Annotated in this window: 53 protein-coding genes, 1 tRNA gene and 1 other annotated feature (1 of these 55 cut by a window edge); of the genes, 28 read left to right on the forward strand and 26 right to left on the reverse strand. The window is 58.2% G+C overall.

Annotated elements, in window-relative coordinates; translation table 11 throughout:
• Positions 1–210 precede the first annotated feature (210 nt).
• Positions 211–624 carry a heavy metal-responsive transcriptional regulator gene (locus AC0QKW_RS11930; protein ID WP_473151299.1) on the reverse strand — a complete coding sequence of 138 codons (414 nt, stop codon included), beginning with the start codon at positions 622–624 and terminating at the stop codon, positions 211–213.
• A 332-nt stretch (positions 625–956) separates the two neighbouring features.
• Between AC0QKW_RS11930 and AC0QKW_RS11935 the strand changes: the two genes are divergently transcribed.
• The 6 genes from AC0QKW_RS11935 to AC0QKW_RS11960 all read left to right on the forward strand — a co-directional run bounded on the left by AC0QKW_RS11935 (position 957) and on the right by AC0QKW_RS11960 (position 6,526).
• Entirely contained in the window at positions 957–1,490 is a 534-nt protein-coding gene (locus tag AC0QKW_RS11935) for an OsmC family protein (protein WP_473151300.1), read from the forward strand.
• 61 nt (positions 1,491–1,551) lie between these two features.
• Complete coding sequence (locus AC0QKW_RS11940) at positions 1,552–2,706, forward strand: acyl-CoA dehydrogenase family protein (protein ID WP_473151301.1); 1,155 nt, start codon at positions 1,552–1,554, stop codon at positions 2,704–2,706.
• Between the two features lie 19 nt (positions 2,707–2,725).
• Entirely contained in the window at positions 2,726–3,571 is an 846-nt protein-coding gene (locus AC0QKW_RS11945; RefSeq protein WP_473151302.1) for an ABC transporter ATP-binding protein, read from the forward strand.
• A 23-nt stretch (positions 3,572–3,594) separates the two neighbouring features.
• Entirely contained in the window at positions 3,595–4,878 is a 1,284-nt protein-coding gene (locus AC0QKW_RS11950) for an ABC transporter substrate-binding protein (RefSeq protein ID WP_473151303.1), read from the forward strand.
• Between the two features lie 241 nt (positions 4,879–5,119).
• Positions 5,120–5,896, forward strand: a complete 777-nt coding sequence (locus AC0QKW_RS11955; RefSeq protein WP_473151304.1) for an ABC transporter permease — start codon at positions 5,120–5,122, stop codon at positions 5,894–5,896.
• 45 nt (positions 5,897–5,941) lie between these two features.
• Positions 5,942–6,526 (forward strand): TetR/AcrR family transcriptional regulator, encoded by a 585-nt coding sequence (locus AC0QKW_RS11960; protein WP_473151305.1) that lies wholly within the window; start codon positions 5,942–5,944, stop codon positions 6,524–6,526.
• 42 nt (positions 6,527–6,568) lie between these two features.
• On the opposite strand, the gene AC0QKW_RS11965 is transcribed toward AC0QKW_RS11960, so the two are convergent.
• From AC0QKW_RS11965 to AC0QKW_RS11985, 5 genes are all read right to left on the reverse strand, one after another.
• A complete protein-coding gene (locus AC0QKW_RS11965) occupies positions 6,569–7,150 on the reverse strand; it encodes an HdeD family acid-resistance protein (protein WP_473151306.1) in 582 nt (193 codons plus the stop codon).
• A gap of 108 nt (positions 7,151–7,258) precedes the next feature.
• On the reverse strand, positions 7,259–8,539 hold the full coding sequence (locus AC0QKW_RS11970) for an outer membrane protein (protein ID WP_473151307.1): 1,281 nt from the start codon (positions 8,537–8,539) through the stop codon (positions 7,259–7,261).
• A gap of 274 nt (positions 8,540–8,813) precedes the next feature.
• A complete protein-coding gene (gene murD, locus AC0QKW_RS11975; RefSeq protein ID WP_473151308.1) occupies positions 8,814–10,160 on the reverse strand; it encodes a UDP-N-acetylmuramoyl-L-alanine--D-glutamate ligase in 1,347 nt (448 codons plus the stop codon).
• A 6-nt stretch (positions 10,161–10,166) separates the two neighbouring features.
• Positions 10,167–12,302, reverse strand: coding sequence for a glycine--tRNA ligase subunit beta (gene glyS / locus AC0QKW_RS11980; RefSeq protein ID WP_473151309.1), 2,136 nt, complete (start codon positions 12,300–12,302; stop codon positions 10,167–10,169).
• 148 nt (positions 12,303–12,450) lie between these two features.
• A complete protein-coding gene (locus tag AC0QKW_RS11985) occupies positions 12,451–13,668 on the reverse strand; it encodes an adenylate/guanylate cyclase domain-containing protein (RefSeq protein WP_473151310.1) in 1,218 nt (405 codons plus the stop codon).
• 460 nt (positions 13,669–14,128) lie between these two features.
• Here AC0QKW_RS11985 and AC0QKW_RS11990 point away from each other — a divergent pair, with 460 nt between their 5' ends.
• The 5 genes from AC0QKW_RS11990 to AC0QKW_RS12010 all read left to right on the forward strand — a co-directional run bounded on the left by AC0QKW_RS11990 (position 14,129) and on the right by AC0QKW_RS12010 (position 19,642).
• Positions 14,129–15,019, forward strand: coding sequence for a lysostaphin resistance A-like protein (locus tag AC0QKW_RS11990; RefSeq protein WP_473151311.1), 891 nt, complete (start codon positions 14,129–14,131; stop codon positions 15,017–15,019).
• Between the two features lie 426 nt (positions 15,020–15,445).
• Positions 15,446–16,888, forward strand: coding sequence for a lysophospholipid acyltransferase family protein (locus tag AC0QKW_RS11995; RefSeq protein WP_473151312.1), 1,443 nt, complete (start codon positions 15,446–15,448; stop codon positions 16,886–16,888).
• Positions 16,889–17,280: 392 nt separating this feature from the next.
• Positions 17,281–17,823, forward strand: coding sequence for a bifunctional pyr operon transcriptional regulator/uracil phosphoribosyltransferase PyrR (pyrR, locus tag AC0QKW_RS12000; protein WP_473151313.1), 543 nt, complete (start codon positions 17,281–17,283; stop codon positions 17,821–17,823).
• A gap of 103 nt (positions 17,824–17,926) precedes the next feature.
• Entirely contained in the window at positions 17,927–19,006 is a 1,080-nt protein-coding gene (gene fni, locus AC0QKW_RS12005; RefSeq protein WP_473151401.1) for a type 2 isopentenyl-diphosphate Delta-isomerase, read from the forward strand.
• A 177-nt stretch (positions 19,007–19,183) separates the two neighbouring features.
• Positions 19,184–19,642 carry a hypothetical protein gene (locus tag AC0QKW_RS12010; protein ID WP_473151314.1) on the forward strand — a complete coding sequence of 153 codons (459 nt, stop codon included), beginning with the start codon at positions 19,184–19,186 and terminating at the stop codon, positions 19,640–19,642.
• 90 nt (positions 19,643–19,732) lie between these two features.
• Here the strand turns inward: AC0QKW_RS12010 and AC0QKW_RS12015 are convergent, their stop codons facing one another.
• The 4 genes from AC0QKW_RS12015 to AC0QKW_RS12030 form a co-directional block, all read right to left on the reverse strand.
• Positions 19,733–21,280, reverse strand: coding sequence for a GTP-binding protein (locus AC0QKW_RS12015; protein WP_473151315.1), 1,548 nt, complete (start codon positions 21,278–21,280; stop codon positions 19,733–19,735).
• 103 nt (positions 21,281–21,383) lie between these two features.
• The gene (locus tag AC0QKW_RS12020) at positions 21,384–22,061 is read right to left on the reverse strand and encodes a GAP family protein (RefSeq protein WP_473151316.1); all 678 of its coding nucleotides are present in this window, start codon (positions 22,059–22,061) and stop codon (positions 21,384–21,386) included.
• Complete coding sequence (locus AC0QKW_RS12025) at positions 22,058–22,711, reverse strand: DUF2301 domain-containing membrane protein (RefSeq protein ID WP_473151317.1); 654 nt, start codon at positions 22,709–22,711, stop codon at positions 22,058–22,060. The genes AC0QKW_RS12020 and AC0QKW_RS12025 overlap by 4 nt, the downstream gene beginning before the upstream one ends.
• A gap of 53 nt (positions 22,712–22,764) precedes the next feature.
• Positions 22,765–24,480 (reverse strand): ATP-binding protein, encoded by a 1,716-nt coding sequence (locus AC0QKW_RS12030; RefSeq protein WP_473151318.1) that lies wholly within the window; start codon positions 24,478–24,480, stop codon positions 22,765–22,767.
• 274 nt (positions 24,481–24,754) lie between these two features.
• Between AC0QKW_RS12030 and rplS the strand changes: the two genes are divergently transcribed.
• From rplS to rplL, 8 genes are all read left to right on the forward strand, one after another.
• Positions 24,755–25,120 (forward strand): 50S ribosomal protein L19, encoded by a 366-nt coding sequence (rplS, locus tag AC0QKW_RS12035; protein WP_017297710.1) that lies wholly within the window; start codon positions 24,755–24,757, stop codon positions 25,118–25,120.
• Positions 25,121–25,162: 42 nt separating this feature from the next.
• Positions 25,163–25,235: transfer RNA gene (locus AC0QKW_RS12040), tRNA-Trp, on the forward strand.
• 190 nt (positions 25,236–25,425) lie between these two features.
• Positions 25,426–25,674 (forward strand): preprotein translocase subunit SecE, encoded by a 249-nt coding sequence (gene secE / locus AC0QKW_RS12045; protein WP_473151319.1) that lies wholly within the window; start codon positions 25,426–25,428, stop codon positions 25,672–25,674.
• Complete coding sequence (gene nusG, locus AC0QKW_RS12050) at positions 25,674–26,375, forward strand: transcription termination/antitermination protein NusG (RefSeq protein ID WP_473151320.1); 702 nt, start codon at positions 25,674–25,676, stop codon at positions 26,373–26,375. Before secE ends, nusG begins: the two co-directional genes overlap by 1 nt.
• Positions 26,376–26,378: 3 nt before the next feature.
• The gene (gene rplK / locus AC0QKW_RS12055; protein WP_473151321.1) at positions 26,379–26,804 is read left to right on the forward strand and encodes a 50S ribosomal protein L11; all 426 of its coding nucleotides are present in this window, start codon (positions 26,379–26,381) and stop codon (positions 26,802–26,804) included.
• Positions 26,805–26,882: 78 nt separating this feature from the next.
• On the forward strand, positions 26,883–27,596 hold the full coding sequence (gene rplA / locus AC0QKW_RS12060; protein WP_473151322.1) for a 50S ribosomal protein L1: 714 nt from the start codon (positions 26,883–26,885) through the stop codon (positions 27,594–27,596).
• Positions 27,597–27,686: 90 nt separating this feature from the next.
• Positions 27,687–27,843: a sequence feature (ribosomal protein L10 leader region), on the forward strand.
• Between the two features lie 69 nt (positions 27,844–27,912).
• Complete coding sequence (rplJ, locus tag AC0QKW_RS12065; RefSeq protein ID WP_473151323.1) at positions 27,913–28,473, forward strand: 50S ribosomal protein L10; 561 nt, start codon at positions 27,913–27,915, stop codon at positions 28,471–28,473.
• A gap of 54 nt (positions 28,474–28,527) precedes the next feature.
• Entirely contained in the window at positions 28,528–28,935 is a 408-nt protein-coding gene (gene rplL / locus AC0QKW_RS12070; protein ID WP_473151324.1) for a 50S ribosomal protein L7/L12, read from the forward strand.
• A 488-nt stretch (positions 28,936–29,423) separates the two neighbouring features.
• On the opposite strand, the gene nblS is transcribed toward rplL, so the two are convergent.
• From nblS to panB, 5 genes are all read right to left on the reverse strand, one after another.
• Positions 29,424–31,430, reverse strand: a complete 2,007-nt coding sequence (gene nblS / locus AC0QKW_RS12075; RefSeq protein ID WP_473151325.1) for a two-component system sensor histidine kinase NblS — start codon at positions 31,428–31,430, stop codon at positions 29,424–29,426.
• An 85-nt stretch (positions 31,431–31,515) separates the two neighbouring features.
• A complete protein-coding gene (locus tag AC0QKW_RS12080) occupies positions 31,516–31,860 on the reverse strand; it encodes a hypothetical protein (protein WP_473151326.1) in 345 nt (114 codons plus the stop codon).
• A gap of 466 nt (positions 31,861–32,326) precedes the next feature.
• Entirely contained in the window at positions 32,327–32,620 is a 294-nt protein-coding gene (locus AC0QKW_RS12085; RefSeq protein WP_473151327.1) for a hypothetical protein, read from the reverse strand.
• A gap of 130 nt (positions 32,621–32,750) precedes the next feature.
• A complete protein-coding gene (gene ahcY, locus AC0QKW_RS12090; RefSeq protein WP_473151328.1) occupies positions 32,751–34,025 on the reverse strand; it encodes an adenosylhomocysteinase in 1,275 nt (424 codons plus the stop codon).
• A gap of 92 nt (positions 34,026–34,117) precedes the next feature.
• Positions 34,118–34,906, reverse strand: coding sequence for a 3-methyl-2-oxobutanoate hydroxymethyltransferase (panB, locus tag AC0QKW_RS12095; RefSeq protein WP_473151329.1), 789 nt, complete (start codon positions 34,904–34,906; stop codon positions 34,118–34,120).
• A gap of 374 nt (positions 34,907–35,280) precedes the next feature.
• Between panB and AC0QKW_RS12100 the strand changes: the two genes are divergently transcribed.
• Positions 35,281–36,252 carry a glutathione S-transferase family protein gene (locus tag AC0QKW_RS12100; protein WP_473151330.1) on the forward strand — a complete coding sequence of 324 codons (972 nt, stop codon included), beginning with the start codon at positions 35,281–35,283 and terminating at the stop codon, positions 36,250–36,252.
• Between the two features lie 34 nt (positions 36,253–36,286).
• Here AC0QKW_RS12100 and AC0QKW_RS12105 read toward each other — a convergent pair whose 3' ends face one another.
• Positions 36,287–37,753, reverse strand: a complete 1,467-nt coding sequence (locus AC0QKW_RS12105; RefSeq protein ID WP_473151331.1) for a circularly permuted type 2 ATP-grasp protein — start codon at positions 37,751–37,753, stop codon at positions 36,287–36,289.
• A gap of 616 nt (positions 37,754–38,369) precedes the next feature.
• Between AC0QKW_RS12105 and AC0QKW_RS12110 the strand changes: the two genes are divergently transcribed.
• On the forward strand, positions 38,370–39,938 hold the full coding sequence (locus AC0QKW_RS12110; RefSeq protein ID WP_473151332.1) for a phytoene desaturase family protein: 1,569 nt from the start codon (positions 38,370–38,372) through the stop codon (positions 39,936–39,938).
• 43 nt (positions 39,939–39,981) lie between these two features.
• On the opposite strand, the gene AC0QKW_RS12115 is transcribed toward AC0QKW_RS12110, so the two are convergent.
• Complete coding sequence (locus AC0QKW_RS12115) at positions 39,982–41,154, reverse strand: transaldolase (protein WP_473151333.1); 1,173 nt, start codon at positions 41,152–41,154, stop codon at positions 39,982–39,984.
• A 415-nt stretch (positions 41,155–41,569) separates the two neighbouring features.
• On the opposite strand from AC0QKW_RS12115, the gene AC0QKW_RS12120 reads away from it, so the two are divergent.
• Positions 41,570–42,973, forward strand: a complete 1,404-nt coding sequence (locus AC0QKW_RS12120) for an IctB family putative bicarbonate transporter (protein ID WP_473151334.1) — start codon at positions 41,570–41,572, stop codon at positions 42,971–42,973.
• A gap of 92 nt (positions 42,974–43,065) precedes the next feature.
• Here the strand turns inward: AC0QKW_RS12120 and AC0QKW_RS12125 are convergent, their stop codons facing one another.
• Together AC0QKW_RS12125 and AC0QKW_RS12130 are read right to left on the reverse strand one after the other, a co-directional pair.
• Positions 43,066–43,377, reverse strand: a complete 312-nt coding sequence (locus AC0QKW_RS12125; protein ID WP_473151335.1) for a hypothetical protein — start codon at positions 43,375–43,377, stop codon at positions 43,066–43,068.
• Between the two features lie 452 nt (positions 43,378–43,829).
• Positions 43,830–44,411 carry an SRPBCC family protein gene (locus AC0QKW_RS12130; protein ID WP_473151336.1) on the reverse strand — a complete coding sequence of 194 codons (582 nt, stop codon included), beginning with the start codon at positions 44,409–44,411 and terminating at the stop codon, positions 43,830–43,832.
• 188 nt (positions 44,412–44,599) lie between these two features.
• On the opposite strand from AC0QKW_RS12130, the gene AC0QKW_RS12135 reads away from it, so the two are divergent.
• Positions 44,600–45,118 carry a HugZ family pyridoxamine 5'-phosphate oxidase gene (locus AC0QKW_RS12135; RefSeq protein WP_473151337.1) on the forward strand — a complete coding sequence of 173 codons (519 nt, stop codon included), beginning with the start codon at positions 44,600–44,602 and terminating at the stop codon, positions 45,116–45,118.
• Between the two features lie 17 nt (positions 45,119–45,135).
• Here the strand turns inward: AC0QKW_RS12135 and AC0QKW_RS12140 are convergent, their stop codons facing one another.
• Entirely contained in the window at positions 45,136–46,014 is an 879-nt protein-coding gene (locus tag AC0QKW_RS12140) for a DMT family transporter (RefSeq protein ID WP_473151338.1), read from the reverse strand.
• A gap of 367 nt (positions 46,015–46,381) precedes the next feature.
• Between AC0QKW_RS12140 and AC0QKW_RS12145 the strand changes: the two genes are divergently transcribed.
• Entirely contained in the window at positions 46,382–47,977 is a 1,596-nt protein-coding gene (locus AC0QKW_RS12145; protein WP_473151339.1) for a hypothetical protein, read from the forward strand.
• Between the two features lie 75 nt (positions 47,978–48,052).
• The gene (locus AC0QKW_RS12150) at positions 48,053–48,907 is read left to right on the forward strand and encodes an alpha/beta fold hydrolase (protein WP_473151340.1); all 855 of its coding nucleotides are present in this window, start codon (positions 48,053–48,055) and stop codon (positions 48,905–48,907) included.
• 33 nt (positions 48,908–48,940) lie between these two features.
• On the opposite strand, the gene AC0QKW_RS12155 is transcribed toward AC0QKW_RS12150, so the two are convergent.
• Together AC0QKW_RS12155 and rlmB are read right to left on the reverse strand one after the other, a co-directional pair.
• Positions 48,941–49,234, reverse strand: coding sequence for a DUF1816 domain-containing protein (locus AC0QKW_RS12155; protein ID WP_473151341.1), 294 nt, complete (start codon positions 49,232–49,234; stop codon positions 48,941–48,943).
• Positions 49,235–49,268: 34 nt separating this feature from the next.
• Entirely contained in the window at positions 49,269–50,684 is a 1,416-nt protein-coding gene (rlmB, locus tag AC0QKW_RS12160) for a 23S rRNA (guanosine(2251)-2'-O)-methyltransferase RlmB (protein ID WP_473151342.1), read from the reverse strand.
• A gap of 292 nt (positions 50,685–50,976) precedes the next feature.
• Here rlmB and AC0QKW_RS12165 point away from each other — a divergent pair, with 292 nt between their 5' ends.
• Positions 50,977–51,345, forward strand: a complete 369-nt coding sequence (locus AC0QKW_RS12165) for a winged helix-turn-helix transcriptional regulator (RefSeq protein WP_473151343.1) — start codon at positions 50,977–50,979, stop codon at positions 51,343–51,345.
• 15 nt (positions 51,346–51,360) lie between these two features.
• Here the strand turns inward: AC0QKW_RS12165 and AC0QKW_RS12170 are convergent, their stop codons facing one another.
• Positions 51,361–51,603 carry a DUF4327 family protein gene (locus tag AC0QKW_RS12170; RefSeq protein WP_473151344.1) on the reverse strand — a complete coding sequence of 81 codons (243 nt, stop codon included), beginning with the start codon at positions 51,601–51,603 and terminating at the stop codon, positions 51,361–51,363.
• A gap of 149 nt (positions 51,604–51,752) precedes the next feature.
• Positions 51,753–53,519, reverse strand: coding sequence for a SulP family inorganic anion transporter (locus tag AC0QKW_RS12175; RefSeq protein WP_473151345.1), 1,767 nt, complete (start codon positions 53,517–53,519; stop codon positions 51,753–51,755).
• A 205-nt stretch (positions 53,520–53,724) separates the two neighbouring features.
• Here AC0QKW_RS12175 and AC0QKW_RS12180 point away from each other — a divergent pair, with 205 nt between their 5' ends.
• Positions 53,725–54,804, forward strand: a complete 1,080-nt coding sequence (locus AC0QKW_RS12180) for an MBL fold metallo-hydrolase (RefSeq protein WP_473151346.1) — start codon at positions 53,725–53,727, stop codon at positions 54,802–54,804.
• 17 nt (positions 54,805–54,821) lie between these two features.
• Here AC0QKW_RS12180 and AC0QKW_RS12185 read toward each other — a convergent pair whose 3' ends face one another.
• On the reverse strand, positions 54,822–55,340 hold the full coding sequence (locus AC0QKW_RS12185; RefSeq protein WP_473151347.1) for a CAP domain-containing protein: 519 nt from the start codon (positions 55,338–55,340) through the stop codon (positions 54,822–54,824).
• 129 nt (positions 55,341–55,469) lie between these two features.
• Positions 55,470–56,339, reverse strand: a complete 870-nt coding sequence (gene lipA / locus AC0QKW_RS12190; RefSeq protein WP_473151348.1) for a lipoyl synthase — start codon at positions 56,337–56,339, stop codon at positions 55,470–55,472.
• 109 nt (positions 56,340–56,448) lie between these two features.
• On the opposite strand from lipA, the gene AC0QKW_RS12195 reads away from it, so the two are divergent.
• Positions 56,449–56,467, forward strand: the 5' end (the start) of a protein-coding gene (locus tag AC0QKW_RS12195) for a L,D-transpeptidase (RefSeq protein ID WP_473151349.1). Its footprint extends 557 nt past the window's final position; 19 of the gene's 576 nt are visible here — the first part of the coding sequence; it begins with the start codon at positions 56,449–56,451; its stop codon lies off the right edge, out of view.

The raw sequence follows: 56,467 nt of genomic DNA on the forward strand, positions 1-56,467 counted from the left end.
CATCCCGCTGGCGTAGACACCCTGTAGGGGCGAACCGCGGTTCGCCCTGCCGAATCGGAGGTAGGCGAGCAGAATTTAGTATCACTACTTTTAGCTGCTGAGTAAGCGAGTAATAGGGCAGGGCGCACCCTGCGGCCCGTCATGCCCAGGTCTTTACAGGCAGGGGTGCAGTCGCGCCAAATCGCTTTGCCTGCAAACCTTAAGCCTTCTCTAAACCTTCTCAAGAATGGGGCAAATGGTCTCTTGGGCGCTCTCGGGGGTACTGGGCCAACCAGAGAGTAGCCCAGTTAACTCTTGCTTCAGGAGCTGTAGCTCTTGAATGTGTCTCTCAATCTCGACAAGCTTGTCTTCTAGCTTGGCCTGAATGTGCGAGCAGGGTAAATTGCCCTGATCATGCACCTCCAGAAATTCTCTGATCTCGGTCAGGGTGAGGCCCAGACTCTGCGATCGCCGAATAAAGCCCAGCCGGGTAAACACATCTTCCGCAAAAATGCGGTAGCCGCCCTCAGTGCGTCCGGCAGTTTTAAGCAGGCCGATCTCGTCGTAGTAGCGGATGGTTTTGACGGGCAACCCACTTGCCTTCGCGACCGCGCCAATTAGCCTAGGGGGATCCTGCGTTAGCATGGCCAACCTCATCGGAGTCATAACCCTATGGTAAACCCTCCAGCCCAGCGGAGAGTCTAGATGGGTAATGGAGAAATCTGTACCCAGTGCCATTCCCTAGACCCTAACCATCCAGGCAATTCCCTGAAAACGAATCTCGATTGAAATTCAATTGACTTGCATTTCAACCTGAATCGTGGCACTCTACAGAGGCGGCAGCTCTGCCCCTCTTGGTGTCGGGGTAGTCGCTAGTTCCCCCGGTGCTGGGTGGCCAGGGCAAATCGTATCCGGCGATACAGGTTTCGGGGTATTCTGCTGATTGAATTGTGTAGAACGTTCTATTTGAAACTGCCATGACTCAACTCACCGCTGAAAGCCAAGGACTGCGCCCCGTAAGCGAAGAAGGCCTCAAAGGGCTGGCCGAAAAGGCTCGGAACAACCCCAATGCGATCGCCACCGTGCGCGCCAAAACCGTCTGCGAAGGCCAGTTTCGCAACCTCACCTATGTGCGCGACCTGCCCGCCCACGTGATTGACGAACCCCCCACCCTGCTGGGGCAAGATACCGCACCCAACCCCTCTGAAGCCGTGCTGGCGGCGTTGGGTTCCTGTCTCTCGGTAGGCATTCACGCCAACGCCATTGGGCGCGGCATTCAGCTCACCAAGCTGGAGCTAGAGCTAGAGGGCGACATCAACATCACCGGCGTTTGGGGCATTGGCGACCTGTCAGAAAAGCGCTTGGGCTTCAGCGACATTCGCGTTAAGGTCAATATCGAAGGCAACGCCAGCCGCGAAGAGCTAGATGACCTGGTGGCCCACGCCAACGATTGGTCACCCGTGGCCAATACCCTGCGGCTGCCGGTGAATATGGAGGTCACTCTGGCCTAGTTTTATGGGTGCATTGCTGTGCGCATGCACCCTACTCTCTACTCCCTACCCATCTACCCCTATGCTCCCCAACGCCCTACTCGATCGCATCTCAGCCACCTCCCTACCAGCGGCGATTCCCTTTGACCTGGGGGTGATCGACGAGGCGATCGCCCAGCGCCTCGCACCCCTGGTGCCCGCCATCGACCAGGAGGGGGTTTATCCTCGCGAGTTTATGCACCATCTGGGTGCACTGGGGGGCTTTGGGCAGAGCCTCACCCCTGCATTTGGCGGCCAGGGCCAGGGGTTTCGGGCGGCGGTGCAGGTGATTGAGGCGGTGTCGCAAACCTGTCTGTGTACGGGGTTTATGACCTGGTGCCACATTGCCTGCGTCTGGTATGCCCAAAACACCGACAATGATTTGCTAAAAAAACAGGTGCTGCCCCAGATCGCCACTGGCGAGGTGCTGGCCGGAACGGGGCTGTCAAACCCGATGAAGCACTTTGCCGAGATCGAAAAAATTGCCCTGGTGGCCGAGCGGCGCGAGGGGGGCTATGTGATCGACGGGCTGCTGCCCTGGGTGTCGAATCTGGGGCCGGGGCACTACTTTGCGGTGGTGGCCAAAATTGCCGACAGCGATGACTATCTAATGGCGATCGTCTCCGATCGCCTGCCCGGTCTCACCCTCAAATCGACGGCTCACTTCATTGCCCTGGAGGGTAGCAATACCTATAGCTGTCAGCTGCGCCAGGTGTTTGTGCCCGATGAGTGGATTTTGGCGGCCCCCTGCGCCGACTATATCGATCGCATCAAGCCGGGCTTTGTGCTGGCTCAGGTGGGCATGGGGCTGGGGCTGACCCAGGCCTGTGTTGACAGCATGAAGCGGTCAAACCAGCGCTATGGCCATGTAAATGGCTATTTAGATGACTCGGTGGAGCGCATTGAGGCAGATTTGGAGCAGCTGCGATCGCAGACCTACACCCTGGCCGACACCCTCAACGATCAGCCCCCTTACGGCGAACCTGGCTTTTTTCGTCGGGTGGTGCAGGCCCGCGCCGATGCCTCAGAGCTATCATTGCGAGCATCTCAGGCTGACATGCTCTATGCCGGAGCCAGAAGCTACTTGCAGGGGGGGGCGATCGAGCGTCGCCTGCGCGAAGCCTACTTTGTCGCCATGGTCACCCCGGCACTCAAGCATTTGAAAAAAGTCTTGCAGACTCTGCCTGCTACCCCCTAAGCCGGAGCGCGTCAGGTCCATGAACAGTCAATTGCATCCGTCTTCGTCCCCTGCGACCCATGACTTGCCGAGGGCATCGCCCGATCGCCCTGCCCTAGTGGTGGAGGATCTGGCCAAGCAGTACGCCACCACCCAGGGGCCATTCACCGTCTTTGACGGCATTCACCTAGCGGTGCAGCCCGGTGAAATCGTCTGTCTGCTGGGGGCCAGCGGCTGCGGCAAATCGTCGCTGCTCTCCACCATTGCCGGGCTACAACTGGCAGACCGGGGGCACATCTACCTCCAGGGCGATCGCATTCAGGCTCCCGACCCGCGCATTGGGCTGATCTTTCAGGAGGCGGCCCTGTTGCCCTGGCTAACGGTGCAGCACAATGTCGCCATGGGCCTACAGCTCAGCCACATGCCACGCCTGTCGCGCCCCGAGCTGCGCAGCCGCATTGACCAGGCTCTGCTCAGTGTGGGCCTAGAGAAGTTTCACCGCACCTATCCGCACCAGCTGTCGGGGGGCATGGCCCAGCGGGCTGCGATCGCCCGCACCATTGCCCGCGATCCCCAGCTTCTGCTGATGGATGAGCCCTTTAGCGCCCTCGATGCCATCACTCGGCTCGAAATGCAGCAGCTGTTGCTGGAGATTATTGCCCAGCGCCACTGCACTGCCCTGCTGGTCACCCATGACCTTGACGAGGCGCTACTGCTGGGCGATCGCATTCTGCTCATGAGCCGCAATCCGGGCCGCATTCACCGAGAGTGGGTTGTCACCACCCCCCAGCCCCGAGTGCGCCATACCGAAGACCTGATGGCCCTGCGCGCCGAAATCTTCACCACCCTATCGGAGGTGATGGACAAACCCGCCCTCACCCCCTAGCCCCATCCCTACGCCAAACCGCCATGCACTCCCTAAACTCTCTCTGCGCCTGCTGCGGCCTCAACCGCCGCGACTTTCTCAAACTGGCCTCCCTCTTTTCTGGCTCTGCTGCCCTCAGTGCGATCGCCGGCGGCTGTGGTGCCCCCTCCACCTCCGAGAACGCCACCAGCGCGCCTGGGGCGAATACCACCGCCACGGGCAGCCTCGATCAGCCCGTCAAAATTGGCTATTTGCCCATTCTCGATGCCTCGCCCCTGCTGATTGCCCACGCCAATCAGCTCTACGAAGCCGAGGGTCTCACCGCCGAGCAGCCGGTGCTGTTTCGCTCCTGGGCCGACATTGTCGAAGCCTTTTTAGCTCGCCAGGTCAACGTGGTGCACCTGCTCAGCCCAATTACCGTATGGCTGCGCTATGGGGCGCAAAAAGTACCCGGAAAAATCGTCGCCTGGAACCACGTCGACGGCTCTGCCCTCACCGTGCAGCCCGAAATCAACGAGGTCAAAGACCTCGGCGGCCAGGTGATTGCCGTGCCCTTCTGGTACTCAATTCACAACGTGGTGCTGCAACAGCTGCTGGGTCAGGCGGGCCTGACAGTGGTGACTAAACCCGGCACCCAGACCATTCAGCCCAACGAGGTAAATCTGGTGGTTATGCCGCCCCCCGAAATGGTGTCGGCCCTGGCCAACAAGAGCATTGCGGGCTACATCGTGGCCGAGCCCTTCAACGCCGCAGGCGAAGCCTCTGGCAATGGCAAGGTGCTGCGCTTTACTGGCGACGTGTGGAAGAATCACGCCTGCTGCGTTGTCTTTTTGCACGAAGACGATCTCAACCAGCGCCCCGAATGGGCTCAGGGCGTCGTGAATGCCGTGGTCAAGAGCCAGCTCTGGATTCGCGATCACCGCTCGGAGACCGCCAGCCTGCTTTCTAAAGAGGGGGGCAGCTACACCCCTCACCCCGAGGCCGTGCTGCAAAAGGTGCTCACCGGCTTTGATGCCGACACCTACGCCAAGCAGGGGGCGATCAAACACGCCGACTGGGGCTCTCAGCGGATTGACTTTCAGCCCTTCCCCTTCCCCTCTTACACCGAGGAGCTGGTGCGGCTGCTTCAACAAACCCAGGTGGAGGGCGACAACGCCTTTCTCCAGGGGCTCCAGCCCGCCGAGGTGGCCAGCGATCTGGTGGATGACTCCTTTGTGAAGCAGGCTCTACAAGCAGTGGGCGGGCCTCAGGTCTTTGGCCTGCCTGAGTCTCTATTGCGAGAAGAGAGCTTCCAGATCGCCCGCATGGGGCATTCATCGCTGGCCTAGGCGGCGATCGCTCTAATCGCCGGAGGGTAGAGCGTTGGTTGCTGGTGGGCAATGCCCACCCTAGGGATCAACATAATTTTGCATCAACGCCATAGACGTTGCCCTGGGCGCAGGGCCTGCGCCCCTACCCGCAATCTTCCCAAAATCCAAAATCGCCAATCCAAAATCAGGGCAGCCCCACCCAACCCAACCCTAGCCCCTCCCGAGAGGGGAATTTGATTCTCTATCCATCCCCCCATCTATGGCCCTCACCACCTCACCACCCCGCCGGATCTCAATCCCCATCCCCATCTCTCTTTGGGGCTTGATCGGTACGCTGCTGATCTGGTGGCTAGCGACCACGCCTCTGTGGCATAGCGGGGTGATTGGCGATTTTTCGCCGGAGCGGACTTTTGGGGCGATCGCGCAGATGGTGGTTTCGGGGTCAATTTTTCCGCACATTTGGGCCAGTCTGCGGCGGGTGTTTGTGGGGTTATTCGCCGCTACGCTGATCGGCATTCCCCTGGGGCTGTTGATTGGTCTGTCGCGGGCGATCGAGCAGGCGACGTCGGTGCTGTTTCAGTTTGTGCGCATGATTTCGCCGGTGTCGTGGATGCCGGTGGCGGTGATGGTGTTTGGCATTGGCGACTGGCCGGTGTATTTTTTGCTGACGGTGGCGGCGGTTTGGCCGCTGATGCTAAATGCGGCAGCGGGGGTGGCCTCGGTCGATCGCCGCTGGCTGCTGCTGTCGCGCAGTCTCTGCGCTACCCGCTGGGAAACTGTGACCAAAATAGTGGTACCTGCAACCATTCCCCACTTGCTGACGGGGCTGCGGTTGGCCGTGGGCATTATTTGGATTGTGCTGGTACCGGCAGAAATGTTGGGGGTGAGAGCGGGGTTGGGCTATTTCATTTTAGATACCCGCGATCGCCTCGCCTATTCAGAGCTAATGGCGGCGATTTTGATCATTGGTGCGATCGGTTACCTGCTCGATGCGACCCTGCGCTGGGCAAACCAGGCCTGGCAGCATCGAGCATAGGCGAGACATCGTTCAAGACATTGTTTGCAATTGGTAACAGGTGGGATGGTTCATCGTAAACGCACCCGTGAAGACATGCTTGATGCCATGGTGGGCAGTGTGCACCGCAAAGGGCTAAACGGCACCGGGTTAACGGAGCTATTGCAGGTAAGCGGAGCTTCGTCTGGCAGTTTTTACAACTACTTTGCCTCTAAAGATGATCTGGGCCACGCCCTGATTGATTTTGATTGGCAGCAGCTCAAAACCCATCTGATCGACCCGGCCTCGGCCCAGACCGATGACCCGATCGCCCAAATTTTTTGGATGATCGATGCTCTAGAAGCCAAACACCTGGGCACAGGAGACTGCTTTGGCTGTTTCCTCGGCAATCTGGTGGTGGATCTAGCCGAGTACAATCCCGCCTTTCGCGATCATCTCATTGGGGTGTTTCAGCAGTGGCAGCAGGCATTTGCCAGTCGGCTAGCCCAGGCTGAGTTGAAATCAGGCGTCGATCCCCAAGCCCTAGCAGATGAACTCTTAACGCTGATTCAAGGGGTGCTGCTGTTGGGGCGGCTCTACCAACAGCCTGAGCGACTGAAAGCTGGGTTTACCCAGGTGCGCCGCCACCTGCGCGAGGCATTAGTACCTTAGCTACGGCTAGGATCCTAGGCCCATGGGCAAAGCCCTATCGACCTAGATCTCTGTTTCTGACAGCGGGACATTAGATAGAGCCTTGCGGGTAGCCAAGGCCGCCGCCAGCAGGCTAATGCCAGTGAACAGCAGACTAATACCTACGTAGAGACCAATCAGCCAAAGGGCGCTAATGGGCCAGCGGTTGAGCACCATAATGCCGAGAATCAGCGTCACCACGCCGTTGAGCACCACTAGCCAAGACATGCTGCGACCCGCCTTTTGGGTGAAACCCATGACGATGGTAAACACACCTTCCACTACGAACAAAATGCCAAAGGCAAGGGTCAGCGCCAGCAGCGCCGCCCCCAGGTTAAACAAAATGTAAAGCCCCGCCACCGCATAGAAAATACCGACAATCAGGTTGAGCCAAAACCCTCGCACTGGGTGCGATCGAAAGGATTGCACAATCATCAAAATACCGCTGATGAGAGAAATCCAGCCCATCATGGCGGTAAAGAAAGCAGAGGCGATCGCAGGCGCGATGATGGCCAAGATGCCCAATACAATGAGCGCGATGCTCAGAAAAATGACCCAACTGGTGGAAGACTTAATGTCTTCATTTGATACATTGCCAATTGTCATAGCGATTACCTAAAAATTGTTGTCAGTCTAAATTTCAAACCAAAATTCAATTTGATCTAACCAGACAGCCATAATTAAACAATGCCGACAGGCAAAACGCTGCTGCGCTTAATTAAAGTAGACCGTAAAACCGAGCCACAGAGAGTGGGTCGTCAGATCTACAACGCCTTCTTCACCACCCCAATCGACGCTGGCAAACTTGTAGCTGGGCCGCACAGATACATTGGGCAAAAAGCGCCAGTCAAGCCCCGCAGACCCGCCCCACGAAAGATTGGGAGAGTTACCGAGACCAAACCCGCCCACATAGCCATTGAGCGTGAGTTTGGTGCGTGGGTCAAACAACACCTCCGCGCGGGTTTGCAAAACGGGCTCCACCCATCTGGGGTTGGCGCGGGAGGTCAACTGGGTGTTGGTTGAGACAAAGTCAAACCCGTAGGAGCTATAGCGGGCGCCGCCAAAGAGATCGACCGTCACTGCTGGAAACACCGCCGACGCCAGTACCCCCTCACGGCTGACGAGGGGAAACCGACCCGCCCGCCAGCCTAGAGAAGCCCCAACCCGCGTATAGTCAATCCCCAGTTCCAAAATGCTCTGGGTACCCGATCGCCCAAACAGCAGTCGCGAGCCCAGGTTGGCATAAAAGCCATCGACCACAAAGGCCACGTCGTTGTACCAAATTTCTAGCTCACCCCCCAGCAAAAAAACGCTGCTCAGGTCAACGCCACGAACTTGAGTCAGCTGCACAGTGCGCGTTCCAGAGGCTGGGGTGCCCCCCACGGTCGCCGCCGCCAGTGCCGCCAACTCGCTCGGGCTGAGCCCCGTCGCTGCCCGAGCGCTGGCCACATTAGGGGTAATGGTGAGCCGTTCAACATCAGTACCAGCAAGGGTGATATCGATATTTCCTAGATCTAATACCGACTCAAACACCAGCTGACCACTGACGCTAAAGGGCACCTCTAAGTAAGGCCGAAACTCAACTCGCCAAGGGCTAGGGGTGGCGACCTGGGGCTCTCGCTGGCCGATCTCTGGGGGAATAGCCGGCACGACCTGGGTGCCAGCCCCCTTTCGGGAGTTATCCACAACCTCAGAATATTCAATGGGTATAATTTCAGCCAGGTCAGCGGCGCTGGTCGTCACCGCTCCTAGCGCCTCGACCTTCGACCCAGGTGCCAGGTCAGCGGCAGAAAAGGCGTCCATGGGGGTGAGCCCAACGCTTAGAATAGCTGGGTCGAAGGAGCCAGCAGATTGAAATGCCGCCTCGCTCTCAGCTCCTCCTGCGGCCCGATCGCCTGCTCCACTGTCGGCCCAAGCCCCAGGGGCGGCCCAGACACCCCCCACTATCCCTAGAACCGTCAGCAGCAGCCTAGGAACCCATTTCACTGTTGTCATTACCCGTTTTCCTGCCGGTAGTAGGCTAGTTAGCATGGGACTAGTGGTATCGGGGGATCGCCCCCAGGCGGGCTCTCTGACCTATAAAAGACCAGCTAATTCTAGAAGCTTGAGCACAGCGGGGGCGGGGTTTGAAGCTTAACTTCAGAATTGTCACAGCAAACTCGTCCTGCTCTAAAAAATTCCATTGGTAGCCCACAGCCCAGGCTTTGCCGGAGCAGGCTCGGGATGCGAATGACCCGCTCCTCACTGCTGACTCTAGGAATGCTGCGGGTTATGCAAAGTGCTCCTGGCAAAGTCGGCTAAAGTGATCGCCCCGCTGTTCAAAGTTGGCATATTGGTCAAAACTGGCGCAGGCAGGGGAGAGCAGCACCACCGAGGCCCCCAGAGATGGGGCTACCTCAGCGCTGCGACTCACCGCTCGATCCATCGTCTCAACGATCTCGTAGGCGCTGTAGCCCGCTGTGTCTAGCCGCTGAGCAAACTGGGGGGCCGCATCGCCAATCAGCAGCACCGTGGCGGCTCGTTCTAGAATGCGCTGCACCCAGGCGGTGTCATCTCCTTCTTTGGCCTCGCCGCCCGCGATCAAGACTGCTGGGGCCGCCACCGATCGCAGCCCCACCTCGGCGGCATCGTAGTTGGTGGCCTTAGAGTCGTTGATAAAGTCGATGCCCTGCCAGGTGCAGATGTGCTCTAGCCGGTGAGGCACACCGGGAAAGCTAGAGACCCCAGCGGCGATCGCCTCGGCATCGATCTCCGCTAGACAAGCCGCTGTCACCGCCAGCAGCAGATTTTGCCGGTTGTGGTCGCCCACCATTCGCAGGGCGTCAGCCCGCACAATGGGGATGCCCTCAAATTTGACCCAGTCGGCCTCAAGGTAGGCCACCGGTCGCAGAGGTGCGATCGCGCCCTTACCGTCAGCGCTAGTCCAGTGGGCGGCAGGCAGTACCTCCGCCAAATGCTGACGCAGGTAGGGGTCGTCGCCGTTGAGCACCGCCAGTTCAGAGCGGTGCATCAGAGTAGCTTTGATCTGGGCATAGTTTTCAACGGTTTGGTGCCGCTGTAGGTGGTCGGGAGTGAGGGTCGTCCAGAGGCCAATTTTGGGGGCCAGGGTAGCGGCGGCCTCGATCTGGTAGCTGCTCAGCTCAGCGATCACCCAGTCGGGCACTGTGGGCTCTAGGGCCAGTTCGCAGGCCGCATAGCCAATGTTGCCGCAGGCCGGCGCATGAAACCCCGCCGCCTGAAAAATAGCGGCGGTGAGGGCGGTGGTGGTGGTTTTGCCGTTGGTACCGGTAATGCCTACCCAGGGGCGATCCTGCAAAAATCGCCAGGCCAGCTCCATTTCGCCAATCACCTCCAGGCCGTTGGCGCGGGCCGCCACCAGGGCCGGGCTATCCCAGGGCACACCGGGGCTGACCACCAGCAGGTGGGTGCGGCTGTCGGGCACAAAGCTGTAGTCGAGCAGCACCGCAATGCCCTCCTGGGCCAGTGCCGCTTGCTGAGAGATGAGGGATGGGTTAGAACCGCGATCGCTCAGCACCACCTCCCAGCCATTGCGCTTGAGCAGCCTTGCCGCCGCCACCCCCGACTTCCCGAGACCAATCACATGGGCATTTTTCATTGCACCCTACCCCTTCACGATCGCCCCAAAGTCGCCCAGCACCAGGGCATGGTTGCGCAGCAGGCCCAGCAGATTGAGCCGATTTTGCCGCACCGCCGGGTCGTCGGCCATTACCAACACGCTGTCGGGGCCATCAAAAAAGCCGCTAACCACCGGGGCCACCTGCTCTAGGCCCGCCACCAGCTGGTCGTAATCGCGGCTGGCCTGGGCGGCCTCGGTCTGGGGCACCAGCGCCTCCAGGGCAGCGAAAAAGGCCTGTTCAGCCTTGGCCTCTAAGGCCTCAGCGGCAATCACCCCGGCTGGGTTCAGCACCTCGGTGTCCAGAGTGCCCTGGGCCGCCAGGCGGGTGGCCCGGTTCACCGTTTCGTACACCTTATCCATGCGCCCACTGCGGCGCATCTCCTGCAAAAACAGCGCCCGATCTTTGACATCCAGCGGGTCGGCTAGCGCCCGTTCCCCCAGCACGGCATTGACCAGGTCATAGTCAACCCCCAGTTCATCCTGCAAGAGGGTCTGAATCCGCTGCAAGAAAAAATCGTGTAGTTGGGTGCCCAGAGCTTCGGGAGCGTTGACCTCTAGGGCCGCATCCTGGGCATAGTCTTGCACCACCGTATCCAGTAGCCGCCCCAGGTTGAGGGGTAGCCCCGCCGCCCAGATGATGTTGACCACCGCGTTGGCCGCCCGTCGCAGGGCAAAGGGGTCAGACGACCCCGTGGGCAGCTGGCCCGTGCTAAAAATGCCCACCAGAGTGTCGAGGCGATCGGCAATGCCCACCACCTGGCCCACCAGGGTCTGGGGCAGGCTATCGTGGGCGCCCCTGGGCAGGTAGTGCTCGGCGATCGCAGTGGCCACCGCCTCGGGCTCGCCGCTGTGAATGGCGTACTTTTGGCCCATCACCCCCTGGAGCTCAGGAAATTCACCCACCATTTGGGTGACCAGGTCGGCCTTGCACAGGTAGACGGCCCGGCGAATGTGCTGGCGCGGCTGCGCCCCCAGGTTGAGCTGGTCGCCCAAGTGGTCGGCCACCACCCCAATGCGTTTGACCTTGGCGGCCATCGACCCTAGCCGTTCTTCAAAGGTGACGGTTTCAAGTTTGGGGACGAAGGCGTCGAGGGGCTGGTTGCGATCGGCGTCAAAGAAAAATTTGCCATCTGACAGCCGAGCGCGAATGACCCGCGCGTTGCCCTCGGCGATCAGGGCGTCTTTGGCCGGGTCGCCGTTAGAAATCGTAATGAACATTGGCAGCAGGGCCAGATCCTCAGCGCTTTGCCTCAGAGGAAAGTAGCGCTGGTGGCTCTCCATCTCAATGATGGCCACCTCCGGCGGCAGGTCGAGAAACTCGCGGTCAAACTTGCCCACTACGGCGGTGGGCCATTCGACCAGATTAGTCACCTCATCCAGCAGGGCAGGGGAAATCATTGGCACGCCCCCCAGTTTTTTGGCCGTCTCTTCCACCTGGCGCTGGATCAACAGGCGACGGGCGGCGGGGTCAATCTCGACGTAGGCCTCGCGCAGGGCCTCGACGTAGTCTTGGGCGCGGCGCAGGGTCACAGGGGCGGGATGCAGCACCCGATGCCCATGGGATATGCGATCGCTCTGACAGGCCAGCGAGCCGTTCTCCAGGGTTAGCGGCAGTACCTCGCTATCCAGCAGCGCCACCAGCCAGCGAATCGGGCGTGGAAAGCGCAGGTCGCCATCGCCCCAGCGCATAAACCGTTTGCCCTCTAGGCCCAAAATCCAGGGCGGAATCAGCTCGGTCAGCAGGTCAGCGGCGGCCCGCCCGGGAATCTCCTGGTTGACGAAGACAAAAGCCCCCTTGTCGGTGTCGCGCACCTCCAGTGCCGACACCTCAACCCCGCGCGACTTGGCAAAGCCGAGGGCCGCCTGGGTGGGCTTGCCGTCTCTAAAGGCGGCCTGGGCCGGGGGGCCTTTGACCTCTTCGGTGCGATCGGGTTGGCGCAAGGGCAGCCCGTCAATCACTACCGCCAGCCGCCGGGGGGTACCGTAGACACGCACCGCCTCAGGCTCTAGGGCCAAATCCGTCAGCTCAGCGGAAATACGGGTTTGCCACTGGTGCAGGGCATCACTGACAAAACTGGCGGGCAGTTCTTCGGTGCCAACTTCCAGCAAAAATGTCGCCATAGAAAAAGGTATGAGTTAACCGTCAGTGGGGCAAAGGGGCCAGGTTCAGCGCCCTCGTCTTTGGGCAAAAGTAGGAGTTGGGATTGTCCCGCTAGAGTTATTTAGCCGGGACAATCCCAACCCCCAAATTTTTAGCTTCCCCAGTCTATCAAGGTTTTTGCCCAGGGCCGACGTATTGGTAGGTGGTGAGATAGCCATGCCCCTTCACCATCACCTGACCGACTTCCTCAAAGGCATAGCGGTGGTGCAGCCGCTGGTAGGTGGCCTTGGTGATCTGAATCTTGCCCGGCGTGCCTTGGGCTTCCATTCGGCTGGCGATGTTGACCGCGTCACCCCAGAGGTCGTAGCTAAATTTTTTGATACCAATCACCCCGGCCACCACCGGCCCGGTGTTGATGCCAATGCGCAGCTGAAACTGCTGGCCGTCGGTGCGGACAATGCGCGTGGCTTCGTCCTGCATGGCCAGAGCCATCTCCATCACGGCTTCGGCATGGTCTTCCCTGGGCAGGGGCAGGCCCCCCACCACCATGTAGGCATCACCAATGGTTTTGATCTTTTCGAGCTGGTAGCGCTCGGCCAAGCGATCAAAGGCCGAAAAAATCTGGTTGAGCCAGTTCACCAGCTCCAGCGGGCTTATCTGAGCCGCCAGGGGAGTGAAATTGACGATGTCAGCAAACAAAATGGTGACATCGTCAAAGCGCTCGGCCAGGGAGCCCTCTAGCTGCTTGAGGCGATCGACCACCGCCCGGGGCAAAATATTCAGCAACAGCTGTTCAGACTTTTGCTGCTCCAGACGCAGGGCTTGCTGGGCCTGTTCTCGCTCCTGCATCTCTTGCTGAAGCTGCTGATTTTGAGCCTGCAAAAGCTGGGCCTGGCGGCGCAAGGCCTTTTGCAGATCGCCCAGCAAATTAGTGGCGCTGCCTGCCGATACCGCCATCTGGGCCTGGCGGCGCAGCCGACGCTGCAGCCGATGGGTGGCCACCTGGGCGCGAATGCGGGCAGCAGCCTCTTCAACCCAGAGGGTTTGATCGATGTAGTCGACCACTCCAAATTCAAAGGCCCGCAGTCGTCGAGCCAGGGCTTTGTCTTGGCCCACCACCACCACGGCAATCTGGCGGGTGCGGGGACGTTTATTGAGCCGGTGACACACTCGCATGGCAGCGGTGTCAAACTGGTTGACGGCCAGCAAGATCAGGTCTGGGGAGTCTGCCTCAGCCTCAGCGATAATCTCATCTTCGCTGTTGGCGTGGCGCAACTCGTAACCTTCGCTTTTGAGGAGGCCCAGCAGCTCAGTCAGCGGGCCCAGGCTACTGTTGGCCACTGGTGCCACTAAAATGACGCCTAGGTCTGGCGAAACGTTGGTCATAGAGGCCTAAAGCAAAAGCGACCACCCCCACTACGTAGATACTGACCCGGGAGGCACAGGACAGTCGCCGTCAGAGCACCCTGAGGTAATGCTACAGCCACCATCCTTCTCTGTCTTGGGCCGCGCCTTATCCTCCTTGAGCCTTAGATCAAGGCTCAGTGCCTCAGTTATAGCTCTCTCCGGGCAATTCATGGTTGAATCGGAAGGAATCGGCTTAACCCGACGATGGTCTGCCATAGCTCAGGCCAATTCTGGCAAAAAATACTGAGGTTGCTTCCCGAGGGCGCAGGCTGCGCCCCGCTAACGAGCTGTTCTACCGTAGGGGCAAACCGTTGTTGGCCTGATGTAGGAAAGTTTTTTGAGCAATCGCCTAAGTCCAGCCTAAGTCCAATAGTGTCTCTCCCCACAGCTTCTGCCTAGGACAATCTCTTGCCAGCATACCCCGGTGTGATTTTGCCGTATGACCGCTTGTGACAATCCTTTTTTGGCCCTAAAGGCGCGCCGGGTGGTGCTGTTTTTTGTGGCCATCTCCCTCGGCTTAGGTCTGGTCTTTGGTATCTTGGGTGCCCTAGAGATGTTGCCTATGCAGGGTGATGACCCAATTCTGGCACCGATTCTCTACAGTCTGATCTTTGTTGGTCTAAGTGTGTTTATTGTGCGATCGACCCGGCGATCGCCCCTGCGGCTGACCCTGCTGCTGGGTCAATGGCCCCAGCACCTAGCCTGGGTGCAGCTACTGTGGCTGGTGGTAGGGCTATTTTTGTTTTCGCTGGGGGCGTTTCAGGTGTCCTATCTGGGACTGGCCCTGGTTGCCCCAGACTTAGTAGAGAGCACCTTACAGCAGTCGCTGATGTTATCGGCTGACCAGGCGGCTAACCCGGCCCTCTACAACCTGCTGGTGCTGTTCTCGGTGCTGGTGGTGGCCCCCGTCACCGAGGAGTTTATCTTTCGCGGCGTGCTGCTGCACCGCTGGGGGGTCAAGTGGGGCATTGGCCCGGCGATCGTGCTGACGTCGGTGCTGTTTGGGGTGCTGCACTCTAACCTGGTGGGGCTGTTTGTCTTTGGGGTGGTGATGTCGCTGCTCTACCTGAGTACGCGATCGCTGGTGGTGCCAATGGTGGCCCACGCCCTCAACAATGCGATCGCCTCAGGGGTCGATTTTCTCTCCACCCAGTCGGCCGCAAACACCCTCGACACCCTGGCCGAGTTTCAGGCTAGCTGGTGGGTGGGGCCGCTGTGTCTGCTGGTGTCAGCCCCCTGGGTGCTGCGCTACGTGGCCTACCACTGGCCCAACGACGAGACTCAGCTGCCCTACTTTGCCAACCAAGACTGCCGACTTTCGCGAAGGTAATATTGGCATGGGTAATACCACCGAACCTGGTCAGACCAGTCCACCTCAAAACTAGCCAGGTTCCGTATTTCTCGCGACGTCTCTAGCCCTCCGACCAACGACAATAAATTTAATTCTGAAGAACGCAGACAGGCATAGCGCCAGCGGCTCACTTGGGGGCATTTGAACCACAGGGCTGGTCTGTTTGAGAAGCGTCCTTACAGGTAAGTGTGTCTGACTCCAGGGGGCTTTCAGGGGTCAGGCACTTTTTATTTTTGGGGTGGTCACCCAGGTGCATACCCCCGGTTGTGTGGTTCTGTGGCCAAGCCCCCTCCCAATGGGAGGGGGCTTGGGGCTTTGGGGGCAGTAGAGCAGGGTTTGACTGTCGTCGCCCTCAGATCTGCCCTACAGTGGGCTATGAAAAACAGCCCCTGACCGGAGTCAACTTTGCCTAAGCTCAATCGCGCCCAGGCACCCCTGGGCTTTATTCCACCGCGCTACAAGCCCTGGGTGGTGCAATTGGGCTATTTTTTGCTGCCCCTCATACTGCGGCTGCGGCTGCGGCCCTGGTTGCCAGCGGGCATTTGGCCGGTGACCTGCCCCAACCCCGAAGTGCTAGCAACGTGCTTTCGCCAGTTTCAGTCGGGCCAGATTCGCCTGATGATGGCCTTTCGCCACAGCCAGGTCGATGACCCCCTGTGCCTGTCTTACCTGTTTTCGCGACTGGTGCCCCAGGCGGCTAGCCAGCGGGGGTTTAGCCTAGGGAGACCAGTCCACAGCTTCTTTATGTACGACCGGGGCATGCCGCTCTGGGCCGGGCGATGGCTGGGCTGGTTTTTTGCGGCGATCGGGGGTATTCCGGTGCATCGGGGGCGGCGGCTCGACCTCAAGGCGCTAAAGGCGGTGCGCGAGGCCATGCTCAACGCCCCTCTGCCGGTGACCATTGCCCCCGAGGGGGCCACCAATGGCCACGGCGAAACCATCAGCGATCTGGAACCCGGCACCGCTCAGCTGGCCTTTTGGGCCGTAGAAGACCTGCACAAGGCGGGGCGCTCTGAGGCGGTGGTGCTGCTGCCTGTAGGGCTGCGCTACCTATACCCAAGGCCCGACTGGGGGGCTCTCAACCGGCTGATGGCTCGGCTTGAGGCCGACTGTGGGCTGCCGGTGCAGTCTTTTAGCGATCCGGCGGCTGTGGCTGCGGCAGACTACTACCCTCGATTGTTGGCCTTGGGCCAGCACCTACTCAGCCGCATGGAGCAGTTTTATCAGCGTTTCTACCGGCTGGATGCTGGCCTGAGCCAGTCGGGCTCGGTCGAGGCTGACGGCCCGACTGACCCAGCGGCGATCGCCCAGCGGTTGGCCACCGTTCTCGACGGTGCGCTGCGGGTGGGCGAACATTTCTTTGTTTTACCCAGCACGGGCTCGCTGGTTACCCGCTGCCGCCGCTTAGAAGAAGCGGGGTGGAGCTATATCTACCGCGAAGACATCGCCGATCTGACTCAGCTTTCGCCGGTAGATCGGGGTCTAGCCAACTGGATCGCCGAGGCCGCTACCCTGCACCTACGGCACATGCGCCTGGTAGAGAGCTTTGTGGCGGTGAATGGCCACTACGTCAAAGACAGCCCCACCTTTGAGCGTTTCGCCGAAACTACCCTGATTCTCTTTGACCTGGTGGAGCGAATAAAGGGGACAAGGGTACCCAAACGTCCCCAGTTGGGTCTGCGCCAGGCCGTAATCACCCTAGGAGAGCCTATGCATATTAGCGATCGCTGGACTGACTACGCCCAATCGCGGCGATCGGCCAAGGCGGCGGTCGAAACCCTGACCGCCGATCTGCAAAAGGCTCTAGAGGCGTTAATTCCCATCCCTAGCCCAGATCAAACCCTGTGATTTTTTGGCCCCACCCCAGTACAACAGTGGAATGCCGCCTACGGAAAACACCGAATCTTGGGTTGGGCTGTGGCCCCATCGCTGCCTCATCGCCCTCTGGCCGATGGCCATCAGTAACGGGTAACGGGAATCGGCAACAGGTTTGGGGAATAGTAAGAGCAAGAGGTGTTTCTATCCTTACATTCGAGGTGAATACCATGGTCAACAACACAGCAGTCAATATTTTTTGGCAGTCTGGACTGTCGGTGGGTAGCTTTTTGCTGCTGGTGATTTTGCTGGCCTAGGGGCTCAGAGCAGCCTCTGCCCGCTATCGTTTGCGGCCCTTTGAAAACGGTTATCGAGACTCTGGGATCAGGCTATAGTGAGTCTTTATCGCTGTCAGGGGAGCTGTCATGGGTAACCGCAGCACTGTTGTCGAAATTTTGTCTGCCGAAGAGATGCGCCGCACCCTCAATCGCCTGGCCTCGGAGGTAGTAGAGCGGGGAGGCGATCTAAGTCGTCTGGTGCTGCTGGGCATTTACACCCGAGGAGTGCCGTTAGCGCACCTGCTGGCCCAGCAGATTCAGCGGCTAGAGGGGGTAGAGCTGCCGGTGGGGGCGATCGATATCACCCTCTACCGCGATGACTTAGATAAGATCAGCACCCGCACTCCGGCCCGCACCAAAATTCCCTTTGACATTGGCGATCGCACCGTCGTGTTGGTCGATGACGTAATCTTTAGCGGTCGCACCATTCGCGCCGCCCTCAACGCCGTCATTGACTATGGGCGACCCAGCGCCATTCGCCTGGCGGTGCTGATCGATCGCGGCCACCGTGAGCTGCCCGTGCACCCCGACTACGTGGGCAAAACCCTGCCTACCGCCAAAGACGAAGCTGTGAAAGTGTTTTTGCAGGATGTCGATGGGCGCGATGCCGTCGAATTGTTAAAGCAGTAGGGGCATGGGTGTTACATCTGGTGTGCGATCGCATCCAGGGCACCCCATTCTTCCCTAGGATAGGGGCGTTGATTTAGCGATAACCTCCGTGACCGCACTGCCCATTGCTCCCCATACCGAGAGACCTGAGCCTGAGCCCGCCAACGACACAACGTCCCAGGCTACCCAGTCTCGCAAGGCAGACCACCTACGCATTTGTTTAGAGCAGCCCGTACAGTGTGCCCAGGTCACCACCGGGCTAGAGCGCTACCGGTTTACCCACTGTTGCCTGCCCGAGATCAATTACCAAGACATCGATCTCAGCACCAGCTTTTTGGGCTACCGGTTGAGGGCACCGCTGCTGATTTCTTCAATGACCGGCGGCACCGATACCGCCCATTGCATCAACCGACGGCTAGCGACTGTGGCCCAGCGCTACGGGCTGGCCATGGGCGTTGGCTCCCAGCGGGTGGGCGTCGAAAACCCAGACCTGATGGAGACATTTGCCGTCAGAGCTCAGGCTCCCGATATTTTGCTGCTAGCCAACCTGGGGGCCGTGCAGTTTAACTACGGCTATGGCGTTGACCAGTGCCGCCGCGCCATCGACCAGCTAGGGGCCAATGCCCTAATTTTGCACCTCAACCCCCTGCAAGAGGCGGTACAGACCGGTGGCGACACCAACTTCACAGGCCTGCTCCAAAAAATTGAACAGGTCTGCGCCCAGTTACCAGTACCGGTGATTGTCAAAGAAGTGGGCAACGGCATCTCGGCTCCCATGGTGCGACGCCTGGTAGAAGCCGGTGTAGCGGCGATCGACGTGGCCGGGGCCGGAGGCACCTCCTGGGCCAGGGTCGAGGGCGAGCGAGCCGCCGATGCCCATCAGCGACGGCTCGGGCAAACCTTTGGCGACTGGGGCTTGCCCACGGCAGACTGCATTGTAGCGGCCCGTCAGACAGCGCCGACCTTACCATTGATTGCCTCTGGGGGGTTGCGCCACGGGCTAGATATTGCTAAAGCCCTCGCCCTAGGGGCAGATCTGGCGGGGTTGGCTATGCCATTTCTGCGGGCCGCCCATGAGTCAGAGCAATCTGTAGCGGATCTGACCGAGGTGCTCATAGCGGAGATTAAAACTGTCCTATTTTGCACAGGCCAGAGTACCGTGCTGGGGCTACGGCAAACCGGGGTAATGGCAAGGGTAAATTGACCAACCCCTACCCAGTACCCCTATCAAGGCCAGGGGGAATCTAGGGAAAAACCTGCTGCGCAATCTGGACTGAGGGTGGACAACTTTATTTCTACCGCATCGGTTTCTATCGCCCGGTCGATACAGCATCTGGTTCAAATGAGTAGCTTGATCGAGTACGCCATACTTCTAAAGACAATGCGACTCAAGCTTCTCAGCTACGCCAGCGGTCTAGGTTTGCTAGCTGGCGCTCTACTGTGGCCAACCACCAGCCCAGCCCAAGGTTTTTGCTACATGGTCGACGCCGATGGTGAGGTGACTAATCTAGACAGCCTTTGCCAAAGCGATGATGCTCCTGTTCCAAGTCAGCCCCAGGCGGATACCGCTGGTGAAGCGCAACCCAGCTCATCTTCAAGCGTCACTAGATTTACCATTACCGGGCCTGCTTCTGTCCCAGGATCTAGTCAATCAACCCCTGCGGTGGCCCCCACAGCTCCTCAGCTCAATGACGCTGACGCAGGAGCAGACCCGATCGACAGTGCTGTGAATGCAGAGAGCGAAGAGGTTGGCAATGGGGCTGAGACGCCAGATGCAAATATCGACGTGCCTGCGATCGAGGTGCGTGAGATTCCTGTCCCTGAGGTCGGAGCCCCCTAGTACCGCCGGGCAGAAATTTGTCCACTATTCCTGTTCGGCAGGATAGATTTCTGCCAGCCAATACTTGCCTCAAAAGGCTATTTTTTAGACCTAGGGCGTAATTTTTGCCTTAAGCTCAGTTTTGATTCGGCTTAAGATTGAAACGTCGTCTAACCCGTCAAGAATTTCACGAATTACGGCTCTTGGCCCGTTGGGGCCCCAGGTGGCACCGTTGGTCAGGTAGCTTTTGGTAATCTGGCCAATGCTGTAGGTGGCTAGGCCCGCCACCCCGCCTTGTACCAGAGCGACGGGTACGTAGGGAGCTAGGGTAAGCCCACCGGTAGCGATCGCTGCTCCCCCCAGCACCCCCTTCAACGAGCTCAACCCCAGGGTAATCACCAGCTCGCTGACGGTGATGCCGCCCAGACCAAAGGCAATCTGCTGGAGCAGCTTGAGGGCGGCGGGGCGGGTCATGGGCAACCCGTAAAGGCGCGACAAAGTGAGAATCAGCATGATGTCAATCACAGTGCCGCCGACTAGGTCAGCGACGATGATGGGGTTGAGGGCTACGGCCACAGCCTTGAGCATGGTGGCGTTCCAGATGGTATCGTCGGCGATGCGATCGCAAATTTGTCGCTTGCGCTCTACAATTTCAGCACTGATCCCCTCGGCATACAGCAGAGTGTTGAGCGCCACCAGGGCCTTCCCCTCCCGGTGCAAAATGTCGAGAATTTTGAGCTTGAGATCATCGACCTGGGGCTGACCACGCACGGTTTGATAAACCACCTCGCCATCGGCCTGGGGCACGGCCTGCACTACCAGAGGCGAAGCAGCCGCCATGACAATTTCATCGGGGGAGATCAGATCTTGCAAGCGGCGATCGCGCAGGGTTTCGTAGATCGTCTGGCGATCGGCCTCGGGATATTGATCGACTTTGTTAAACACCAGCAGCATGGGCTTACTGGCCTGACGCAGGGCTTGCAGCGCCTCGTACTCCACCCGAGTGATATCTCCCGCCACCACAAAGAGAATCAAATCGACCTGCGCAGCAATGCGGCGGGCTAAGGCGGCGCGGTCTTCGCCATCCACTTCATCCAGGCCGGGGGTGTCGATCAGCTCAATGCGCGACTGACCCAGACCTTTGAGTGAGACCCGCAGCAGGTCGGGGGTATCTGCCGCGAGGGCATCTCGACTGACCACCCAGGGGCTACCTTCCACCACTTGGGTAATGCCGTGGGTGGAGCCAGTGGTGAAGACCTCGTGCCCCATCAGCGCGTTTAGCAGCGACGATTTACCTCGCCCCACCAACCCAAAGGCCGCAATATGAACCACCGTATGCTCTAGCTTATCTGCCAGACCCCGAAGGTTTTGCAGCGCCTCTTCTACTCCAGCCTGCTCCCGAGCCGTTAAGTTAAGACGCTGCACCAGACCGCCCAGAGCCTCTTGGGCCCGGCGGTAGTTGAGATCGTCTTGCAAATCCTGAAAATCCAGCACTAGATCGCCCAACTCTTGCTCCACCTCTTCCCAGGTGGCCAGGTCGGCAGGAGGCAGGGCAAGAGAGGTTCCCTGTACCTCAGCAATGAGCTGGCCCAGTTCTGCCTCCACCTCGTCCCAGGTCGGGTCGGGGGTCAGGGGTAACCTATCGTTAGAATCGGTCATAGATCAGGGGATTGCCTGGTACGTGAGCCATTCTTCCAGCATAGCGAAGCGGTTTCGGCCAGCAGCGCCAAACCATGGAAAATGACCGATTTAAGTTTAGGGACTAAACCCGCAAGCCGCTCAGACCCGCCTGACAAAACAGCAGCCCAAACACCAGCGATACGCTGACGACAATGGGGCGGTTATGATTGCTCAGCCAAGCAGATGCGCCATTAAGCAAGGATTTAGAGCGCCTGGGCCACAGGATTTGCAGCACCAGAGGCAGCAACAGCAAAGACTGGGCCAACAGGATAAAAATGAGGTAGGCGATCGCCCCCTGGCGCCACCCCAGCTGAGCCGTAGCGATAGTGGCCAGACTGCTGAGGGTAAATACCCAGAGCTTGACAGCAATCAGGGGTAGAGCCAAACCAATGCCCAGAGCTTGGCTTGGAGTAGTGCTGTCGATAGCGGTTAGCCACTTGGGCGGGGGCTCGTCAGGGTCAGGATGTTTGCGCCACTTTTTGTAGGCCGTTATCAACAGCAGCAGTCCGAGTACCAACAACAGGGTAGACACCACTGGCCCCTTACCGGCTTCTCCGGCGGTGGCGGCAACCGATTCACCCAGCCATAGACCAAAGGCAGCACCCTGCACCAATCGAGTGAGGGTCATACCGCCCACATAGGCAATCCCTTTGAGCAGTCCCCGGTTAGGGCTTTGCAGCAGCAGTAGCCCAATGATGATTTGCAGCGGCACCAGAGCACTGCCAACAATGTAGGGCAGCAGGGCCACCACTATGTTCACAGCTGGCCTGCCTGCTTGAGATAGGCAAACACCGACTTGTCGCCAATGTCGGGCACAATCGGCTGGATCGCTTTACGGAGAGCAAACACCACAAACAAAAGACTCCAAGCGACGAGCAACCCCTGCTTTACGTCCAGGGGCAACCAGCTAAACAGGTGGCCCAACAGCAGTAACGGCACTAGGGGTGTCAGCAGCTTGGTCTCTAGCCGATTAAAGCAAAAGGCCTCTTTAAAGAAAATTCCAGTCAGAGCGACAAAGACAAAGCCTATACCCCACAGCACCTGGGGCTGCTCCATCACCGTTTGGGCCAGAGGGCCATCAATTCCGTGGGAGAGAGCCAGGGCCGCAATGCCGCCCCCTAGCCAAAAAGCCTGCAAGAGACGATGCAGGGGCACCATGTAGATGTGGATGGTGGCCAGGCTCAGCCCCAGCCCCAGCCAAAACAGGGTAAAGAGAACGCTAATCGCCTGCACCAGAATGGGGTTTTGGTTGAAGCCAAGGGCGATCGCAGTACCCGCCGCAAAGACCAGCGCCGCCGTCATCAGGCCAGCCCGGTAAAGCACTACCCCCCGGCGATCGGCCTGGGTAATGGTGTAGTCGCCAAATTGCCCTGTATAAATCTCTGGAGCCTCATTCACAGCGCTTACCATCGCAGTCACCCCGCTGCAGGAACCTACATCGTTCTATCCTATCGGGTAAACGTCTATCGAGTCAGGGCCATCTGGGTAGGCAAAATAATGGTAAAGCAAGTTCGATTGGCGTCGCTGGTCACCTGTAGATCGCCGCCTAGGTGCAGCACCATCTTTTTCACCAGGGCAAGGCCCAGCCCTGTGCCCCCCTGTTTCCAGGGATCCGCACTGGGCACTCGGTAAAACTTGTCAAAAATGCGGGGTATCTCTTCAGCCGGGATCGTTACCCCAGTATTTGTCAAGGCCAGGCACACCTGATCGGAGGGAGCGGCCGGGTGGGGAGAAACATTGAGCACAATATGCTCGCCGGGGGGGGTGTATTTGCAAGCATTGTTGAGCAACTCTGCGAGCACCCGCTCCAGGCTAGCCAGGTCGCTATACACCACGGGTAGCGCTGGGGCTGTCACCAGCTGAAGGGTTTGGTCGCGGCTCTTAGCCCGAGTGACAAAGCTATCGATCCACCCAGCGATCCAGCTGTCGAGCAAAATAGGCTCGGGCTGCATTGGGTGGTTGCCCACGTCGAGCCGTTGCAGATCGAGCAAATCGTTGATCAAGCTAATTTCCCGCTCGCACTCTTCCTGCAAAATGCCGTAGTAGCGGCTAATGCGCGACTGCTCGGCCCTGGGTTTATGCCGATCGGCACTGAGATCCAACTCCTGGTTGAGGGTGACTCCCAGCAGTTGGAGCGCCACCCGCATGCTGGTGACGGGAGTGCGCAGCTCGTGGGAAACCGTACTGAGAAAGTCGTCTTTGAGCATATTCAACCGCTCCAGCTCCGCCACCTGGGACTGAGCCGCCTGGTAGAGGCGGGCCTGGCGAATGGCGATCGCACACTGGTTCGCCACCTGCTGCACCAGCCGAATCTCAATGTCGTTAAAGCCGTAATCGCGATCGTTGATCAGCCACAGATCGCCCAGCACGCCGCGATCGTCCACCACCGGGCAGGCCAACATCGCCACATAGCCTCGCACCGGGTTGGGCTCCACCGAACAAAATTGAAAGTACTGCCCATCCAGCAGCTGGTGGTACACCTCAGGAAAGGCTTCCATCTGAGCCACCCGCCCCTGGTAGGAGGGGCTAGAGCTGTTGTACTCGTAGTAAATCGTTGAGGTGCCCTGCTCTAGGTCATAGAGCGAGGTATTCGACCCCTTCACCTCCAGCGCCTCGGTTAGCTCTTTCACCGCCGTCAGCATAATCTGGTTAACATCGAGGCTGTCGCGCACCCGGTCGGTAATCCGCTTGAGGGTAGCCTCAAAATCGAGGGCCGTCTGCAACTCTTCGGTGCGCTGGGCCACCTGCTGCTCTAGATCAGTGTTGAGCTGCCGTACCTGATGCAGGGGGGTGGCATCTTGTAGGGTCACCATCAACAGCAGTTCACCGCCAGAGCCAAAAAAACGGCGAGTGGTAGCCACTAGACTGCGCCGTTCTCCCATGGCATCGGTCAACTCCACCGAGTGAGGCAGATCGTCGCCAGTGGCGATTGCCTGTTCTGCAGAAGCGATCAACGCCTGGGCCACCCCTGGCGGCAACACCTCCGTCCCCGGCCGCCCCACCAGAGCGGCCAAGTCGCCACCCAGCAGCGGTGCGCAGGCCTGGTTGAGAAAGCACCAGCGATAGTCTCGATCGGCAATCCAGACGGGCGTGGCAATCGCCTCTAGGGCCAATCCAACCTCTTCGGCCAGATAGAGCGATCGGCCTTTACCGGAAGCAGGGACAGGCAAAGTAGACATAACCGTGGGGGCAACTGGGCTAGCTGTGTACGATCTCTTTAAAGTCTTCTAATTCTGGAAATCTTCTAATTCTGGTCTTCTGAATTTAGGGTATTGTCACCAAAGAGTGACAGGGCCAGCCCTTTATATCACTATGCCCAGAGCGGCGGCAGAATGCCCAGCCCCTGCCCACATAGAGAGCAACTCCAGGATAAATCCAAAAAATATAAATTTTCGCTTTAATAAAAGTCATCCATAGCCTATAATCGTAGACCGTGCACATTTGCAGGCTCTCATGAACGCAGAGGAAATCATCCGCTCCATAGAAGCGGAGCAGTTAAAGACCGATCTGCCCACCATTTACGTCGGCGACACCATCCGTGTTGGCGTACGCATTCAGGAGGGGGGCAAAGAGCGCATTCAGCCCTACGAGGGTACTGTCATTGCCATGCGCAACGGCGGCATCAATCGCTCCATCACGGTGCGCAAGATCTTCCAAGGAGTTGGAGTGGAGCGAGTCTTCTTGCTTCATGCGCCCAAGGTCGCTAGCATTACTGTGCTGCGTCGGGGCAAGGCTCGTCGAGCCAAGCTCTACTACCTGCGCGATCGCGTGGGCAAAGCCACTCGACTAAAGCAGCGTTTCGATCGCCCAATCAACTAATATTAGTTAGATAGGGCTTTGGTGTTCAGCATCTGGCGTCATGCGTCCTTAGTTCAGTTGGTAGAACGCGGGTCTCCAAAACCCGATGTCGGGGGTTCGAGTCCTCCAGGGCGCGCTGAGGAATGGTGGCAACGATACCCGTTAGCCTAGCCTAGTGCAGGCTAGCGGGTATCGTTTCTTCCCTGACCTCGACGAATAAGCCAGCGCTGAACTGCCAGATTCTTCGCTCTAGTCGGTCAGGCTGCGGTCTCTAACCGCCTTCTCCGTCACATCTGTTCGGGTACGAGCTAACAGGAGCTAAACCAGTGGTTAAAAAAGACGCCGCAATTGAGCCTAAGGGCAAAGCCACCAGCTCTTCAGCTACCGCTGAAGAGGGGTTTAGCGTAGGCACTTTTTTGCAGGGCACCAAAGAGGAGCTGAGCAAAGTGGTTTGGCCAAGTCGGCAACAGCTGATTAGCGAATCCGCTGCCGTAATCCTAATGGTTAGCCTTTCAGCAACGCTGATCTACCTGGTTGATCGGCTCTTTGGTTGGGTTTCGGGGCAGGTGTTTTAATGGCGATTGAAGAAGATTTAACTTACAACGACGCCTTTGACGATCCCCTAGATGGCAGTGTAGAGGGTACGCCTCAGGGAGGTACTGAGCCCACTGCCGCTGATGCTAGCGATGCTGAAACTGCTAAGTACTACCAGCGCAAAGCTCGGTGGTACGCTGTGCAAGTTGCGTCAGGCTGCGAAAAGCGGGTCAAGCTCAATCTTGAACAGCGAATTAGCACCTTAGATGTGCTCAACCGCATCTTTCAAGTCGAGATCCCCCAGACGCCAGCGGTCAAACTGCGCAAAGACGGCAGCCGTCAAAACATTGACGAGAAGGTTTTTCCTGGCTATGTGCTAGTGCGCATGTATATGGACGACGAGGCCTGGTCGGTGGTCAAAAACACCCCCCACGTGATCAACTTCGTTGGGGCGGAGCAGCGGCGGGCCTACGGTCGTGGCCGGGGGCATGTCAAACCCATGCCTCTGGGCATGAGTGAAGTCAAGCGCATCTTCAAGCGCACTGAAGAGCAAAAGCCCGTCGTCAAAGTTGACATGGCTCCTGGAGACAAGATAACTGTTCTCTCAGGACCTTTCAAAGACTTTGAGGGCGAGGTAGTAGAAGTTAGCCCCGAGCGCAGCAAGCTCAAGGCTCTGTTGTCCATTTTCGGGCGTGACACCCCGGTGGAGCTGGAGTTTAACCAAGTGGAAAAAGAGAGTTAATTAATGGCTAAGAAAGTTGTTGCATTGATTAAGCTGGCCATCCCGGCCGGCAAAGCAAACCCAGCTCCCCCCATTGGCCCTGCCCTGGGTCAGCATGGGGTAAATATCATGGCGTTTTGTAAAGAATACAACGCCCGCACCCAGGAAAAGGTTGGGCTGGTTGTACCGGTTGAGATATCAGTCTTTGAAGATCGCAGTTTCACCTTTATCCTCAAGACGCCGCCTGCTTCGGTACTGATTAAGAAAGCTGCGGGCATTGAAAAAGGGTCGGGCGAGCCTCGCACCAAAAAAGTAGGCTCTATCACTCGGGCTCAGCTTAAAGAGATTGCCGAGACCAAAATGCCTGACCTCAATGCCAACGATATCAATGCGGCCATGAATATCGTTGAGGGCACTGCTCGCAATATGGGCATCACCGTTGCTGATTAATCCTGATCTATAGATTCTGTTTCGACTGTTCACATTACGGGGAAGAGGCTTAGCTTCGTTCGACCCCAAGGAGATTCCATGGCTAAAATATCTAAGCGCCTGCGCGATGCCCGGGCCAAAGTAGAAGACCGGCTCTACGACCCGCTAGAGGCTCTAGAGCTGCTTAAAGAGACTGCTACAGCTAAGTTTGTTGAGTCAGCAGAGGCTCACATTCGCCTAGGCATTGACCCCAAGTACACTGACCAGCAGCTGCGTACCACGGTAATTTTGCCTAAGGGTACTGGTCAAACCATCCGTGTAGCGGTGATTGCCAAAGGCGAGAAGGTAGCTGAGGCTACCGCTGCTGGTGCTGATCTAGTAGGTTCAGAAGAGCTAATCGAAGAAATTCAAAAGGGCATGATGGACTTTGACATCCTGATTGCTACCCCTGATGTAATGCCCCAAGTGGCTAAGCTGGGTCGCCAACTAGGCCCCCGCGGCCTGATGCCTTCTCCCAAGGGCGGCACCGTTACCTTTGATCTGCCCCAGGCCATCAAAGAGTTCAAAGCAGGTAAACTTGAGTTCCGTGCCGACAAAACGGGCATTGTCCATGTTATCTTTGGCAAGGCCGACTTTAGCGTTGAAGACCTAATGATCAACCTCAAAGCGCTGCAAGAGTGCATTGATCGTAACCGACCTTCTGGAGCTAAGGGTCGCTATTGGCGAACGGTGGCGATCGCCTCTACTATGGGGCCTGCCGTACGCCTTGATGTCAACGCCCTGCGCGATTTCAAGGCAGCCGACGCAGCCTAATTGATTGCCAGATATGGTCACCCAGCGTGGCTAATTTGGTTCCAAAGCTTTACCCAGACCAGCTAGGAGACAGCCTTTGAGCTAATCCCCTCAAAACTTCATAGACTACCGCAGACAGCAGGTATTAGCTAAGGGCTACATAAACCCTGCCGAGGTTGACGTAAATAACTGAAGTGCTTCAGCTAATGCTAAGAACTTCTGTTATTGGTTTACCCCGGCATGACTGTCGGGGTTTATTTTTAGCCGAGGGCGACCATTGACCCTGGACTGGGTACAAAACGTTTCCATACCCCAACTAAAAGGAGGTGAGATCAACATGGGGAGAACCCTAGCAAATAAGAAAGGGCTAGTCACTGAGATTCAGGAACTGCTGAACGATGCCCAGATGGCCTTTGTAATCGATTACAAAGGGCTGACGGTGTCTGAGATTAGCAGCTTGCGTAATCGACTGCGTCCCAAGGGTGCAGTGTGCAAAATTGCCAAAAATACGCTGATGCGGATTGCCGTTGAGGGCAATGAAGACTGGCAACCGATAACCGAGTTTCTGAAGGATTCTTCAGCCTTTGTGCTGGTTAAAGAGGACTTTAGCGGAGCCATTAAGGAATACCAGGCTTTCCAAAAGGAAACTAAAAAAACCGTCTTACGGGGCGGCGTCATGGAAGGCCAGGCCCTTACGGAAGACCAGGTCAAGGCAATTACCGAACTGCCCACCAAGGAAGAGTTAATGGCTCGACTGGCGGGGGCAATCAAGGCGATGCCGACTCGGGTGGCAGTGGGTATCAACGCTGTGCCCACCAAACTGGCAGTGGGTGTCAAAGAGGTGCCTGCTTCTCTGGCCCGGGCTATCCAGGCTGTGTCCGAAAAAGACGCGGCTTAGATAGACGATTTTGTTTTGTTCAACTGTTTTTTTACCAGGAGTTAACCGGTAACTATGTCTGCTAAAACTGACGAAATTCTCGAACAGCTAAAGTCTCTATCTCTGCTAGAGGCTTCTGAGCTAGTCAAGCAAATTGAAGAAGCCTTTGGTGTAGACGCCTCTGCTTCTGCTGGCGGCGGCATGATGATGATGGCCCCCGGCATGATGGGTGGCGGTGCTGCCGCTGCTGCTGAGCCTGAAGAAGAGAAGACCGAATTTGACGTCATTCTCGAAGATGTGCCCGCCGACAAGAAGATCGCCATTCTCAAGGTAGTGCGCGGTCTGACCGGCCTTGGACTGAAAGAAGCCAAAGATTTGGTGGAAGCTGCTCCCAAAGCTGTCAAGGAAGCAACTACCAAGGACGACGCCGAAGATACCAAGAAGCAGCTTGAGGAAGCTGGCGCTAAGGTTACCATTAAGTAATTTAGCAACTCGCTGTTCTAGTTCTTTGATCTAGAACGCCACCTCAAGCCAACTAATCAGCCCGCCTCGTACTATTGCGAGGCGGGCTGATTTTTTAAGGCTTAGATATGTAGCACTGTCCAGCTATCTTCGGATACGGATGACTGATACCAAATCCTCCTTGGCCACCCTCGATTCAGCAGGGCAAACGGTTGCTGGCCCCTACGGTTTGGCCTTTTGGGAATCGGGGTCATGTGACCCGGATTTGGTATGATCCGTTGCCAAACCTGAGACGGCTAGCGCTCGCATCTGTCCCAAAAGTTCTCTCGAAGCGCCCCAGCGGTCGCTGCGTTTAGCATTAGACAGGAGCCTTCGCTATCGACGGTTACCAATGTCCTATAAATCAGGGGTATACAGACAGCATCTGGTAGCAGATCAACATTAACTAATGTGTAGGGCCGTCTGCACTAGGGAGGCATCAAAAATACGTCCTACGGAGGCTTTCGAAGCTATGCTAGGTCGGGATTAGGATTATCTTGGGCCGAACTGCTACTGCTGACTGCGATCGCCATATTTTTTTCTATGCCTCTGTTGCTGGCCTCGGCAGCGATTACTTCAGTGACATCGGGCTGGTAAGCCGCAACATCAAACCAAAAGGTGGTGCCAATGCCCACTTCACTAATGAGATGCACTTGGCTGCTGTGCTTTTCAATGATGTTTTTCACAATCGAGAGGCCCAGGCCGGTTCCTTCAAGAGTGTGGACTCGGTTTTCGACCCTGAAGAAGCGATCGAAAATCGCCTGCTGGTCTTCGGGGGCAATACCGATGCCCGTATCAGAGATCTCAACGCGGATATAGCCCCCCTGGTTACGGCCTTCTCCAGGGAGCAAAATCTGGTGCGCTCGCAGCATGACCTGTCCACCAGGCTCAGTAAATTTCAGTGCGTTACCCACCAAATTCGTAAACACTTGCAGCAGCAGGTCGTAGTTGCCAATCACCGGAGCAAGCCCCGGCTCTACATCTTGCAACAGCTCAATTTTCTTGTCGCGAGCGTTGAGGCGGTGGGTACGCAAGGTCTGCTCAATGGGCTGAATGATGTCGACCGCTTCGAGCTGATACTGACGGCTCGACTCTAGGCGTGACAAATCGAGCACATCGTTGACCAGACGGGTGAGGCGATCGGTCTCGTGGTTAGCAGTTTCGAGAAATTCTTTGCGCTCATCGTCGCTGAGGTCTTCACCGTACTCGTGTAGAGTCTCGATGAACGACTTGATATTGAACAGCGGCGTGCGTAGCTCGTGGGAGACATTGCTGATGAACTGGGCTTTAGCCTCATTGAGAGCCACTTCACGGGTGATATCCTGCACGGTGATGGCTAGGCCCTTGACGTTTTCTTTGGCCTGGTCGAGCACGGTATTGAGCAAAATGCGCAGGGTGCGACTGCTAGGCTCAGTGAGCGGCACCCGAAATTCCATCGCTTCGGCCTCGCCCTTAACCGCCTGAAACAGGGGGCGGGTCAGTTGCGCCCGCACCGGGCTGGGAAAATGCTCTAAGATGTTGCGGCCGTCTAAGATTTGGTCATCCCAGCCGAAGATGCGACGGGCGGTGGGGTTGACCAGCACCGCATGCATGTCACTGTCGAGCAAGATGGCCCCGTCAGCAATGGTGGAAACTAAGGTTTCGAGTTTGGCTTTCTCGGCAGTAAGTTCTTCAATATTTTGCTCTTCGTAGCGCTCTAGGCGCTCGGCCATGTCGTTAAAGCTGTAGATTAGCTCCCCCAGTTCGCCCCCCAGGGGCAAGTCTATGCGCTGCCTAAAGTTGCCATCGGCAATGTTTTTCACCCCGGACGAGAGTTCTTTAATGGGCTGAGTGATGGTGAGGGCATTAAACACCGCGCCTAAAATCACCATTACCCAGATGGAGACAAACACCGCGATGGTGACGTCACGGGTCAGGTTAGAGGAGGCAACCACGGTTGGGTTGGGGTTGATACCCAGGGCCAAGACACCCAGGTTGGCACCGTTGTAGTTGAGGGGCACAAACACGTCGGTAACTTCACCAGCGGGGGTGAGATGCTGGCGCACGAGGGGGCGATCGGTGTTTTGGGCGTAGCCCTCGGGCAGTTGCATTCGCCGTCGGAGGGTGAGAGAACTCTGTACCGATGCCTCAGAAAAGGGTATGCCAAAAAAAATATCGCCGTTTTCGTCGGCGTAGAGCATGTAGCGCACGCTAGACGTGCTTTGGTAAAAACTATAGGAGAAGCGGGCCAGCTCGGTGCGATCAGCTTCGTTAACTAAGGGGGCGACGTTAGCCGCCAGCAGCAGCCCCAGGTCGCGGGCAAAGCGGGTGTCGTTGAGGCGGGCATCCATTTGGATAGTGTTGACGGCCCAAAAAGTAAGGGCACTGGTAATCAGCGACACCACTAGGGTTGCACCGGCCATCAGCCGAGTTTGCAGGGTGAAGTCGCCCCACCAGCGCAGAAAAATATCCCGAATTTTAGCTAGGAGCCTAATCAACAGAACCTTATCGAATGCCACATGTTAAATTCAGCCTTTATTCTGGCATGTTCTTCGCATCTTCGCCCTGCTCTGCGCCCTTTTGCTAATCGCCAAACAGCGATTCAAACTCGTGACGCAAGCTATCGTAATTGACCACGCGCGCCACAATCAGGTTTTGATCGCCTTCGGCAGTGGCAAATTGCTGTTGCCAGTGGCGCACATCGGTCTCTTGGTTGATCCAAAAGCTGACGATGGTTTGAACGATCGCATCCCAATCCCAGTCGGGCCGCTGGTGCACGACCTCGGTGGCGCTGATAAAGGCGTCGAGGGTACAGCAGTAGCTGCCGAGGTAGGCTTGGCTACGATCGCGATTCGTCTCTACTTGCTGCTGTTGGTTAAAAAAATACAGCACTGGGGCAATGCCAATGATGTCAAAGCTATAGCTCATGGTGGGAATCACTAAAGCAAGATAGCCAATAGTTTAGCCAGTTCCTCCAGCGGAGTTGTTCGTCTGCAACGGTTTTTGGCGATCGCTCCCCACCCAGCGCTTCGCAGAGTCTGTACTGCCAGGCCTTAACCTAGAGGCGACCTCTTTACCGAAGGCCTCGTCCTACCGGCCCAGATATCAGCCCTCCCTCATAGCACTGGGTAGCCGAACCCTGTAAGTGACAGGCGTCACAGTTCGCAATAATCTTGAGGGCTGCCCATCTTAGGCCAACCTGCCGTAAAGATGTCGAGAGCAAGGGTGACTCATCGCTGCGACTGGGGCATTATGGCTACAGATACAGCGACCGCAACTATAGCTAACTCTTTATAAAGACAGCCCCCGGTGCCTCGGCACTGGGGGTTATTTAATGAAAAAGGCCCCAGGATGCTCACGCATCCTGGGGCCTTGCTGAGAAGAGCCAAGACCCTTAAGAGCTGCTGACGCAGGTTAACACCCCTTCTTGCTGGGGAGCGTTACCGCCCATGGCCCGTACTGTCAGCGACGGCTCAAACCCAGGGTAGCAGCGCACCAGTACCGTATCGCTACTGCGGGTGACGTACAGCACACTCACAGGATTGCCGTTGAGGATGGCGGGCACCAGGCGGGGGGCCTCGGCCACGGTCGAGTGGGCCGGGCCTCGGCCAAAGAGGCCGAGCATCATCACCCCCAGGGCTGCCCCCACAGCCACAGCAATCCACAGTTTGGAGAAGAGTTTGGTCATGGCGATCGCTATCCAGAATGCTTTACGCCCAGACCATAGCACCCAAACCTAAGGGGGGAGATAAGACCCATGTCCTATCCCCCTCCTTAGGTTTGGCCTGAACCGTTTAGTTTAGAAACCCAAGGGATACCTAGGTGCCCACCGTCCAGGAGTTGATATAGATCTCCTGTTCGGGAGTGAGGCTATCAACCTCGATACCCATGGCCACGAGCTTCAGACGGGCAATTTCCTTGTCCACTGCCTCGGGGATGGAATGCAGGCCGGGTTCAAGAGATCCCTTATTCTTCACTAGGTATTCGCAGGCGAGGGCCTGGTTGGCAAAGCTCATATCCATGACCGCGCTGGGGTGGCCCTCGGCGGCAGCTAGGTTGACCAAGCGACCTTCGCCCAGCACAATCACCGACTTGCCGTTGGTGAGCATGTACTGCTGGGTAAAGTTGCGCACTTGCTTGACTTCGGTGGCCATGGCTCCCAAAGACTCCAAATCAATTTCGATGTCGAAGTGGCCGGAGTTGCATACCATTGCGCCATCTTTCATCGACTCAAAATGTTCGCGGCGAATGACGTGCTTGTTGCCGGTGACGGTGATGAACAGGTCGCCCACCTGAGCCGCCTGAGCCATGGGCATGACGCGGAAGCCATCCATCACCGCTTCGATCGCCCGTACTGGGTCAATCTCAGTCACAATCACGTTGGCACCCATGCCGCTGGCTCGCATGGCGGTGCCTTTGCCGCACCAGCCGTAGCCAGCCACAACCACGGTTTTGCCCGCCAGCAGCACGTTGGTGGCGCGAATGATGCCGTCGAGGGTCGACTGGCCGGTGCCGTAGCGGTTGTCAAAGAAATGCTTGGTGTCGGCGTCGTTGACGTTCATCGCGGGGAAGCTGAGCACCCCATCTTTGAACATGGCTTTGAGGCGGACGATGCCCGTGGTGGTTTCTTCGGTGGTGCCGATGATGTCGGAGAGCTGGGCCTGGCGCTCTTTGACCAGGGTGGCGACCACGTCGCTGCCGTCGTCGATGATAATGTTGGGGCGGTGGTCGAGGGCGGTTTCGACGTGGCGGTGGTAGGTGGCGCTGTCTTCACCGCGCAGGGCAAACACGGGAATGCCGTAGTCGGCCACCAGGCTGGCGGCCACGTCGTCTTGGGTGGAGAGGGGGTTGCTGGCAATGAGAATTGCGTCGGCACCCGCATTTTTGAGGGCGATCGCCAGGTGAGCCGTCTCAGTGGTGACGTGGCAACAGGCCGAAATACGAATGCCCGCCAGGGGCTTTTCTGCCGCAAAGCGGTCTTGAATCTGGCGCAGCACGGGCATTTCGCGCCCGGCCCACTCGATGCGCTGCTTGCCCTGGGTGGCCAAGGATATATCTTTAACGTCGTACTTAAATTGAAGAGTTGTGGTCATAGCTTAGATATCAGCCGTAATGAATCGTCTCTGTGCCAGTTGCCAGCTCTCCTAGCTTAACGGAAATTCATTCAGGAAACTGCCTTGACGTTTCAACCGGGAAACTCTCCCGATCGCACCTCAGTACAAAACTCTTTGGCCGCCGCGATCGCCTGCTGCCGCAGGTTGGTATAGACCTTGGCAAAGGGCGGCTGCCAGGCAGAAAGCCCCAGCACATCAGCGGTTACCAGCACCTGGCCGTCGCAGTGCACCCCCGCCCCAATGCCAATGGTGGGAATCTCCAGGGCTTTGGTAATGTCGCGGGCCAGGTCTGAGGGAATGTGCTCTAACACCACGCAGAAGGCCCCGGCCTGCTCCAAGTTTTGGGCTTCGAGAAGGATGCGATCGGCCTCCTTTTCGGTTTTGCCCTGCTTGCGAAAGCCGCCAAACTGATTCACAGACTGGGGGGTTAGCCCCACGTGGCCCATGACTGGAATACCCCACTGCACCAGGCGGCGCACGGTTTCAACCACTTCGCTGTGGCCCCCTTCCAACTTCACCGCCTGGGCACCAGCTTCTTTGAGCATGCGCCCGGCTGTGCGAAGGGCATCTTCCCCACTGGCTTGATAGCTAAGAAAAGGTAAATCCACCACCAGTAGGGCATTTTTCACCCCCCGCCGCACGGCTTTGGCGCAGATCAGCATGTCATCCATCGTCAGAGGCAGCGTGGTGTCGTACCCCAGGGCCACCATGGCAAGGGAATCGCCCACCAGCACAATGTCGGCCCCGGCCTGATCGACAATCTGTGCTGACATCACATCCCAGGCGGTGAGCACGGCAATGGGCTGGGCGGGTTCGCCCGTTTGTTTCCACCGCAAAATGTGATCTACGCTGACGGCCATGGGCTGCGCCTACAAGGGTTCTAAAAGGGTCTGGTTGCCAGAATAGCAAACCGCGCCCCCTTAGGCGTTGTCAGGTTCGCTCCCTGAGTAAGGGTACTGGGGCGTACTCGGCGGACACCCGCCACCTCTGGTCGAGGCTGAATCAGATCGGGTTAAGGCTTCCGCCTTGAGCTGCTCTAGCTCCTTCATCGCAAAAACTTAGCGGTGGGGTTCGTGGGGTGCGATTTGGGCGGTGGGGCGATCGTGGGGTAGTGGGCGGTGCCTGCCCCGTGGGAGAGTGCTTTTTATTGCTGTGGAGCTGTCGTCCTATGCAGACTGTCTTGATGGTTCTAGCGATGGCTATAGTTGAGAAGAGTCTTACAGTCTGAGGTGCTATGGCTGGCCTGCCCCCTGGTTTGCTGATTCGCTCTGCCAAGCAGGTGTGGACTACCCTGTGGCGCACTATGGTGGGGCAGATGGCCCCCAGCAGCAAGGGCGGCGACTACCAGCGGCCCGCCAGCGAGTTTCGTGACTGGGTCAAGCCCGACAGTGACCACCCCCCAGCGGCCCACCGCTATCGGCTGATCGTGGGCATGGGCTGCCCCTGGGCGCACCGAACGCTGGTGGTACGGGCCATCAAGGGTTTGGAAGAGGCGATCGCGATCGTCCCCGTGCAGCCCTCCCCCGACCAGGGCTGCTGGGTGTTTGAGCAAACCTTTCGCGGCTGCCGCACCCTGCCAGAGCTGTATCGCCAAGCTCAGCCGGGGTACAGCGGGCGGGCGACGGTACCAGTGCTGTGGGATGTACAGACCGCCAGCATCGTCAACAACGAAAGCGCCGACATCATCGTCATTCTCAACGAAGCCTTTAACGAGTGGGCCACCCACCCAGAGCTAGATCTCTACCCAGACGATCTCAAACCAGCGATCGATCAGTGGAACGATCGCATCTACACCGCTGTGAACAATGGGGTCTATCGCTGCGGCTTTGCCCAGACCCAGGCGGCCTACGATCGCGCCGTCACCGAACTTTTTGCCACCCTCAATGCCATTGACCAGGCCCTAGACTCTAGCCCCTACCTCTGCGGCGACCGGGTGACCCTGGCCGACGTACGCCTATTTACCACGCTGTTTCGCTTCGATGCGGTCTACTACAGCCTGTTCAAGTGCAACCGTCACCGCATTCAAGACTATGCCCACCTGGGTGCCTACCTGCGACGCCTCTATCAACTGCCGGGCGTGGCGACGACCTGCGATATAGAGGCCGTCAAACGCGACTACTACGGCAACCTGTTTCCCCTCAACCCCGGCGGCATCATTCCCGTTGGCCCAGACCTGGAGTATTTGCAGGAGCTAGCCGCCGATTAGCTTCACGCATGTACCGGCACAAGCCGGCACCCCTCTAGCGTTGAACCTGGAGCTGGGCGTCGGGGTTGACCGACTTCACCACCCAGGTGTCTTTACTGCCGCCGCCCTGGGACGAGTTGACCACCAGCGACCCGCGCTTGAGGGCAACGCGGGTGAGCCCACCTGGGTTCACGTAGATGTCTTGCCCGTAGAGGATGTAGGGCCGCAGGTCTACATGGCAGCCTTCGAAGCTGTCTTCGATCAACGTGGGCACCCGCGACAAGCACAGGGTGGGTTGGGCAATGTAGCCCCTGGGGTTGGCGCGAATGCGATCGCCAAACTCGGCCCTTTGATCCTCAGTAGAGTGAGGGCCGACTAGCATCCCGTAGCCGCCCGAGGCGTTGGTGGCCTTCACCACCAGCTGATCGAGATGGCTCAGCACATGGGCCTGCTGGGTCTCGTCTTCACACAGGTAGGTGGGCACGTTGGGGATGAGCTGGTCTTCGTCGAGGTAGTAGCGAATCATTTGCGGCACGTAGGCATAGACCAGCTTGTCGTCGGCAACGCCGGTGCCGAGGGCGTTGGCCAGAGCCACCCGCCCGGCTCGGTACACCTCCATCAGCCCCGGCACCCCCAGCAGCGAGTCGGGCCGAAAGGCCTTGGGGTCAATAAAGTCGTCGTCGATGCGGCGATACATCACATCCACCCGCTCCAGCCCCTTGGTGGTGCGCATTTTTAAGTAGCCATCTGACACCACTAGGTCGCGCCCTTCCACCAGTTCGGCCCCCATCTGCTGGGCCAAAAAGGAGTGCTCAAAGTAGGCGGAGTTGTAGACGCCAGGGGTGAGTACTGCCACCCGAGGGTTGATCAGCGTCTCGGGCACCAGGTTGAGCAGAGTCTCTAGCAGCTGGCTGGCATAGTCATCCACCGCCGCAATATCCATGGCCGCAAACAGGTGGGGAAAGGTGTTCTTCATCACCCGCCGATTTTCGAGCACGTAGGAGACGCCGGAGGGGCAGCGCATGTTGTCTTCGAGCACATACCAGGTGCCGTCTTTGTCGCGCACCAGATCGGTGCCGGTAATGTGGCACCAGATGTTGTTGGGTGGGTTGAGGCCCATGCAGGGTTTGAGAAAGCCGGGGGCGCTCTCGACTACGTGGCGCGGCACCACCCCGTCGTTGAGAATTTTTTGCTCGTTGTAGACGTCGTGGATAAAGCAGTTGAGAGCATAGATGCGCTGCTTGAGGCCCTTTTCGATCCATTCCCACTCGTGGCCGGGCACAATGCGCGGAATCACATCGAAGGGGAAAATGCGCTCAGCGCCCTGGTTGTCGTTATAGACGTTGAAGGTGACCCCCAGCTTAAACAAGGCATTTTGCGCCGCCTGCTGCCGCTGCTGTAGCTCAACCAGAGACAGGGCATTCACCCGCTGCACCAGCAGATCGGCCTCGGGGCGGGGGTGGCCCTGGCTCAAAAACAATTCGTCAAAAAAGTCGCCGGGGTCGTAGGCGTCAAATAGCACCGGGGGTCTCCCAAAAATGAGTGGTCAGCGGATCGATCAAAGCTATGACAAGGGCGCAGTAGATTTGATGGCGTTGCTGGATACAGGTATGAGTCAAAAATGCCAACGGCTCTCGTCAGGGCAAACGGCCGTTTGCCCCTACCCAAGTTCATGCGTCGGTTCAGCAACGCCGATTTGATCATTACCGGGGAGTATGGGCTCAAAGCTGTAGTTTACGCTACGAATCTACAGCCGTACTATTTGGGGCTGGGGGTTTAGGTCTGCACAGCTAGGTGATATCGGCTATCCCTGGGCAATCATCGCGTCGACCCATTCCACCTCATCCCAGTTCTAGACATGAAGGCCTAGCTAGAAAACAACTACCGATCGCAATCGGGACTTGTGTAGATCATTCTCTCTGGCTGAGAAGATTTAATTTTTTGTCTATTGCGATCGTTTTTTATCGTTTTTCTGCCCAGCGTAGATTGTATCGAGGGGATTGACCGATGATTTAAACAGATTCTCAGCGCGCCCGCTTCAGCCGCCATCGATGCTCATTACTCTTCAGGCTGTACTCACGTATTTGCGCTCACGAATCACCCTCACGGATCGTTACACCTATGGGGAGAACTGCGCTATGGAACGGTTTGACTACGTTGTTTTAGGGGCCGGTCTGGGGGGACTCTCGACCGCCGCCTGCCTGACGCGCCTGGGCCATCGAGTGGTCGTGCTCGAAAAGCACTATCTGCCAGGGGGCTGCTGCCACACCTTTGACTACGGTAACTATCGTTTTTGTGCCGATGTGCACTACATTTCCCAGTGTGGGCCAGGGCAGGCGATCGACCAATTTCTGCACTACATTGGCCGCGAGGTCGCCTTTAATACTCTTGATGCTGACTGCATCGATCGCGTCATTACCCCCAGCGTAGACTTTGCCATCCCCCTGGGCTGGGAGACATTTCGGCAGCGGTTGCTGAGCACATTTCCAGAAGATGCTGGCCCGATTAACCGCTACTGCGACGAAATCAAGCGTCTCCACGATGACATGCACCAGATCAACCAGGAGATGCACTGGTACGAGCAGAAATGGCATGACTGGCTGAAGCTGCCTAAGTATTTGAACCTGTTCAACAAGCGCCACTGGACGCTGCAAAACCTCTACGACCATGTGGGTATGCCGCACCAGCTGCAAGCCTTATTGGCGGGGCAGAGCGGCGACTATGCCCTACCGCCCGAAGAAATTTCTCTGCTTACCCACACCGCCCTGGTGTGGGACTATGCCGAGGGGGCTTACTACCCGAAGCATCACTTCAAGGGCTTTGTAGACACCATTGTGGATGCGATCGTGGAGGGGGGCAGCACCGTACGGTACATGGCCCCGGTCGAGCATATTGAGGTGCAGGAGGGCCAGGTGCAGTGGGTGACGGCGGGGGGTGTTGACTACGCCGCCGACCAGGCCTATATCAGCGACCTCGACCCCAAGCTAACGGTAGAGCTGATGCATGGGGCCGATCTCAGCCCAGCAGAGCGACACCGTCTGACCGACTATGAGTATTCGGCCAGCGCCTTTAACATCTACCTGGGGCTAGACGATCGCTTTAACCCTGCTGACTACGGCATTGGCAACTGGAATATCTGGTATTACCCCACTGGCAACCTCAACGAGGAGTACCGACGGCAGCTGGAGGGCAACCTGGAGCACCCGTGGATCTTTCTATCTTGCCCAACGCTAAAATCTACGACACCGGGCATGGCCCCCATCGGGCACCACGTGCTCGAAATTGCCACAGTTTGCCCCTACGAGCCCTTTCAGCAGCTCCACGACACCGACCCCGCCGCCTATAAGGCCAAAAAGCGCGAGGTATACCAGGCGATCATGACCAGCGTGCGCGACCTGATTCCCGATGTCGATCGCTACGCCCGCATGAAGATTTACGGCACCCCCACCACTAGCGAGCACTACCTGGGCCAGCCCCAGGGCAATATCTACGGGGCTAAGCTAGTGCCCCAGCAGGTGGGGCTCAACCGCCTGGGCTACAAGACCGAGCTGCCCAACCTATTTTTGGTGGGGGCCAGCGCTGGCTACCCCAGTGTGCCAGGAGTGATAACCAACGGCATGGATGTGGTGGAGCTGATGACGGGGCAGTCGGTGCGGCGATCGCCCGCTCCAGCCCCCGTCACACCGCCGCTGTCTATGGCTCGATAAGTAAGTCAAAACGTTCGCGCGTGCGAACGTTTTGACGTCATCCCTAAACCAGCTGAAACGCCGCCCCCAGGCCCGCGCCAATCTCTGCTGGGGAGAGCTTGCCATCGTGGTCGAGATCGAGGGCATCAAACACCGCATCGGTGCCCAGCCATTCTTCGCGGGTGATAAAGCCATCGCCATCGAGGTCGTAGGCCTTAAACAGGTCATCGCGGGCGTGGCCGATCATTTGCTCGCCCTGGGTGAGCTGAGTCAGGCGGGTGGCCAGCAGGTCTTCTAGGGCTTCGAGCGCCTTGCTAAAGCCCTTGATGCCTTCATCGAGCTTTTCAGTAGCCATGCGATCGCCCTCGTGCATCGACCTAAACGTGGCCTCATCGATAGAGAGTTTCTCAATGTCCATAGACTCGGCCTTGGCGGGGTCGAGCTTGCGGGGCAGATCGGCCTCGGTGCTGTCTAGAATAGCGAGCAGCTGAGGAGAAATGGTCAACAGGTCACAGCCCGCCAGCTCAGTAATCTCGCCAATGTTGCGGAAGCTGGCCCCCATCACCTCGGTTTTGTAGCCAAACTTTTTGTAGTAGTTATAAATTTCGGTCACCGAGAGCACGCCGGGGTCTTCGTGGGAGGCGTACTCGTCGCGGCCCGTATCTTTTTTATACCAGTCGAGAATGCGGCCTACAAAGGGCGAGATCAGGGTGATGCCCGCCTCAGCGCAGGCGATCGCCTGGTGAATGCCAAACAGCAGCGTCAGGTTGCAGTGAATGCCCTCTTTTTCGAGAATTTCAGCGGCCTTGATGCCCTCCCAGGTAGAGGCAATCTTGATCAGCACCCGCTCGGGAGTAATGCCCAGGTCAGCGTACTGCTGAATAATCTCCCGCGCCGTGGCCACGGTAGCCTCGGTGTCATAGCTGAGGCGAGCATCTACCTCAGTGGAGACCCGCCCTGGAATAATATCTAGAATCTTGCGGCCAAAGGCAACGGCCAAATTCTTAAAGGCCAGGTTGGCAATGTCTTTATCCGATGCGCCTGCGCCCGCGTCGGCTTTGGCCTTGAGCAGAGTGTCATCCACAATGGCGTGGTACTGGGGCATCTGGGCCGCCGCCGTAATCAACGAGGGGTTAGTGGTGGCGTCGCGGGGGGTAAATTTTTCGATGGCTTGAATGTCTCCGGTGTCGGCGACCACAACGGTCATTTGCCGGAGCTGCTCTAACAGGCTGGCCATGGGTTTCTCCTGGAAAGTTAAGAGAGCAAGGGGCTATACCAAGTTCAGAGCGGACGCTAGGGTCTTCCCCCAGGTAAAAGCCTACCCCTGCGCTTGGATTTAGATCATTTGCAATTGCCCACATTGTAAACAGGGGATCTGAGGCGGGTATTAACCCTTAATTAAAGCTACTGGGCCATTGCAAAAGATTGCGTACCCCCTGAACAACTCCCCGATTCCTCAGGGTTTCTTAAGGCTTCTGGGTCACACTTCCACGGTAAAGCTTGCCATTGCCCACGGCCTCTGCCCAACGGCGGAATCCTCCGCAGCATTACTCTGCCTCTAGCGAATATGAATTGATTGCCGCAGATGGGTAAAAGCTTGGCATGATGGGATGGATTTTATATGCGATCGCCCCTTTGATTTATCAGACCCTATGCTGACAGACTTTTGGCAACAGCTCACCCTCAGCGGCTTTGCCTTTGAGCAATGGCGCGAAGCCAGCCTGATTCACCGGCTGCTGGCCCCCCTGCGGCGGTGGCGTCAGGGCAGCTGGCTGCTGCGCTGGGGCGACTGGATTGGGCTGGCGCTAGTAGTGGTCATCTTTGCCCTGGCTCCCTATGTCTCGACCACGCTGATTGGGGTACTGCTGCTAGCGGTAGCGGCGTTTTGGGCACTGCTGACCCTGACCGATGAAGCCGGGCCGGGGCTATCTCCCGTACACATTGCGGTGGCGGTCTACTGGGGGGTAATGCTACTGGCCACGGCCCTGTCGCCGGTACGGGGAGCAGCAGTGAGCGGACTGATCAAGCTGACGCTGAATATTCTGCTGTTTTTGCTGATCGCTCGGGTGGCACGGCAGCCCAGGGCTCGGGGGCTACTAGTTTTAGGCTACATTCTGACTACCCTGCCGGTGTCTATCTACGGGCTGCGGCAGTATTTCTTTGGGGCGACGGCTCTGGCCACCTGGGTGGATGCCAACTCGGCGGTGGCCGATGTGACGCGGGTGTACAGCTTCTTGGGCAATCCCAACCTGCTGGCTGGCTATCTGATTCCGGGGGTGATGCTGAGTGGGGCGGCGGTGTTTGCCTGGCCCCGCTGGGTGCCAAAAGGCCTAGCGCTGCTGGCAGCGATGATCAACACCCTGTGCCTCATCTTGACCCTCAGCCGGGGCGGCTGGATTGGTTTTTTAATCGCGGGCTTTGTCCTCCTCACCCTGCTGGTGCAGTACTGGAGCCTCTGGTTTACCCCGTTTTGGCAGCGCTGGGCGCTGCCATTGCTGCTGGGCGGCGCAGCAGCGGTGGTGGTGCTGGGGGTGCTATCGGTCAGCTCGCTGCGGGCGCGGGTGCTGAGCATGTTTGTGGGCCGGGCCGACAGCAGCAACAACTTTCGCATGAACGTGTGGGCAGCGGTGATCGATATGATTCGGGCCCGGCCCATTTTGGGCATTGGCCCCGGTAATGATGCCTTTAACTCGGTTTATCCCCTGTTTCAGCGGCCCCGCTATACGGCCCTAAGCGCCTACTCAGTCTTTTTAGAAGTCTTGGTTGAAGCGGGGATTGTTGGCCTATTGGCCTTTCTGTGGCTGCTGACGCTGATCTTTCACCAGGGCTGGGTGCAGCTCCAGCGCATGCGAGAAACCCAAGACCAGCAGGGCTATTGGCTCATGGGGGCGATCGCCTCAATCACCGGCACTCTGGGTCAGGGCATTGCCGATACGGTGATGTATCGCCCGCAGATCAGCACCCTGTGGTGGATGTCGATCGCGATCGTGGCCAGCTACTACCCTGCTCAGGCACTGCTGGGCAATCGTGTCTTTAAGCTGCGGTCTGAGCTGTAGCGCAAAAGCGATTGCGGGAATTAATCGGTGACGCTAGAGGTGCCCGCTAGCCTCAACCCTACACAGCCCAACACACAGATGCTGACTGAGGTTTACCCTTCGTCGCCAGTCCAGGTGGCATGGGGCATGAGTTTGATCTGGCCTTTGTGCGGCAGGTCTTTGCCAGTTACTAGCTTGCCGCCATTGAGGGCAAGGTGCTCTTTCAGCCGCGTTTCAGCCTCAGCCGTAGTTTTTACCCGCAGGTTAAGAATGTAGAGGTAGGGTGCTGAGCTGTTGTCGGGGTGGCTGGCACTCTCCCAGATGCGCAGTCTGATGCCGTCTGGGGCTGGCATGATCTTATAAAACAGCAGGTGATCAACGCCTGGGTCAGAGAGCCGCGAGTGAGCAGAAAGCAGAGTGGACATGTCCCAAAACCAAACTCGAACGACCTAAATCTACGCCTCGACCCTCACCCTTGAATCTTGCTTCATAGGAGCAACCTACTCTGAGGGTACCCAGATCGACCTCTACTAACAGAGGGGTTCTTATAATCTTCTTATATTTCTATGGCGAGAGACTTACAGTTTAAAAATCAGGATAATTTTTATAATTCGCAAGGAACTTTTTGATCTGCACGTTTAAGGCACTCCGCTATCGCTAGGGGGCAACCAAGCACGAGGGCACCTCAGATTTATCAACCTGAGGCGATTTCTGGAAAACGTTCTCCCCAGTGGTGGGCACGGCCCCCACTCCATCGGCCCTGGTCGGTAGGTTAAAGGAGAGATAGGCTTTTCGGCAGACCTGCTAAAGCCAAGGCGTACATCAACCCTGGAGATATCCGACCTGGAGACATCCGGCCTGCCTATGAGAGCTAGGTCTACTCTGTTGTAGATAGAGCAGCACGCCGATCCATCTCGGAGCGGAGTGCCTTGATGGTGTCGACGAGGCTAGCCTCAAACAGGTTGTAAAACATTGATTTAAATGGGCCGAGATCTGCTTCTGCGCGCACCTGCTGCGACAGCAGACATCCACCCGTATTGGCCAGGGCTGGCGGGGGGGCGTCGATGCGCCAGTGCCCATACATATATTCGAGGTTGCCTTCTAGCATCCGAAAGCTAATTTGCTGACCGTCTAGCTCCAAGTTTTCGGTCAGCACCGTAGACTCCATGGTGGTGAGCAGAATGCGCCGCCGATCAATTTGCTCGACTATGGTGCGATCGCCCTGCACCTCAACCACTCGGCTTTTGACTACCGTAGGCAAGAATTTGTAGAAATTGTTGTAGTCGGTCAGCACGGCCCAGGCGGCGGCGGCAGGCACCGAGCTGACCGCCATGATGCCATACTGCCCTTGGCCACCCTTGACCAGCACATTGCCCTTAGACAAAACGGCCCAATCAGCCGTGGTCAACTTGGCCAGATAGGTCTCCGCTGGCTGAACTTGACGGGACAAACGCGACATAAAACCAGAGTGCCAGAATTCAACAACTGTAGCGCCTACCCGTACTGTAGCGTTAGTAGGCTAGATTAAGACCAAAATCAGGCCAGCGGCAGTCTACTTCAGCCGCGCCAAGCCTGCCTGTACCCGGCGCTAGCCTGGGCCTAGAGCCGGGCAGCGATCCTCTGTTCTGTGTTGGCGATGCGTCACCTATGCCTAGTTTTGAAACGGCTTTAGCAGCTTACCAAGCTTTACCGACGAGGGTTTGTAGCCTGATGCTCAGCACCGTCGGTGCCAATGGCCACCCCCAGGCCAGCTATGCTCCCTACGTCATCGACGAGGCCTATCAGATCTATATCTTTACCAGCGGGCTGTCGGCCCACACCGATAACCTCCACGCCACGGGGCTTGCGGGTGTTTTGCTGATCGAAGACGAAGCCGACGCGCCCCAGGTGTTTGCCCGCCAGCGCCTTAGCTACGACTGTCAGGCTGCTCTGCTGCCCCGGGACACCTCAGCCTGGGAGGCCATTGCCGACCGATTTGAGCAGCGCTTTGGCGACATTGTTGCCATGCTGCGATCGCTAGAAGACTTTCAGATTTTTCAGCTTAGCCCCCAAGAAGGGCGGTTTGTGATGGGCTTTGGGGCCGCCTACGCCGTCGACCCCAACAATTTGGGGCAGCTGCTCGGCCCACCCCAAACCGGGCCAGACAATGTCTCCCCCGATCGCTAGCTGCTGCTCAGGGCGGCCTAGCCGGTGACCAAGAGGCCAACCCCCACCAGAGCAATGGCTGCTCCGACGATGGCCCGGGGGCTGACGCGATCGCCCAGGGCTGCGGCCAGGGGCAGCACAAACAGGGGACTGGTAGAGGTTAGCGCCTGGGCAATGCCCGTGGCCGAGTATTTGAGGGCCGTTTGCTGTAGATAGATCGCCAGGTAGGTGCCGAGGAAGGCAGCCAGAGCCACACCCCCCAGCAGACGGGGCGATTGCAGCGGCCTGAGCGAGCCAGCCACCGGGCCTCGCCAGCGCAAAATACCTAGGATGATCACCAGGCCACCCCCCAAGCGCAGCAGGGTGCTCCACAGGGGGTCAACGGCAGTGTCAGCCAGCACCGCCCGCGACATCACCGCCCCAATGGCCTGCCCCAGGGCTGCCAATACCCCCAGACCAACCCCCCAGGCGCTAGGGGCCTCTCCAGCTACCCCAGGCACTCGCTCAGCAATCACCCAGATCACCCCGGCCAGGGTAGTAGCAATGCCCAGCCACGCCCTCCCCCCCAGAGATTCTTGGAGAAAAACTAGGGCCAGCACCGCCGCCAGAGGTGGAGCCAGGGTCTCAAGCAGCAGCGCCCGCCGAGGCCCCAGACGGTTAATGGCAGCAAAATAGGCGGTGTCACCTAGGCCAATGCCGATCGCACCGCTGAGGGCCAGCACGCCTACTGACTGGGGCACCAGGCCAGCGGTGTCTTGGTTGAGCAGCAGCAGCGTCAGGATCAGCAGCACGAAGGCGATCGACCCCTTGGCAAAGTTCAGCACCAGCGGCGACAACGTCTTACCCAGCCGCCCAAACATAACGGTAGCCACCGCCCACAAAAAAGCCGCTGTCAGTGCTGCCAGTTCGCCGCCCATAGTCGTTAGGTCAGCCGATGCCGATATAAACAGTTACCGCAAGTCCGTTTCAAGCGCCTAGAGGTTTCCCCAGTGAGGTTTGCCCCAGACGGAAGCCTATATCTGAGCTTGATCTGGTTTAATATCCAATCCGACTCACACAACCCCGATTCAAAACCGATACCGGGCAGGAAGCATGGCCGTGAAAAGCCCCGACGAACCGGGGGTGTATCGACAGACTTTGGTATAAGTACAGCCACCATACCGGAAACGCACCCTAATTTCACCACAGAATCTTTACACTTGCTGTCTCAGAATTTGCTGATCTGGCGTTTCATCGCTGTAGAGAGAACCAAGACAGTCTGACCCTTTCAAGGAAATTTGAGTTATGCGTGTCTGGGCACTTGCATCGTGCGGTGGCCTGCTAGCCCTTGTGGCCTGTAGTGCTGACCAAGCCAACACTACCAACCCAAACTCCCCGCCTGCCGATGCCGATGGTCTGTCCCACGGCAAGACATTGCCCCCGACGGCGGCTCCTAGTTCCTTAGCTCGGCCAGAGATGCGCCCTAGACAGGCCTTGTCGACCCGGGCGCGGCTAAGTCCAGCGGTGGTCAGCGCTCGGGCCGACCGCACCGCGACTCAGCCCCAGTCTCAGTCAGATCAGCTGCGGGCGCGGCTGCAGCGGCTGCGCGATCAGCAGAGAACGCGATTAGCGCCTAGTGCTTCCGTAGCGGCGGCACCGATCTCGACAACGGCCAAAGTGGTTGCCAGCCCCATTCCTCAGCCTGGGGCACCTATGCTGCAGCAGGCAGATTCAACCCCAGGCGCTAGTCGTGACAGCAGGCTGGCCATTGCCCCACAGCCCAACCGTGCAGAGCCGTCACCTCTTTTAGCAACTGCAACGCCCCTACCGTCGCCTCGGCCTCCGGCCCCCAAGGCCGAGGTTGCACCCAGCGGTACTGCCCTAGATTTGCAACCTGTGGTCGCAGCCAGCATTACCCGCAACTACCCTATTGCCCCGCTGCGCCATCAGGGGCACAGTGCCCGTTCGGCTGCATCCCCGTTGCTGGTGTCACTGCCGACAGCTCAGCCCTCGACCGCGAGCGCTAGACTCCACGGCAGTACAGGGCTAGCCCTGGGTACCCAGTCGAGGGCCAACAGCACTGCATCGGTCTCAGAGCAAGAGGCCGCCTTGGTGCCCGACTCGACCCAAGACTCAGCGGCGCGGCTGGCTCGATCTCCCGAATCCTCCCTTGCCCGTGAGCATGTCGCTTCGCCGTTGAGGGCGGGCAGGCCCTTAACCCCGGTTCCCCCTGGAGATCTCCCCGGTGCCTCCCGAGGGCTACACCAGCGGGAGTCTACGCCCCCCCTTCAAGCTTCAGCGAGATTGCCATTGCAGGCTAGCCTCGCCCCTAGCCCCGATGCCCGTGCGGCGGCAGACCAGAGTTCAGGGGCGATCGCCCTACCCGAGAGCTTGCCCTTCAACAGTGCAGCCCCGAGGCTGAGCCCCCAGCGCCCCCAGCTGTCTCCTGCTCAACCAAATGTTGCCCCACCCACTGCCGCCCAACCGGCGGATTCCCAACTCGTCTTGACCGATCGCGCTACCCCAGAGCCCGCACCAGTCTCCTCAGAAGGGCATCTCAGTCAAACCGACCTCGATCAATTGCGTCTGGTGCCCTCAGCCAGACAGTCACCTAAGGGGCTAGCGTTGGCCCACTGCCCGCCTACCAGGGCCTCTACCTCGCTAGAGGAGCGTCTGGTCAACGGCGCGATCGCAGCTCAACCCAGCTTTTCTGATCGCAGCCAGAGCACCACCCTAGCCAAAGACGTGCTCGCCCCTTGCTGGAGCCATGCCCCTGCCCAGAGCGTCGCTGTTGAGCCCATGCCAGCCGCTGCCCCAGCCCCCGACGGCCTCGATATTACTCCTGCCTCGGCAGCTGATTTAGATCAAGAAACCCTGCCCCCAGATCCTGTCTCCGACTAGGTCAGCCGCGTTGGTCACCGCTCTGCCCCTCGCGCTATGGTGAGTTGATCAGGGGAAAATATAGAGCGACACACCATGAAGCTGTACTGCGATCGCCAGGGAGAGGGCTTTCCCATTTTGTGCCTGCACGGACATCCGGGCTCGGCCCAGACCATGGGCGTGTTTGTCGAAGGCCTGCGCGATCGCCACACCATGCTCACCCCAGATCTGCGGGGCTATGGCCGCAGTCAGACGCGATCGCCCTTTGACCTCGAAGACAGTCTGAGCGATCTGGTAGAACTGCTCAACCATCAGGGCGTTGAGCGCTGCGTGGTGCTGGGCTGGTCGCTGGGGGGCATTTTAGCCCTAGAGCTGGCCCTACGATACCCCGAGCGGGTGGTCGGCCTGATTCTTATTGCTACGGCGGCCCGCCCGGTAGGTGCCCATCCGCCCACCACCTGGGTGGAACTGGTCAACACCGGGGTGGGGTCAATTTTGAATGTGATCGCCCCGGCCAACCGTCTGGTGCGCCTGGGTCTGGGACCGCGATCGCTCTACCGCTACCTGCTGCGCCAGCACACCGCCCACGCCTACCAGCGCCTGGCTCGGGAGGGCTTTTGGGCCTACTTAGGCACCTCGCCCCTGGCCCACCGCGCCCTCAACCGCGCCCTAGCCGGTTGCTACAACCGACTGCCAGACCTAGGATCAATTCGCGTGCCCTGTCTAGTACTCTGCGGGGCCGAAGACTGCCACATCACTGCCCATGCCAGCCTCGAAACGGCAGCTCACCTGCCCGTTGCCGAAAGCTGCTGCTACCCCAACACGGCCCACCTACTGCCCTGGGAAATTCCTCACCAGTTGCTCAACGACATTGGCAACTGGCTCGAACGCCACATCGATCAAACAGGCTACCAAAGCGAATCCATTCACTCTGGTAGCCCAACTAGATAACCATTTTTAGCCAGCAGGGCTGGCACAGGCCCCCTACGGCTGACCGCTAAACGCTGGCGCAGAGAACCCACCCAGGGGGGTATCCCATTCGTCAGTAATCGTGAGCTGGTCGGGATGGGCGCAGAGCTGCACCAAGGTCTGAATATTTTGGGCGCCTTCTTGCTCCAGATCCTCAATGTAGCCGCCCTTAGCGACCAGCGCTTCGGCCTCGCTGTCAAAGGGGCCAAAGTAGTAAGTGCAGGCCGGCTGGGCAGTCTTGATCTCAACCCACCAGGCTTTGCCCTGGCCAAGGATATTGGTTAAAAAGCGACCCAATAAATTATTCATAGATCCTTCCTATCTGCTGGTTACTAAAAAGGAATCACGTCGTCAAACCGTCCTGGGACCACGCTAATCCATGTTTGTTTATACTGTCTTGCTTTTGATTTTGCAAAGAGGAAATTTGATTTTGCGCCACCCATTGATGACGATAGATCTCATAGAGCGTCATGCCTGTAGCCACCGATGCATTTAGGCTAGGAACTGTTCCCCGCAGCGGAATTGACACCAGGGTGTCACAGCTCTGCTGCACGGTTAGGCTCAGCCCACTGCCTTCGGCCCCCACCACAATTACCGTAGGGCGATCAAAGGTGGTGCGGTGCACCGGCTGGCTCGCCTCAGAGGCTAGGCCATAGATCCAAAAGCCCTTTTCTTTCAAAGTTTCGAGGGCGCGCTTCAGGTTGACCACCCGCGCCACGGGCAGGTGCTCTAGGGCTCCGGCTGCCACCTTGGCCACCGTAGCCGTCACCCCTACCGCCCGTCGCTGGGGAATCACCATGCCCTGAGCACCCAAAGCCTCGGCAGTGCGAATAATCGCCCCTAGGTTGTGAGGGTCGGTGATGCCATCGGCGGCGACAATCACCGGCAGCTTGGCGGCTCCGAGGGCCGCCTCAATCATGTCATCGAGGTCGTGGTATGCATGGGCAGCCGCCTGGGCCGCAATCCCCTGGTGGTTGGCTCCGGCGGTAATTTGGTTGAGCCGCTTGGTGTCGACTTCGTCAATCACCGCGCCGTTGGCTTTGGCTTCGTCGATCAATGAGAGAAAGCGGGGATCGTAGCGAATACGATCGTTGACCCAGACCCGGTTGAGCGGGCGCTGGGCCTGGAGTGCCGCCTCTACCGCGTGGCGACCGTAGATTAAGTCGGTTTGGTCTTGAACATCGTCGTCATCGGCCAGACTGCCCAGGGCGAGCTTTTGGGATGCAGGGCCGCGATCGCCGCTCTGGTAGCGGGGCTGATCTCGGTCATAGCTAGGCCGATCGCCACCGTAGCGCGGTTTGCCACCTCTATCGCCGCCGTAGCGCGGCTTGTCATCTTCTTTAAATTGGGGCTTGCCCACCGGTCTGTCGTCACTGTAGCGGGGCCTATCCTCGCCGTAACGGGGCTTGTCATCTCGCTGTCGAGGTTTGCCACTTTTGTCGCCACCGTAGCGGGGCTTGTCATCTTTGAACTGGGGCTTGCCCACCGGTCTATCGCTGCCGTAACGAGGCTTGTCGCCGTCATAGCGAGGCTTATCGCCACCGTAGCGGGGCTTACCGCTCTTATCGCCACCGTAGCGGGGTTTGTCATCGCCATAGCGGGGTTTGTCGTCTCCTGCCGGGCGAGGTTTGCCGCCGTCGTAGCGAGGCTTGCCGTCTTGCCGCTGGGGCTTACCGCCTCGGTACCCCTCCGAGTGCTGACGAGGCTCCGACCCAGGGGAACGCTTAGGCTTACGAGAAGGCTTGGGAGACGACGACATGGCCACACGGAGTACAGAGTTAGAACAGACAGAAATCCTAGGCTAGCATGCCCTAAGCAATACCCTACCATTCGTAAATTTTGGGGTGCAGACTGGGCAGAGGGCAAACTGGTCAGATGGCGACTTCAGGCCTACAAAGCCATAGGCAGAATTCCACTTCTGGGCTGGGATTAGGTTGAGAGTTGAAATCTGAAAATAAGTTTAAATTTGAGCATCCGATGACAAGGCAACAGTCATCCCTGGAATAATCCTTCACAATGAAAAATGACATCCCCCTACCGGAGTGATGCCAATGCCTCACCCACTAAACGGTACAAAGCTCAACGGTACAACGCTCGACTGTCCGGTTCATTTAGTGTTGTCGTACATTGGTAACAAGTGGGCCATCCTCATTTTGCAGGAGCTGTTTGAGGGTAGCCGCCGCACCAACGAGTTTTTGTCGGCCCTCCCCGGTATCAGTACCAAGACCCTCACGGCTCGACTGCGGGAGCTAGAGAGCTACGGCCTGATCAATCGCACGGTTTTTCCTGAGGTACCGCCCCGGGTCGAATACTCACTGACCCCCAAAGGGCGAGAGGTGCAGCCCATTATGGCCGCCCTCAATCAGGTGGGAGAGCACTGGCTTTTGCACAGCCCAGTTGCCCGGCCATCGTCCCCCTAGCGCTGTCAAGAGCAGCTAGTCGTTGCTCCAGGTTTCATGGGTGAGCAGGTCGCCGATGCGATCGCGCAAAAAGTAGTCGTACTCCTCTAGCTCCGCTTCGATAAATGGCCATTCGCGGGCGGCAATGTAGCCACAGAGGGCGCAAATGGGCTGACAGCGATCGAGGGTGCCGCACTCCACAAGTTGCTTAGCTTCGTCACGAATTTCATCAATGGTGTAGTGCCGAGCGAGCACCGAATTAGCTGTTGTTGTCGCCATGGCCGTAGCCCTCCAATATCGGGATCACAGTGAGAACATTTACTCATTGCTCCACCTACATAGTGCAGCCCTAACTCTGGGGATCAAAGCAGATGATGCGCATCCTTACCTTTGTTTACAAGGCGCAATAATGTATTTTGGTATACTCTCTAGCTGCATTCTAGTGCGGCCATGGCCTGGTGGGTGCTCAAAAAGACCCGCTCTCTACCGCCTAAATGCTCAATAAAGCCCGCCCGATTGAGCTGATCCATCACGGGGCCTTTGACTTCGCTCAGGTAGACGGTCACCCCTGCCTCTCGCAGGTCTTTGACCAGGGTTTCCAGAGTTTCTAGGGCGCTGCCATCGATGTGGTTGATGGCGCTGCAAATCAGCACCAGGGCCGTGGCGGTAGGATGGTCGGCCACCGCTTGAATTAAATAGTCTTCCAGGTGCTTGGTATTGGCAAAATAAAGGCTCTCATCGATGCGAATCGCCAGCACCCCGGTACAGGTCTGCACCGGATGGCGCTTAACATTGCGAAAGTGCTCGGTGTCGCCCACGCGCCCCACCTCAGCAATGTGGGGGCGGCTGGTGCGCCACAGGTAGAAGACCACCGAGGCCACAAAGCCCACCACAATCCCGGTCTCAATACCCACCGTCAGCACTGCTAAAAAGGTGATGCCCAGACTGGCAGCATCACTTCGCGACACCCGCCACAGGCGACCAAAGCTCTTGAAATCGAGCAGGTTGATCACCGCCACCAAAATCACCGCTGCCAGGGCTGCCTGGGGTAGGTAATAAAACAACGGCGTGAAGAACAGCACCACCAGAGCAATCAGACAGGCGGTAATGATCGAGGCCAACCCCGTATTAGCCCCCGCCGAAAAGTTCACCACCGAGCGACTGAAGCCACCAGTTACCGGATAGCCGCCGGTAAAGGCCGCCCCCAGGTTAGCGGCCCCGAGGCCAATTAACTCCTGGTTGGCGTCAATACGCTGCCGCCGCTTGCTAGCCAAGGATTTGGCCACGGCAATGCTTTCCATAAAGCCCACAAAGCTAATGGTGAGGGCGGTGGGCAGCAGCTGCTGCCACAGGGTTAGGTCTACCGCTGGCAGAGACAGGGGCGGCAGCCCACGGGGAATCTCACCCACAATAGCCACACCATAGCGGCTGTGTAGCCCTAGTAGCCCCACCAGCAAAATGGTGCCTGCCACCACCGCCAGCGCCCCCCCCCGGCTGATCGGGCTGATCCACCCTTCGGCCCAGCCCCAGCGGCGCAGCAGCTGGGGCAGCTTGCGGTTGAAAAACAGCAGCACGGCTACACTGCCCAAACCTAGGGCCAGGCTGACGCCGTTGGTGGCGGGGGCCGCCCGCACCAGGCTGAGGGCGGTTGCCAGAAAACTCTCTGACGCGGGAATTTTGACCCCCAGCAGGTGCTTGAGCTGGCTGAGGCCAATTACTAGCGCGGCAGCATTGGTAAAGCCCACGATCACGGCGTGGCTGAGGAAGTTGACGATAAATCCCAGCCGCACCATCCCCATAAACACCTGAATGACACCGATCAGCAGGGCCAGGGCTAGAGCAGCAGCCAGGTACTCGGGACTGCCTGCCGCCGCTACCTGGCCTACGCTGGTGGCCACCAGTAGCGACACCATGGCCACCGGCCCCACCGCCAGCGATCGGCTAGTGCCCAGCACCGCATAGAGCAGCAGCGGCACAATGCTGGCATAGAGCCCCACCTGGGGCGGCAGCCCAGCCAACATAGCGTAGGCCATTCCCTGGGGGATCAGCATGATCGCGACGATCGCACCGGCCATGGCATCGCCCACTAGATCTTGGGGATCGTAATGCCTGCCCCAGCTGAGGACGGGGATATATCGGCTCAACCCCGCTGGGAAATGCGACTGCCGGGGAGGGGGCAAGGGAGTTTCGGGCATAGGTTTTCGGGCATAGGTTTTAAGGTATGGGCTAGGGGCGATCGCCGCACCTAACGGCATCGGTCACACCACCCAGCCCACCTGACACAATCTTACATGACTAATTGACTACTCAGTAATATAATTTCCCCTAGCAGCCTAAAAGATAACTGACTGGCTATATAGTAAATATATGGCCAATCTATTCTCTTAGGAGATTTGTGTTGTGGATAACACCTTAATCTTTCGCCAGCTGTTTGACGCCGACTCGTCTACCTATACCTATCTGCTGGCTGACCCAGCCTCTAAGGAAGCAGTGCTGATCGACCCCGTCTTTGAGCAGCACCTGCGCGATCGCGCCCTGATCGAAGAGCTGGGCCTCACCCTGCTAGCCACCCTCGACACCCACTGTCACGCCGACCACGTCACCGGGGCCTGGCTAATGCAGCAGGCGCTGGGTGCCAAAATTGGCATCTCAGACCGTTATGGCGACATGATCACCGGAGCCAACTACCGGCTCGACCACGGGGATACGGTGACCTTCGGCAGTCGCGCCCTGGAAGTGCGCGCTACCCCCGGCCACACCGACGGCTGCATCACTTATGTGCTCGACGATCACTCCATGGCCTTTACCGGCGACTGTCTGCTGATCCGTGGCGCTGGCCGGTGCGACTTTCAACAGGGCGACGCCAAAAATATGTACGCCTCCATCACCGAGCAAATCTTCAGCCTGCCCGACAACTGCATCATCTGGCCCGCCCACGACTACAGCGGTCGCACCTCGTCTACCGTCGGCGAAGAAAAAGCCTATAACCCCCGCATCGGCGGTGAAGCCGACGAGCGCGACTTTGTGGGGTATATGGACAATCTCGGCCTGCCTCACCCCAAAAAAATTGATATTGCCCTACCGGCCAACTCTGTCTGCGGCCAGCCGGAAGACGGCAAAATGCCTACCGTAGCCGACTGGGGGCCAGTCCGTCTCACCTACGGCGGCGTCAAGGAGATCGACCCGCAGTGGGTGGCCGAAAATCTGGGCAAAGTTCACGTACTGGATGTGCGCGGTGCGGACGAGTTTAACGCCGATCTGGGTCACATCAGCACGGCTCAGCTGGTTCCCCTACCCAACCTCGAAGGGCGAGTCGGTGAAATTCCTCCGGGGCGACCAGTGGTAGCGGTGTGTAAGTCGGGGCGGCGATCGGCCCAGGCCACTGTCATTCTCAAAAAGCAGGGGTTAGACCAGGTGGCTAGTCTGCGCGGCGGCATGCTGAGCTGGAGTGCCGCTGACCTGCCGGTATTGCGCAACTAATCTCAAAACCTGGGTGCCTACCGAGGCCGCGCAAACACCTGAGTCCAGTAAGGGCGTCCGGCAGCCGTGGCATAGCCAATGCCTAGCTCGGTAAAGGCCGGGTTGAGAATGTTTTGGCGATGGCCAGGGCTATTCATCCAGGCGGCCATCACCGCAGCCGCAGAGGGCTGACCTAGAGCCACATTTTCACCGATAGTTGACCAGCGGTACTGGGTCGCATCGATGCGCGATCGCAGAGTAGAGCCATCGGACCCGGTGTGGCTCATGCGGCCACTGGTGGCCATATCTTGGGAATGGCGCTGGGCGGCGGCCATGAGTTTGTCACTGAGCACCAGGGGAGGCGCGTTTACCCGCTGGCGTTCAGCGTTGACCAGTTGCAGCAGTTCTTCTGCCACGGTGAGGTTGGCCTGGGCCACTGATATCGCCAGGGTTTGGGCGATCGCCTCAGGAGCGATCGCCCCAGGCAAAAACACGGCAGTGAGGGCAGCCAGCAGGGCCAGGGCCTGGGTTTGCAGCAGTAGTTTCCAGAGGTGCATCGGGTGTCCTTGCTTTAGTCTTCGTAGGAATGTAGGCAGTGGAGATTCGTTTGCTCAGGTAGACGCCCTATCTCCCTTGACGGGGGATGCGATCGCTCGGTTCCACCTAGCCTGCCCTACTGAAATGTCCTAGCGAGGGTTCTGGGCCATCAGCCGTTGCACATCTTCGGCATGGTACGAGCTGCGGGTCAGAGGCGACGACACCACCTGCAAAAAGCCCTTCGCCTCCCCCACCTGCCGCCAGGCGTCAAACTGGGCCGGGGTAACAAACTCCGCCACGGGCAGATGCTTTGACCCCGGCGACAGGTACTGCCCTAGGGTCAATATGTCGCAGTCTACAGCTCGCAGGTCATCCATCACCTGCTGTACCTCAAGGTCTGTTTCTCCCAGGCCAGCCATCAGTCCTGACTTGGTGTATACCCAGGGGGCCAGTTCGCGGCTGCGGCGCAGCAGTTCTAAAGAGCGGGCGTAGTCGCCCTGGGGGCGCACCCGTCGATAGAGGCGGGGCACCGTTTCGGTATTGTGGTTGAGCACGTGGGGCCGAGCCGCCAAAATTGTCTCCAGTGCCTGCCAGTTGCCGCACAGGTCAGGGATCAGCACCTCAATGGTGGTGTTAGGAGCGACCTGCCGCACTGCTTCAATGCAGGCGACAAACTGGCTGGCCCCGCCATCGGCCAAATCATCGCGGTTGACCGACGTGATCACCACATGGCTTAGCTTCATCCGCCGCACCGACTCCGCCAGCCGCAGCGGTTCGGTGGGGTCGAGGGCCACGGGCTTTTTCTCAAAGTCAATATCGCAGTAAGGGCAGGCGCGAGTGCAGGCCGGCCCCATGATCAAAAACGTCGCCGTGCCAGCCTTAAAACACTCGCCAATGTTAGGGCAAGAGGCCTCTTCGCACACAGTGTTCAGGCCTAGGTCTTGCAAAATCGACTTAACTTCGCCAATGCGCTCCCACTGGGGGGCCTTGACCCGCAACCAATCTGGTTTTACTGCCACTGTTTCAAACCTTGTCTCAAGACCTGCTCCTCAATCATATCAACCCCACTTCCCACTCCCCAGCTTCGCAGTATCCTAAAGATGACCATGGCTTACACCCATTGGCTACATGGATGCGTCATCTCCCC

The organism is Pseudanabaena sp. PCC 9330 (genome assembly GCF_055795045.1).

Coding starts and splice junctions, on each gene's coding strand:
- AC0QKW_RS11950 (WP_473151303.1), top strand. CDS start 3,595: ATGCACTCCCTAAACTCTCTCTGCGCCTGCTGCGGCCTCAACCGCCGC.
- AC0QKW_RS12155 (WP_473151341.1), bottom strand. CDS start 49,234: ATGAATAATTTATTGGGTCGCTTTTTAACCAATATCCTTGGCCAGGGC.
- AC0QKW_RS12030 (WP_473151318.1), bottom strand. CDS start 24,480: ATGTCTACTTTGCCTGTCCCTGCTTCCGGTAAAGGCCGATCGCTCTAT.
- AC0QKW_RS12015 (WP_473151315.1), bottom strand. CDS start 21,280: ATGACCGATTCTAACGATAGGTTACCCCTGACCCCCGACCCGACCTGG.
- AC0QKW_RS12170 (WP_473151344.1), bottom strand. CDS start 51,603: ATGGCGACAACAACAGCTAATTCGGTGCTCGCTCGGCACTACACCATT.
- murD (WP_473151308.1), bottom strand. CDS start 10,160: ATGAAAAATGCCCATGTGATTGGTCTCGGGAAGTCGGGGGTGGCGGCG.
- pyrR (WP_473151313.1), top strand. CDS start 17,281: ATGGGTAACCGCAGCACTGTTGTCGAAATTTTGTCTGCCGAAGAGATG.
- AC0QKW_RS12150 (WP_473151340.1), top strand. CDS start 48,053: ATGAAGCTGTACTGCGATCGCCAGGGAGAGGGCTTTCCCATTTTGTGC.
- AC0QKW_RS11930 (WP_473151299.1), bottom strand. CDS start 624: ATGCTAACGCAGGATCCCCCTAGGCTAATTGGCGCGGTCGCGAAGGCA.
- AC0QKW_RS12185 (WP_473151347.1), bottom strand. CDS start 55,340: ATGCACCTCTGGAAACTACTGCTGCAAACCCAGGCCCTGGCCCTGCTG.
- AC0QKW_RS12120 (WP_473151334.1), top strand. CDS start 41,570: ATGCTGACAGACTTTTGGCAACAGCTCACCCTCAGCGGCTTTGCCTTT.
- AC0QKW_RS12080 (WP_473151326.1), bottom strand. CDS start 31,860: ATGAGCTATAGCTTTGACATCATTGGCATTGCCCCAGTGCTGTATTTT.
- AC0QKW_RS12140 (WP_473151338.1), bottom strand. CDS start 46,014: ATGGGCGGCGAACTGGCAGCACTGACAGCGGCTTTTTTGTGGGCGGTG.
- ahcY (WP_473151328.1), bottom strand. CDS start 34,025: ATGACCACAACTCTTCAATTTAAGTACGACGTTAAAGATATATCCTTG.
- AC0QKW_RS12010 (WP_473151314.1), top strand. CDS start 19,184: ATGCGACTCAAGCTTCTCAGCTACGCCAGCGGTCTAGGTTTGCTAGCT.
- rplK (WP_473151321.1), top strand. CDS start 26,379: ATGGCTAAGAAAGTTGTTGCATTGATTAAGCTGGCCATCCCGGCCGGC.
- AC0QKW_RS12145 (WP_473151339.1), top strand. CDS start 46,382: ATGCGTGTCTGGGCACTTGCATCGTGCGGTGGCCTGCTAGCCCTTGTG.
- rplA (WP_473151322.1), top strand. CDS start 26,883: ATGGCTAAAATATCTAAGCGCCTGCGCGATGCCCGGGCCAAAGTAGAA.
- AC0QKW_RS12130 (WP_473151336.1), bottom strand. CDS start 44,411: ATGTCGCGTTTGTCCCGTCAAGTTCAGCCAGCGGAGACCTATCTGGCC.
- rplS (WP_017297710.1), top strand. CDS start 24,755: ATGAACGCAGAGGAAATCATCCGCTCCATAGAAGCGGAGCAGTTAAAG.
- AC0QKW_RS11935 (WP_473151300.1), top strand. CDS start 957: ATGACTCAACTCACCGCTGAAAGCCAAGGACTGCGCCCCGTAAGCGAA.
- AC0QKW_RS12125 (WP_473151335.1), bottom strand. CDS start 43,377: ATGTCCACTCTGCTTTCTGCTCACTCGCGGCTCTCTGACCCAGGCGTT.
- AC0QKW_RS12085 (WP_473151327.1), bottom strand. CDS start 32,620: ATGACCAAACTCTTCTCCAAACTGTGGATTGCTGTGGCTGTGGGGGCA.
- AC0QKW_RS11955 (WP_473151304.1), top strand. CDS start 5,120: ATGGCCCTCACCACCTCACCACCCCGCCGGATCTCAATCCCCATCCCC.
- AC0QKW_RS11970 (WP_473151307.1), bottom strand. CDS start 8,539: ATGACAACAGTGAAATGGGTTCCTAGGCTGCTGCTGACGGTTCTAGGG.
- AC0QKW_RS12175 (WP_473151345.1), bottom strand. CDS start 53,519: ATGCCCGAAACTCCCTTGCCCCCTCCCCGGCAGTCGCATTTCCCAGCG.
- AC0QKW_RS11945 (WP_473151302.1), top strand. CDS start 2,726: ATGAACAGTCAATTGCATCCGTCTTCGTCCCCTGCGACCCATGACTTG.
- AC0QKW_RS12025 (WP_473151317.1), bottom strand. CDS start 22,711: ATGGTAAGCGCTGTGAATGAGGCTCCAGAGATTTATACAGGGCAATTT.
- AC0QKW_RS11960 (WP_473151305.1), top strand. CDS start 5,942: ATGGTTCATCGTAAACGCACCCGTGAAGACATGCTTGATGCCATGGTG.
- nusG (WP_473151320.1), top strand. CDS start 25,674: ATGGCGATTGAAGAAGATTTAACTTACAACGACGCCTTTGACGATCCC.
- AC0QKW_RS11965 (WP_473151306.1), bottom strand. CDS start 7,150: ATGACAATTGGCAATGTATCAAATGAAGACATTAAGTCTTCCACCAGT.
- rplJ (WP_473151323.1), top strand. CDS start 27,913: ATGGGGAGAACCCTAGCAAATAAGAAAGGGCTAGTCACTGAGATTCAG.
- AC0QKW_RS12110 (WP_473151332.1), top strand. CDS start 38,370: ATGGAACGGTTTGACTACGTTGTTTTAGGGGCCGGTCTGGGGGGACTC.
- panB (WP_473151329.1), bottom strand. CDS start 34,906: ATGGCCGTCAGCGTAGATCACATTTTGCGGTGGAAACAAACGGGCGAA.
- AC0QKW_RS12100 (WP_473151330.1), top strand. CDS start 35,281: ATGGCTGGCCTGCCCCCTGGTTTGCTGATTCGCTCTGCCAAGCAGGTG.
- AC0QKW_RS12165 (WP_473151343.1), top strand. CDS start 50,977: ATGCCTCACCCACTAAACGGTACAAAGCTCAACGGTACAACGCTCGAC.
- AC0QKW_RS12115 (WP_473151333.1), bottom strand. CDS start 41,154: ATGGCCAGCCTGTTAGAGCAGCTCCGGCAAATGACCGTTGTGGTCGCC.
- AC0QKW_RS11940 (WP_473151301.1), top strand. CDS start 1,552: ATGCTCCCCAACGCCCTACTCGATCGCATCTCAGCCACCTCCCTACCA.
- glyS (WP_473151309.1), bottom strand. CDS start 12,302: ATGGCGACATTTTTGCTGGAAGTTGGCACCGAAGAACTGCCCGCCAGT.
- AC0QKW_RS12135 (WP_473151337.1), top strand. CDS start 44,600: ATGCCTAGTTTTGAAACGGCTTTAGCAGCTTACCAAGCTTTACCGACG.
- AC0QKW_RS11990 (WP_473151311.1), top strand. CDS start 14,129: ATGACCGCTTGTGACAATCCTTTTTTGGCCCTAAAGGCGCGCCGGGTG.
- rlmB (WP_473151342.1), bottom strand. CDS start 50,684: ATGTCGTCGTCTCCCAAGCCTTCTCGTAAGCCTAAGCGTTCCCCTGGG.
- AC0QKW_RS11985 (WP_473151310.1), bottom strand. CDS start 13,668: ATGACCAACGTTTCGCCAGACCTAGGCGTCATTTTAGTGGCACCAGTG.
- rplL (WP_473151324.1), top strand. CDS start 28,528: ATGTCTGCTAAAACTGACGAAATTCTCGAACAGCTAAAGTCTCTATCT.